Consider the following 56,638-nt stretch of genomic DNA (forward strand, 5'->3'; position numbering starts at 1 on the left):
ATGTGGCCGCGCTCGGCGACAGCGACGAAAATGCGTAACTGGTCCAGGGTCATGCGCCCATTAAGAACCAATATCGATTGAATTTACAAGAACAACTGATTAGACGGATCGATAGCTTTATTCTACGTTTTTGAGTGAAGTTAGAAAAAATTCGCCAGCGGATCGCAGAGACTAAAATGATCGGGCGGTTCAGATCCTTGTTTGCGCATTGGACCCGGGGCATCCGGCGACGGCTGGCCGGCGATCGCTATCACCCGGAAGAGCATTACATGCGTGGCCCCGGGCCGAAGACGCGAGCCAAATCCGCCGGCCGCGCGGGCACCATCGGACCATGATGCAAGGACCGCCGCGCGGCGCGAATTCGGCACCATCGCAACGCCCGCTTGCCGACACGCGCGCGCCCGACGAAGGCGACGGCGTCGACACCTCGCCCGATATCTCGGACAGCATCGCCAAGACGACCTGCTACATGTGCGCCTGCCGGTGCGGCATCGACGTGCACATCAAGGACGGCAAGGTCCGCTACATCAACGGCAACAAGGACCATCCGGTCAATCGCGGTGTGATCTGCGGCAAGGGCAGCTCCGGCATCATGCAGCATTACAGCCCGGCCAGGCTGAAGAAGCCGCTGCTCCGCACCGGGCCGCGCGGCTCGGGCGAGTTCCGCGAGATCGAGTGGGAGGAAGCGTTCTCGATCGCGACGGAGCGGCTGTCGGCCATCCGCCGGACCGATCCGAAGAAGCTCGCCTTCTTCACCGGGCGCGATCAATCACAATCCCTGACCGGCTGGTGGGCGAGCCAGTTCGGCACGCCGAACTTCGCCGCTCATGGCGGCTTCTGTTCGGTGAACATGGCGGCCGGCGGGCTCTATACGATCGGCGGCTCGTTCTGGGAGTTCGGTGAACCCGACTGGGACAACACCAGATACTTCATGCTGTTCGGCGTCGCCGAGGATCATGATTCAAACCCGATCAAGATCGGCTTGGGCAAGCTCAAGGCGCGCGGCGCCAAGGTGGTTTCGATCAACCCGTGCCGGACCGGCTACAACGCCATTGCCGACGACTGGATCGGCATCCGGCCCGGCACGGACGGCCTGTTCGTGTTCGCGCTCATCCATGAACTGCTGAAGGCAGGCCGCGTCGATCTCGACTATCTCCTGCGCTACACCAATGCCCACACGCTCGTCATTCAGGAGCCGGATGCGGCCGATGACGGGCTGTTCGTGCGAGACGCCGATGGCGATCCGCGGACCTGGGACAGGGTGGCGAAGACGCCTGTCAGCGCCACCGATGCCAGCGCCAAGCCGGCGCTGACCGGTAGTTTCACCGTCGATGGCCGCCGTTGCACGCCAGTGTTCCAGCTGATTGCCGACCGTTACCTCGATGAGAGCTATGCACCCGATGCGGTCGCGAAGCGTTGCGGCATTGCCGCCGATACGATCCGCAGGATCGCCGCCGAACTTGCCCATGTCGCCTTCGAACAGACGATCGAACTGCCGGTGGCGTGGACGGACTGGGCCGGGCGCCGGCACGAGACGATCAAGGGACGGCCTGTTTCGATGCACGCCATGCGCGGCATCTCCGCCCATTCGAACGGTTTTCATACGTGCCGCGCCATCCATCTGCTTCAGGTGCTTCTCGGCACGGTGGATGTCCCCGGCGGCTTCCGCTTCAAGCCGCCCTATCCCAGATCGGCGCCACCGGGTCCAAAGCCTTCGGGCAAGACCGTCAAGCCGATGACACCGCTCGACGGCATGCCGCTCGGTTTCGTCTGCGGACCGGAAGACCTGTTGGTCGATGAGGCCGGCACGCCGACCCGTATCGACAAGGCCTATTCGTGGGATGCGCCGCTGGCGGCACATGGCCTGATGCACACCGTCATCCGCAATGCCTGGGCCGGCGATCCCTACAGGATCGAGACGCTCATGATGTACATGTCGAACATGGCGTGGAATTCCTCGATGAACACCGTCGAGACCATCGCGATGCTGACCGACAGCGATGACGCCGGCAACTACAAGATTCCCTTCATCATCTATTCCGACGCCTATTATTCCGAGACCGTGCCGTTCGCCGACCTCGTGCTGCCCGACACCACCTATCTCGAGCGCCACGACTGCATCAGCCTGCTCGACCGGCCGATCAGCCATGCCGACGGGCCGGGCGACGCCATCCGCCATCCCGTCGTCGAGCCGGACCGCGACGTCCGGCCGTTCCAGTCGGTGCTGATCGAGCTCGGCGCGCGGCTCGGACTGCCCGGTTTCGTCGATGAGGACGGCTCGGCCAAATACCGCGACTATGCCGACTATATCGTCAACCATGAGCGGACGCCCGGCATCGGACCGCTCGCGGGATGGCGCGGCAAGGATGGCGCCGCGATCGGCAAGGGCGAGGCCAATCCGGGCCAGTTGCAGCGCTACATCGACAATGGCGGCTTCTGGCACCACGATTTCGCGGACGACCAGCGCTACTACAAGATGGCCAACCGCTCCTATCTCGACTTCGCCGAGAGCATGGGCTTCATCCCTAAGGCGGAGCCCATCGTCTTCCAGCTCTATTCCGAGCCGTTGCAGCGCTTCCGCCTGGCCGCGCGCGGCCATGGCCGCGTGCTGCCGCCACAGGGCGATCGCCAGCGCATCGAGACCTACATGGACCCGCTGCCGTTCTGGTACACGCCCTTCGAGGAAGCGGTCATCGATCTCGAGAAATATCCCCTGCACGCGCTGACGCAGCGGCCGATGCACATGTATCACTCCTGGGGCTCGCAGAATGCGTGGCTGCGGCAGATCACCAGCCAGAACCGGCTGTTCGTGCATCACACGACCGCCGCCGGTCTCGGCCTCGTCGATGACGACTGGGTGTGGATCGAGAGCATCAACGGCAGGGTGAAGGGGCAGATCAAGCTGGTCGACGGGGTGAACGAAAGCACGGTCTGGACCTGGAATGCGATCGGCAAAAGACGCGGCAGCTGGGGGCTGAAGGACGACGCGGCCGAATCCAACCGTGGCTTCCTGCTCAATCACATCATCGGCGACCAGACCTCGGCCGATGCCAACGGCAAGCGCTATTCGAATTCCGATCCTGTCACCGGCCAGGCGGCATGGTTCGACCTGCGGGTGCGCATCGCCAAATGCGTGGCGGAAGAAGCCGGCTTCACCGAGCCGCAATTCGAGCGCTTCCAGCAGCCGCCGCATTTCGAGCCTTCGCCGGACAAGCTCCGTTTCGGCGCCGAGTTCCGCAGGGCAAGGGAGGCAGCCGAATGACCTGTCTGCCAAGTCAAAGCGGCAAGAAGCTCGGCCTCGTCATCGACCTCGACACATGCGTTGGCTGCCAGGCCTGTGTCACCGCCTGCAAGGAATGGAACACCGGCGGCCACATGGCCCCGCTCACCGACATCGACCCCTATGGCGGCCATGTCGACGGCGTCTGGTTCAACCGCGTGCACAGCTATGAGCACACCACCGAGATGGGTGGGCGCACGGTCAATTTCCCGCGTTCCTGCCTGCATTGCGAGACGCCGGCCTGTGTCACCGTCTGCCCGACCGGTGCCTCCTACAAGCGGGCCTCGGACGGCATCGTGCTGATCGACGAGGACAAGTGCATCGGCTGTAAATTGTGCAGCTGGGCCTGCCCCTATGGAGCGCGCGAATTCGATACCGATGTCGGCGTGATGAAGAAGTGCACGCTTTGCGTCGACCGCATCTACAATGACAATCTGTCCGAGGAAGACCGTGTGCCGGCCTGCGTCGCCGCTTGCCCGACCAGCGCGCGGCATTTCGGCGATCTCGGCGATCCCCTGTCGGCCGTCTCGCAACTGGTGGCGGAGCGTGGCGGCGTCGACCTGATGCCGGAGCTCGGCTATCAGCCGACCAACAAATACCTGCCGCCGCGCGCCCATACCACGCGCGCCGCATCGGTGCCCGCCAAGGCGCTGGAGCCAGTGCGGGCCGAAGGCGGCTTCCTCGGCTGGGTCGACCGCATGCTTTCGAACTGACACCCATGCATCCAGCCTTCTCCGTCGTTTTCTTCACCACCGCCACCGGCGCCGGCTACGGCCTGCTGGCGCTGCTGGGCGTGCTCGGCGGATTCCAGATCATCCCGCCCGATTTCTGGCTGGGCTTCGTCGGCATGGGGTTGGCGCTCGGCCTGATCGCGGCCGGACTGTTGTCCTCCACCGGCCATCTCGGCCGGCCAGAGCGCGCCTGGCGGGCGTTCTCGCAGTGGCGCAGCTCGTGGCTGTCGCGCGAAGGTGTTGCCTCGGTCGCCACCTTCGTGCCGGCGGGACTGTTCGGCATTGGCTGGGTGTTTTTCGGCCGCACTGGTGGCTGGGTGGCGATTGCCGGGTTGCTGGCGGCCTGCGGTGCGGTCGTCACCGTCTGCACCACGAGCATGATCTATGCGTCGCTGAAACCGATCGCCCAGTGGCACAGCCGCTTCACCCTGCCCGGCTATCTTATCTTCTCGGCAATGACCGGCAGCGTGCTCTTGAATGCGCTGCTGCAAGGATTTGCCCTCGGTTCCCAAATGCTTCTGGCGGCTTCGATGCTGCTCACCTTGCTCGGCTGGGGCTGGAAACTGGCGGCCTGGCGCCACAACGACGCGCTGGAAATCGCTACCAACGCGAACACCGCGACCGGGCTTTCCGGTGGCACGGTGCGCTCGCTGGAATGGCCGCATACCGAGGAGAACTACCTGCTCAAGGAAATGGGGTTCCGCATCGCGCGCAAGCACAGCGCGCGGCTGCGCCAGATCACGCAGATACTGGCCTTCGCCTTGCCCGTGCTGCTGCTCGCCGCCACATTCGCCTTCCCATGGCCCTTCGCGGCGGTGCTTTCGGTTCTTGCCGCGATCGTCCAGCTCTCCGGCATGCTGGTCGAACGCTGGCTGTTCTTCGCCGAAGCGAAGCACACCGTCATGCTCTACTATGGCAGGTAGGGCTGTTTCAGCCGGGTCGCAGCATCGACAGCGAGATGGCGAAGATGCGGTCAGTGCCAAGCATGTAGGCCATCAGCGTGTCCAGGCGGAACAGCCCGGCATAGGCGCGGTCGAGCACGTTGAGCGAACCGGTGTAGGCACCGAAGGCCGGCATGATCATGCGACCGCCGTCGCCGGCAAAGCAGCGCCGCCGCACCGAACGGCCACGCTGCACGATGCGGGCGCAAGGGTGCAGGTGGCCTGAAATCTCGCCTTCGATGCGCAGCTTCGATGGCTCGTGCCGGAACAGCAGCGAGCCGATGGCGAGTTCGCGCACTGTCTCACCAGGCAGGTCGGCGGGCGCTTCCGGATCATGATTGCCAGCGACCCAGAACCAGTCACGGCCAACCATCAGCGCTTCCAGCCGTTCGCGGAAGCTGGCATGCATGCGCTCGGCGCCACCGCCATCGTGAAAGCTGTCGCCCAGGCTGATGACGATCGATGGCTGGTAGTCGGCGATGACCGCTTGCAATCTGAGCAAGGTCGCGCCGGTGTCGTAGGGCGGGATCAGCGCACCGCGTCGTGCCAGCGACGAGCCCTTTTCCAGATGCAGGTCCGATACCGCCAGCAGCCTGAACTCGGGAAAATAGAGCACGCCGCGCGGGTCGCAGACCGCGCGTTCGCCGGCGATGCCGACAAGGTCGGCCTCGGCAATCAGCGATGCGCGCGCCAGCGAAAAGTTCATTCCTCGATCATCCCCGGCCCCATGGCTTCCTCGACCAGCGTCGCGGCATCCATCAGCAGCGTTTCATCGGCCTCGCCGTTCACCGGCATCTTGCCGATCTCGAGCATGATCGGCACGGCAAGTGGCGATATCTGTTCGAGATTCTTATGCATGATTCGACCCTGGATGCGCGAGAGCATGTCGCCGAGTCTGCTGACATCGAGCAGACCGGTCGCCGCATCGGCGCGCGTTGCCTGAAGCAGGATATGGTCCGGCTCATGGCTGCGCAGCACATCGTAGATCAGGTCGGTCGACACAGTGACCTGACGGCCGCTTTTCTCCTGGCCCGGGTGACGTTTTTCGATCAGGCCCGAGATCAGCGCACAATTGCGGAAGGTGCGCTTGAGAAGCCAGCTGTCGGCCAGCCAGGCTTCGAGGTCATCGCCCAGCATATCCTGGTCGAAAAGCGCGCTGAGCGAAGGTTTCCCGGCTTTGAACATCGCGCCCATGTCGCCCAGTGACCATATGGCCAGTGCATAGTCGGTGGCGACAAAGCCGAGCGGCCTGGCTCCCGCCCTGTCGAGACGGCGTGTGAGCAGCATGCCGAGCGTCTGGTGCGCGAGCCTGCCCTCGAACGGATAGGCCACGAGATAATGGCGGTTGCCGCGCGGAAAGGTCTCGATCAGCAGGTCGCCGCGCTTCGGCAGCACCGATTTGTCGGCCTGGAACCGCAGCCAGTCGGCCACCTGCTCCGGCAGCTTCTTCCAGCGCTGCGGGTCGTCCAGCATGATGCGGACCTGCTCGGCGAGGTAGGTCGAAAGCGGGAACTTGCCGCCACCGTAGTAAGGCACCTTGGCGTCGCTGCCGGGTGCGTTCGACACGAAGCACTCATTCTCGCGGATGCCCTCGAAACGCAGGATCTTGCCGGCGAACATGAAAGTGTCGCCATGCGTCAAGGTTTCGAGGAAGGCTTCCTCGATCTTGCCGAGGACCCGGCCGCCGCGTGAAGCCGAGCCCTTGCTGCCGGCCTGGACGTAGCGGACGTTGAGCGCCGGCACTTCGATGATGGTGCCGACATTCAGCCTGTATTGCTGAGCGACGCGCGGATTGGATACCCGCCACAACCCGTCCTTGTTCAGGCGGATGCGGGCATATCGCTCATAGTTCTTCAGCGCATAGCCGCCGGTGGCGACGAAATCGATGACGCGGTCGAAGGTCGGCCGGTCGAGGCTGGCATAGGGTGCCGCAGTTCGCACTTCGTCGAACAGATCATCGGCGCGGAATGGCGCGCCACAGGCGCAGCCGAGCACATGCTGCGCCAGCACATCGAGGCCGCCATTGACCAGCGGCGGCGTATCCTGTGCGCCGAGATAATTGGCGTCGAGTGCGGCCCGGCATTCGAGCACCTCGAAGCGATTGGCCGGGATGAGAATTGCCTTGGACGGCTCATCCATGCGGTGGTTGGCGCGGCCGATACGCTGCGCCAGCCGGCTCGCCCCCTTTGGTGCGCCGACATGGACGACGAGATCGACATCCCCCCAGTCGATGCCGAGGTCGAGCGTCGAGGTGGCGACGATGGCGCGCAGCGCGTTCTCGCCCATCGCCTTCTCAACCCGCCGGCGTTGAGCGACGTCGAGCGAGCCGTGATGCAGCGCGATCGGCAAGGTGTCCTCATTGACCCGCCACAATTCCTGGAACAGCAATTCGGCCTGGCTGCGGGTGTTGACGAACAGCAGGGTCGTCTTGTGGCGCTTGATCTCGCGGTAGATTTCCGGCGTGGCGTAGCGGGCCGAATGCCCTGCCCACGGCACGCGCTCTTCCGAATCGAGGATGGAGATCTCGGGTTTCGCGCCGCCCGTGACGACAATCATTTCGGCCATGTCGCCCGGTGGATTCTGGCTGACCAGCCAGCGCCGCAACTCGTCCGGTTCTGCCACCGTCGCCGACAGCCCGATTGTCTGCAGGCCGGGGACAAAGCTGCGCAGCCGCGCCAGACCGAGCGCCAGCAGATGTCCGCGTTTCGAGGTCACCAGCGAATGCAATTCGTCGAGAACGACATAGCGCAGGTCTTCGAAGAAGCGGCCGGCATCGCCTGCCGCAATCAGCAGCGCCAATTGCTCGGGCGTGGTGAGAAGGATGTCGGGCGGCACCAGCTTCTGCCGCTGGCGCTTATGCGCGGGCGTGTCGCCGGTGCGCGTCTCGATGGTGACGGGCAGCCCGATCTCTTCCACCGGTTTGCCGAGATTGCGCTCGATGTCGACAGCCAGCGCCTTGAGCGGTGAGATATACAGCGTGTGGATGCCGCGATGCGCCTGGCCCGGTTTTCGCCTTGGCCGATTGGCCAGTTCGGTCAGCGAAGGCAGGAAGCCGGCCAGCGTCTTGCCGGCGCCCGTCGGCGCGATCAGCAACACCGATTGCCCGCCTTGAGCCCTCGCCAGCAACTCGATCTGGTGGGCGCGCGGCGACCAGCCCTTTTCGCCGAACCATTTGATGAATGGTTCGGGCAGGGTCACCGTGGCATTCTGTTGGGCAAGGCGCGGCTGCTCTGTCACGTGCCAGAGGTAGCGCGACGACAGGCAATCGCCAAGAAGAATCGGAACAAAAGGGGATCGAAAAGGCTTAAGGCCGCCGAAACCCGGTCGGGCCGCCATAGAGGTAGCCGATGCGGGCGACCGCGTCCTTCAGCCCCTCGCGTGACACCAGCATGGTGTGGCCGTTGGCGTGGATCATGGTGTCGGTGTCGGTCATGACGGCGACATGGCCTTTCCAGAACACCAGGTCGCCGCGGCGCAGTCCCGAGAAATCAGGGCCCGGCTCGAGCGGCTCGCCGAGTGTCGCCGCCTGCATGTCGGAATCGCGCAGCACGTTTTTACCGGCCATCCGCATCGCCAGTTGCACCAGGCCCGAACAATCGATGCCGAAGCCGGAAGTGCCGCCCCAGAGATAGGGTGTGCCGACAAACATCTCGGCCACCGAAACATAGTCGGCGGCCACATCACCGAGCGGCTTCAAATGGCCTGCGATGATCGTCTCGCCGGAAGGCAGGACAGAATAATGCGTGCCACGTGTTTCGGCAGACCCCGTCACCGTTACCGTCGATCCCATCGATAGCTGTCCCGCGATCGGGAAGCGCAGATCCGGACCTGGATAAAGGAAGGTGCGCGGCACCGACACGATGTGAGTGGGTGCATGGTCCCGCCCGCCCAGCATGGTATCGGCGACATAGCCGACATAGCCATCGCGCTCGGCCTGGACCCAGGCCCAGCCCTCGGAGACCTCGAAGACGAGGACGTCATCGCCGAACAGGAGTTGCGTGTTGACGCCGGCATCCGGTCGCGGCGCCTTGCGCATATCGGCCACTGACGCGGTGATCCGAGCCTGGCGACCGGCGACAAAGCGGTCGGCGACAACCTCGCCCTTCAGCCGTGCATCGGCAAGATCGGAACGAAAGGCGTGAAGGCGTGCATCCCTGGCGGTCAAATCGGCAACTCTGCTTTATTTTGTTTGCGCATGATCTTGTCCGAAAACCGGTTCCCACTTTCCGGGATCATGCATTAAATCGGCAGCTCGTGGGCTTTGGCGATGATACCATCGCCGAAGCGCTCGACAAAGAGCGCGCCCTCGACCGTGCGCCTGATCAGAACATTGCGCTTGTCGAGCTCGTCGCGATGGCGCGACACCAGTTTCAATGCACCCATCGTATCAAGCGCGCGGGTGATCACCGGCTTGGTGACATTGAGGCGAGCGGCGAGCCCGCGCACAGTGTGTGGCGGCGGATCGAGATAGATTGTGAACAGGATCGCCGTCTGGCGCATGGTCAGATCGGGCGCGTCCTCGCGCACCTGCGACAGCATCACTTGCTGCCACAGTCGCAAGGCCTGGCTCGGGCGCATCGCAATCGACATCGCGCCAGCATGACGACAAATTGTTTCGGTTCCGTTTCAGTCGCGAACCTTCTTGTTGAAGCATGATCTTATCCGAAGGGTCCCACTTTTTGCTTCGCTGCCCTTCTGTTCGGGTTCATGGTCAGCCGTAGCGTGTCGAGATGATCCGCTCCAATGCACGAATGCCTTGCGCCTCGCCGCCGGCAGGGCCATGCGCACGATCGGCGGGGTTCCAGGCGAAGATGTCGAAATGCGCCCAACTCGCGGTCTTCTCGACAAAGCGCTTGAGAAACAGCGCCGCGGTGATCGAACCGGCGAAACCGTCCGTGGTGACATTGTTGATGTCGGCGATCCTCGACGACAGTTTCGCGTCGTAAGGCCGCCACAACGGCATGCGCCACAACGGATCCTCGACCGTCAGGGATGCCACGGCCAGTTCCGAGGCCAGCGCCTCGTCACCGGTGTAGAACGGCGGCAGGTCGGGGCCGAGCGCGACACGGGCAGCTCCGGTCAGCGTCGCCATGTCGACCAGCAGCTGCGGTTCCTCCTCGTCGGCGAGCGCCAGGGCGTCCGCCAGCACCAGCCGCCCTTCGGCATCCGTATTGCCGATCTCGACTGACATGCCCTTGCGGCTGGTGAGCACGTCGCCGGGCCGGAAGGCGTTGCCGGCGATCGAATTCTCGACGGCGGGAATGAGCACGCGCAGCCGCACCTGGAGCCTGGCGGCCATGATCATCGAAGCCAGACCAAGCACATTGGCGGCACCGCCCATGTCCTTCTTCATCAACAGCATGCCGGAGGACGGCTTGATGTCGAGACCGCCAGTGTCGAAACAGACGCCCTTGCCGACCAGCGTCACCTTCGGCGCGCTTCGCGGCCCCCATCGCATGTCGATCAGGCGCGGCGGTCCGGCAGACGCACGGCCGACGGCATGGATCATGGGGAAATTCTGCTCGAGTAGGTCGTCGCCCTTGATCACGAAGACATCGGCCTTGTGCGCCCCGGCCAGGGTCCGCGCCGCCTTCTCCAACTCTTCCGGACCCATGTCGCTGGTCGGCGTGTTGACCAGATCGCGCGCCAGGAAGACGCCGTCGGCGATGCGGCGAACACGCCCCGCATCAACCCCGGTCGGCAGTTCGAAACGCAGCGCCTTGCCGGGCTTCTTGCCGTATCGGGTAAAGACATAGCCGCCGAGCGCCAACGCGATTGCCGCGAGTTCCGGTTCGGCCGGTGCCGAAGCGAAGTGCCAGTCGCCTTCCGGCAGGGCTTTCGACAGCGCGCCGAGAGCGAGTGCGCCCTCGCCCTCGCCGACACCGAACAACGCACCGCCGAGCGTTCCGTGCTCACCGGGTACGGCAAGCGCTTTGCCTGCCTCGCCTGAAAAGCCATTCGCCTTGGCCCAGGCGACAACGGATGGCGCCAGACCGGCGGTCTCCAGACCGTCCCTGGCGACCAGGTGGACCGGCAGCGCACCCTGCATTTTCTTTTCGACGAGTTCGACAGGCATTCAATGTTCTCCGTCCGACGGGTTCCTGAGTCGGCGTTCTTAACCATCCGTTAGGGTTAACAGAATATTTCTGCGGGAGGAAAGACGGCCACGCAATGGCCGCGCATGAATGGAGGCCCGATGCCGATGCCTACCAACCGCAAGATCAACGCCACGGGACAGCGGCTCATCACCACGGCCCTCATGCTGGCGCTCGCGGCTGGCGTTGCCGGCTGCGGAACCAGCAAGCTCACCACCGGCTCGATCGGACGCACCAGCGGCAAGCCGCTGGAAACCATGTCAGCCGGAGAACTGCACACCGCCACCGCGTCGCTTGGCCAGTCTTACGCCAGGAACCCCAACGACAAGCGAATCGCGACAAACTTCGCCGCCGCGCTGCAAATGGACGGCGATGCCGACCAATCGCTTGCCGTCATGCGCAAGCTGGCGATCGCCCTGCCGAAGGATCGTGACGTGCTCGCCGCCTATGGCAAGGCGCTGGCCGCCAATGGCCAGTTCGAAGCCGCGCTGGACGCCGTGCGCCGCGCTCAGACGCCGGAATATCCCGACTGGAGGCTGGTGTCGGCCGAAGCGGCCATTCTCGACCAGATCGGCCAGAAGGCCGACGCCCGCCAGCTTTACCGCAAGGCGCTCGAACTCAAGCCGAACGAGCCCTCCGTGCTCTCCAATCTCGGCATGTCCTATGTACTGGAAGGCGACCTGCGCACGGCTGAAACCTATATGCGCTCCGCAGCGCAGCAACCTAGCGCAGACAGCCGGGTCCGCCAGAACCTGGCGCTGGTCGTTGGTCTGCAAGGCCGTTTCGACGAAGCCGAGAAGATCGCCTCGCAGGAACTGTCGCCCGAACAGGCGCAGGCAAACGTCGCCTATCTGCGCCAGATGCTGGCTCAGCAAAATGCCTGGAGCCAACTCAAGGATCAGGACAAGCCCAAGTCCGCGACCAACTGAGGCGACGATCTGCGACGACCCTGAATGAACGAAGAAGCCGCGCTGCGTTCAGCGCGGCTTCTTCGCCTTTCGTGGAGGGCCATGCCGCGCCGCTACTTGTCAGATGATGCCGATCCCGAGCCGAAGATGCCGCGCTGGCTGACCTGGATACCGGCAGGGCCCAGGATGATGGCGAAAAGCACCGGCAGGAAGAACAGGATCATCGGCACGGTGAGCTTTGGCGGCAAGGCAGCGGCCTTCTTCTCGGCCGCGTTCATGCGCATGTCGCGGCTTTCGGCGGCAAGCACGCGCAATGCAAGCGCCACCGGCGTGCCGTAACGCTCTGCCTGAACGAGCGCCTGCGAGACCGACTTGACCGATTCCAGGCCGGTGCGGCTTGCCAGGTTCTCGTAAGCCTGCTTGCGCTCCTGCAGATAGGAAAGCTCGGCGTTGGTGAGGATGAATTCTTCCGCCAGCGGCACCGATTGCGCGCCGATCTCGTCGGCGACCTTGCGCAAGGCCGCTTCCACCGACATGCCCGATTCGACGCAGATCAGCATCAGGTCGAGCGCGTCCGGCCATGCCATCTGGATCGACTGCTTGCGCTTGGTGGCGCGGTTGTTGACATAGACGACCGGTGCGTAGAAGCCACCATAGGCAACGAGGATGCAAACGAAAAGCTTGATGACGAGCGGCTTGTCGGGCAAGCCGCCGAGCACGAACAGGTAGACCAGCGCCAACCCGAAGCCGACAAAAGGAAGCACGAGGCGGAAGAAAAGAAAACGCGTCAGCGGATTCTGCCCGCGAAACCCCGCCACCTTGAGCTTCTGCAAGGTGCCCTCGTCGGCCAGTGCACGCCGCAGGTCCAGCCGGTCGACAATGTTGCGCATGCCAACCGACTGTTCCTCGCGCAGGCCCTTGCGACGGCGATCCGCCTCGACGGCAAGCCGGGCGCGCTGCTTGGCACGCAGTTCGTCACGTTCCAGCGCAACCGATTTCATGCGTGACTTGAGCTGGTTTCCGCCAAACGCCGGCAACAGGGTGAAGACGGTGGCAAACACCGCTATGCCGACCAGCAGCGCTATCAGGAAGCTCGGATCCGTCAGGGATTTGACGACTTGGTCGGTCATGCTGACATCCTAGACATCGAAGTTCATCATCTTGCGCATCACCAGGATGCCGATCGACATCCAGACCGCCGCGCAACCAAGGATCAGATTTCCAACGCTGGTGTTGAACAGCGGCATCAGGTAGGTCGGGCTCGACAGGTAGACGAGGAACGCGACGATGAAAGGCAGCGCGCCGATGATGGCGGCGGACGCCTTCGCCTCCATCGACAGTGCCTGGACCTTGGCTTTCATTTTCTTGCGATCGCGCAGCACGCGCGAAAGATTGCCCAGAGCCTCGGAGAGATTGCCGCCAGCCTGGGACTGAATCTGGATGACGATGCCGAAGAAGCTTGCCTCCGTGCAAGGCATGGTTTCGGGCATGCGCAATGTCGCTTCGGGGATCGACAGGCCCATCTGTTGCGAATCGACGACGCGGCGAAACTCGGTCTTCACGGGCTCTGGCGATTCGCTGGCGATCAGGCGCACCGCATCGTTCAGCGGCAGTCCGGATTTGACCGCGCGCACGATGATATCGAGCGCGTTCGGAAATTCGTTGAGGAACGCCTTGACCCGTCGAGCGCGGCGAAACGAGACGAACCAGCGCGGCAGGCCGAGGGCGCCGGCCAGCAGAACACCTGGCAAGAGGAACAACGGTGCCTTGGCTACAAAGGCGACAATCGTCAAAGCGAGGCCGCATATGGCGGAGTAGATGTAGAAGCGTTCAACGGTGGTTTTCAGGCCGGCCTGACGGAGCAGGGCTTTCAGCGGCGGTTTCTTGACGGCGCTGTCCTTGGACTTCTGCTTCGCATCGAGTTCGTTCAGCGAATCCTGAACCGATTTGCGCCGCTTGGCGGCTTCCGCGACGCGGTCACGTGAGGCCTTGACGACGGAACGGTCCGTCTCGGCGCTCTTGATCGTTTCAAGCCGCTTGCCGACCTGTTTCTCGTTGCTGATCCGGGTGAACAGGAATGCATAGGCGACCGCGCCGGCGCTGAGGCCAGCGAGCACGACAAACGCCAGTACGGTGCCGTCAATTCCGAACATTGGCCAGAACCTTCACGCCTCCAGATGCGTCAGTCAGCGCGTTTCTCCATCGCCTCGAGCGCGATGGCGAGGCGCTGCTCCTCGCCATAGTAGCGAGCCCGCTCCCAGAAATGCGGGCGGCCGATGCCGGTCGATACATGCTCTCCCAGCAGCCTGCCATTGGCGTCCTCGCCCTTGATGTTGTAGAGGATGATATCCTGCGTGATGATGACGTCGCCCTCCATTCCAATCACCTCGGTGATGTGGGTGATGCGACGCGATCCGTCGCGCAGGCGCGCCGCCTGGATGATCACGTCGATGGAGCCGACAACGATTTCGCGCACGGTCTTCTGCGGTAGCGAATAGCCGCCCATTGCGATCATGGATTCCATACGGTTCAGGCATTCGCGCGGACTGTTCGAGTGGATCGTTCCCATCGAGCCGTCGTGGCCGGTATTCATCGCCTGCAGCAGGTCGAACACTTCGGGTCCGCGCACTTCGCCGACGATGATGCGCTCTGGCCGCATGCGCAGGCAGTTCTTCACGAGGTCGCGCATGGTCACCTCACCCTCACCCTCGAGATTGGGTGGACGGGTTTCGAGGCGCACGACATGCGGCTGTTGCAGTTGCAGCTCGGCCGAGTCCTCGCAAGTGATGACGCGTTCGTCGCGATCGATATAGTTGGTCAGGCAGTTGAGCAGCGTCGTCTTGCCGGAACCGGTACCGCCCGAGATAACGATGTTGCAGCGGACACGACTGATGATCTTGAGGACCTCGGCTCCCTGTGGTGAAATGGCGCCGAACTTGACCAGCTGATCGAGCGTCAGCTTGTCCTTCTTGAACTTGCGGATGGTGAGCGCGGCACCGTCGATGGAGAGCGGCGGCGCGATGACGTTGACACGGGAGCCATCGGGAAGACGCGCGTCGCAGATCGGGCTGGATTCGTCGACACGGCGGCCAACCTGGCTGACGATGCGTTGGCAGATGTTGAGGAGCTGCTGGTTGTCGCGGAAGCGGATGCCGGTCTGTTCGACCTTGCCGTTGACTTCGATGTAGACGTTCTTGGATCCGTTGACCATGATGTCGGCGATGTCGTCGCGTGCAAGCAACGGCTCGAGCGGCCCATAGCCGAGCACATCGTTGCAGATGTCCTCGAGCAGTTCTTCCTGCTCGGCGATGGTCATCGCGAAATTCTTGATCGCGATGATGTCGTTGACGATGTCGCGGATTTCCTCGCGAGCGCTCTCGGGATCAAGCTTGGCGAGCTGCGACAGATCGATCGTATCGATGAGCGCGGAGAAAACCTGGCTCTTGGTGTCGTAGTAGGTTTCGCTCTTTTCGCGCTGTGCCCGCTTCGGCTCCGGCGCCAATGGCGGCGGCTCGACGGCGCGGCGGGCCGGCGGCGCGACGGGCGCGCTCGGCGCCGGAGCCGTGGGCCGGGCCAGGACCGCCGTATCTACAGAACTTGCAGCCGCCGGCGCGACAGGCGCCGGTGCTGGCTGGCGAAATTCCGGCTTGAACCGGTTTCCGTCGTCGCTGCCTCTTTTACCAAACATGATCGGCTACCGATTCCACCGCTGAAACGTCACTTCTTGTTGCGCGAGAGTTTGCCGAGCAGATTACCAAGCCCCGCTTTCTTCTTCGCCTTGATCTCACTGCGCCCGGTCAGCACATGCGCAATCTCGTTGATCATTGCGACGACCGGGTTCTTGGCATCCATTTCACCGAGCATGCGTCCGTTGTTGGCGGCATTGCCGAACAGCAGCGGATCGAAACCGATCACCGACATCGGTGACAAGCCCAGCGGCTCGGCGAAATCGGATGGCGAAATCTCCGGGCGTTTGGGGACGCCAGCCTGGTTGATGATCAGTTTCGGCGGCGGGTCGTTGGGACGGAGCCGCTTGAGCATGTCGACCAGGTTCTTGGTGTTGCGCAGATTGGCCAGCTCAGGCGTCGCGGTGATGACGATCTCGTCGGCCTTGATCAGGGTATTCTTGGCCCAGCCCGTCCAGACATGGGGAATATCGAGCACCAGGAGCGGCACGCTGCGCTGGGCGGTGTCGATGAGCTGGGCGAAGGCCTCGGGATCGAAGTCATAGACCCGTTCCAGGGTCGAAGGCGCTGCCAGAAGCGACAGGTGCTCGGCGCACTGGGTCAGCAGCCGGTCGAGATAGACTTCATCGATGCGTTCGGGTGAAAACACCGCCTCGGCGATGCCCTGAGCCGGGTCCTGATCGAAATTGATGTTGGCCGTGCCGAAAGCGAGATCGAGGTCGGCGACGACCACTTCGGATTTGAACAGCGAGGACATCGCCCAGGCCACATTGTGGGCAATCGTCGAGGAGCCGACGCCGCCCTTGGCGCCGACAAAAGCGATCGAGCGGCCGAGCGGCTCGGCTTCCGGATCGACGAAAATCGACGACACCACGCTGACGATGTCGGCCATCGAAACCGGCGCGATCACATATTCGGAAATGCCGTTTCGGATGAGCTCGCGATAAAGGCCGACGTCGTTGTAGTGGCCGATCACCACCACTTTCGAGGTCGGATCGCAATATTCAGAGAGCTGGGCGAGCTGCTCCAGCAGTTGCTTCGGTTCGCTGCGCGATTCCAGCAGGATCAGGTTGGGTGTCGGCGCCGACTGGTAGAATTCGATGGCGGTGGGGACGCCCCCCATATGAACCTTGAGGTGCGCCTTCGCCATGCGGCGGTCCTCGCCGGCGCGCTCGACCGGATTGGCAACGCCCTCGGTCTCGCAGAATGCCTGGATCGAGATGCGCGGAATCGGCCGCAATGCCTGCATCGCGGCGATGTCCTGCTGCGAGGTGTCGCCGCCATCCACCGAAGCGTCGTAGGCAAGGTTGCTCATGGTCATGCTCTTTCCCGTAGCCTGTTCTATCCGAGACTGGCGTGGCTCAGTACGTCACTTCCGAATTGCCGAGGAACTCGTCCGAAATGCCTCTCGTCCGGTAGATATCGATCACCGCGCCGCGATTTTCGGCATCGATGGTGGAAGACTTCCGCGGGCCGAGCAGATCGGCCGGATTGGCCATCTGGGCGGCAAGATTGTTCTGATAGGAGCAGCCGAAGTCGGCGTAGTGCTTGTTTTCCGACGTATCGACCAGGTCAGCGGGCCAGCGTCCGCATTTGTCGGTCTGCGCTCTCACTGCGATATAGGAGACGCGAACCGGGGCGGATGCTTCGCTTGAGCCGGCCTGATAGGAGGTCACGACAATCCGGTTGCGCTTGACACCGCTGGCGACCGCCAGCCGGGCGAAATCGCGGCCTGCCGCCGTCGCGGCAACCTCGTTGGCCGACCCGCTCGGGACCTGGATCGTCAACGTCGCAGCGGCACTCTTGTCGTAGTCGTCGAGGAAACCCAGGAGCGTATCGCGCTGGGAGCCGGTCATGCCGCGATCACCGGCGCCGACCGGCAGATCGATCTTCAGATTCTTCTCAGCGATCACGATTGGATGATTCGTGCGATAGTCGTCCGGAATGGCGCCGACAGTAATGCTGTCCCTTTGTGCGCAGCCGGCCAGCAACGCCGCGACCGCAACCGCCAGGACTGGAACGGCTCGCCGGTGCAAACGACTGACGCGCATCGTTGTGGCGATGGCCCTTGCCTTCAGTGCTGACTCGAACATGTCCGCTTCCCCGCTCACTTGTAAATGAAGCCGACAACGCCGTGGTAGCGGCCGTTGGGCTTGTCGGTTTGCATGGTGCCGTAGACACGATTGACGCGGCCAAGGAATATGCCGGCGCCATCGCTGGCAGCGTTGAAATTGTCGTCCGGTTTGGCAAGGTCGTTGCGCGCTACCGGCTTCACCAGATAAGGCGTGATGATGATGACCAGCTCGGTCTCGTTGCGCACGAAGTCCCTGCTGCGGAAGAGCGCGCCGAGCACTGGAATCTTTGTCAGTCCGGGCAACCCGTTGACGGCCTGCCTGACATCGTCGCGAACCAGGCCGGCGATCATCATGGAGCCGCCCGAGGGCAGTTCGACCGTCGTATCGGCGAGACGCTTGCGCAGCGACAGCGCGTTCATGCCGGGGCTCGTCACGCCCTCGGACAACGACACCGACCCTTCGGTCGTCGGCTCGGAAACCGAGGTTCTGACCTTCAGGCTTATGCGGCCGGGGGACAACACCACCGGCTGGAATTCCAGGCCTATGCCGTACTCGATCTTGTCGACAGTGTAGGTCTTCAAACCAGTCTGATTGTCGGTAGATACGTTCTGGGAGACGCCGCTCACCATGTTGTATTCACCACCAACCTTGAAGGTCGCCTTCTCGCCGGATACGGCGGTCAAGGTCGGCTCGGCCAAGGTTTTCATGACCCCGGACTGCTCCATGGCGTTGACATAGGCCTGCAGCCCCGAGGCGCCGATGTTGAAGCCCGAATTCGACAGCTGCTTGCCGAGGCCGGTGAAATTGTCGCTGAGCGCGCCGTAGCTGATGCCGTTGCTGCCGCCGCTGCCGACCATGTTGACGCCGAGCTGCTTCATCACGGAGCGGCTGACTTCGGCGACCGTCACCTTCAGCGTGACTTGATCGTCGCCGATGATCTGCAACAGGTTGACGATCTTGCTGACGCGACGCTCCTGGTCCGGATTGTTGATGTCGACACCGCTCTGGGCCGAGCCGCCGGCCGCCGTCTGCGAATATTGTCCCGTCGTCGCTTCACCACCCGAGACGAAGATCGTCGCCAGGTCGACCGCCCGTTTCGCGTCCAGAGGCGTGTCGACCGTTCCGGTCAGGACGACGTTGTCGTTCAGCAGCTCCACCTTGATGGTCGACGTCGGAAGGAAGCGCTTGATGTAATCCTCCAGGCCGGCGACGTCGCGTTCGACGGCCAGATCCAGGCTGACGATCTGTTCGCCATTCGGTCCGAAGACGAAGATGTTCGTCTCGCCGACTGCCTTGCCGAACAGATAGATGCGCCTTGCGGTGCGGGTCACCGCATCGGCGACAGTCGGGTTGGCGACAAGAATGTCGTAGGCATCGTTCGGCAGGTCGATGACCACCGATTTGTTGAGGCCGAGCTTGACGCGCTGGGTGGCTGTCGATGCAGTGACCTGCGCGTTCTTTGCCTCGACAACGCCTTGCACATTCGTTCCGACCAGCAGCAGGCCGAATGCCGCGGCTACAATCGCCGGCAGTTTACCACTTAGCCTCATTTCCTTGCCCCTACTTCGGAAACTTCGCCCGACTTGATCAGCCTCACCGTTCCCCTGCGGCCATTGCCGGAAACGAGATAGTCGGCCTCATCCAGATTCTTTTCCTGGGTGTCCGAGATCGCCCGCAGCGCCAGGGTCAGGCGATCCGCCATCTGCTGGGCAACCGTGATGATCTCCGCCTGCCGCGGTGTCAGTTCCAGCGTGGCGGTCTGCCCCACTCTGGTCTTCTTGCCTTCCTCATCCTCCTGGATGGTCTGGTCAATTGCCAGGACGCGGATGTTCTTGAGGATGGTTTCGGTGTTGAAGCTGGTGCCGCCATTGGTGGCATCAGCCTTGCGGGTCATGATGACATCGACAAAATCGTTCGGGAGAATGAAGCCGCCGGCCGACGTGTCGGCCGAGATGGCCGTGGCCACCGCCCGCATGCCGGAAGGAAGGATCGACGACATGAAGCTCTGCCCCTCGCCGATCAGCTTGGAGCGGCGCAGCGGTTCCCCGGTATACATCGTCATACGGGCAACGGAACCCTTCAGCTTCTCCAACGCTTCGGGTTCGGCAGCGCGGGTGATGAAGTTCGCGTTGATGCCGTCGGCGGGCCAGGATTGCCAGGCAATGTTATTGTCGAGCTGGCTGCCCATCGGAACATCGCCCGAAAGCACAAGCACATCCTGCAGAGCCACCGCAGGGGCCTTGGGGCCTTCGACGGTGACCTGCGGCGGCGGTGCCGCCACCATGTTTTTCGCGACATAGCCAGCGCCACCGGCCGCGGCAACCGCCACGCTCAGAATAATCAATCGCGATGCTGGCATCTGTCCGAACCCTCGCCCTGGCAAACCACGTAGCCAAGCGGGACTTTGCAGCGGCAATCGTCAAAACAAGGTTAATGTAATGCTTACGATCGTGATTAATTTAAGGTTTACATAAATTAGCTGAAATGTGTGCGGACCGGACAAGATCGCGGGCCCGCCCTTGTTCAGGGCCGGCCGCGGCAACGCAGACAGTCAATGGAAATAAGGTGCGTTCAGGTCGCCAGCTTTGTCAGCGCCCACACCATCAAAGGCGAATCCGGATAGGTTATCAACCCGCCAAGGCCAAGCGCGATGCCATAGGGAACGCCGGTTGTCTCGTCGGCGAAATGGCGCAGAAACGGGTTTCGGCCGGTAACGGTCGAAAGTGGCGATTTCCGGTAAAGGAGGACGGCGAGCGTCAGCAGCCCGCCGATGAATGTCGAGACCACGAGATACTCGACGAGATGCACGTTGAGCCCCATCCACACCGCGGTGGCGGCCAGCAGTTTGGCGTCGCCGCCACCCATGCCACCCATCGCGAACAGGCCGAACGTCACGGCCAGGACAAGGGCGCCCGCGGCGAAGTGCCCGCCATAGGCAGCCCACCCCATATCGGTCAGGGGGGCGACCAGGGCAAAGACAACGACGAGCAGAACCGACACGCGATTGGCGATCGTCATCGACAGCATGTCGGAGATCGCGGCAAACAGCATGCAGAACGGAAAGACGACGAAGATCAGGGCTTCAAGCATCGGCGCTATACCTATTGTCCGATTCCACGGGGTCCAATCTAGGCATCTTCAATTAACGATTGATGAGGCTCGGACCAAAAAGACGACTGGTATTGGCTGCGGCATAGAACAAGGGCCGCCATGTGGCGGCCCTTGTCAAGAACACAGTCTGAGCGCCTGGGCGCTCAGCAATACGACAGATCAGCCGCCGCTGCTGTTCAGGGTGGTTCCGATAGAAGTGAACTTGGCGTTGATTGCATTGCCGAGCGCGCCGGCTCCGACGATGATGGCAAGCGCGATGAGAGCGGCGATCAGACCATATTCGATAGCGGTCGCGCCGGATTCGTCCTTCACAAAACGTGCAACGAGTTTAGACATTTGAGAGCTCCTACTCCACGTGTTACAGCACTTCCGTCAACTTCTGTGATGGTTGATCGGATGCTGCCAATCTAGGGAGAAGCTCTTTCGATCGGCTTAATAAACAGCCTTACCGATTCCTTTCCCGGTTCGAACCCATTGCGTGGTTAATCCCGAGCTAAGTACTGGCCGACCCTTCCGTTTCCCGGGTCGCTGGTGCTTGTGATCCGGACCCGACCACGTCACGCAAGTACTCATGTCGGCCAAGGCACCATCGGCAAGAGCGCCCGCTTAACCGTTGGTTCACCAATCTCGTTCATGTTCCGTTGAACAGTCTGCATGCGTGGAGCGCCTCAATGGCCGAACCGAGATCATCAATTCTGGTTGCAGTGCTTCTTGCCGCCACGACCTTCGCCATGCCAGCCATGGCCGGCGCCGGCATCGAGGTCACGATGAACCAGGCCAAGATCGTCAAACTGTCGCGTCCCGCCGACACGATCGTGGTCGGCAACCCGGCAATCGCCGACGCTTCCGTCCAGGACGCCTCGACGATCGTGCTGACGGGCAAGGGCTTCGGCGTCACCAATCTGGTCGTGCTCGATCCGGAAGGCAGCCCGATCGTCGACGAGCAGGTGACCGTCGTGCGGCAGGCCGCCTCGTCCGTGCGTATCTATCGGCGTGCCGAAATCCAGACCATGTCCTGCACGCCCTATTGCGAAAGCTCCTACAAGAGCGACGCGGAGAAATCCTCCGAAGCCGAGATGAGCGTCAGCCGATAGTGTGGCGCGGCCGAATGCTCTGGTTATCGGCTGGTTAAGACGCCAACGCCGACTTTAACGATCATTCAAACCGGACTTCAATTGGTTTCCGCTAATACTCCTTCCGAGACCCTTTAAAGATCGGCAGGACCGGCACATGAGCAAGGAAATCGAGTCCGCGGGCGAGCGCAAGGCGAGACACCCACGGTTTTTCGCTCGCTTTATCCGCGACCGGCGCGGCAGTACGGCATTGGAATTCGCAATCCTTGCAATCCCCTTCGCGCTGCTTGTCTTTGCGATTCTGGAAAGCTGCATTTCATTTGCCGGCCAGGAAGTGATGGCCAACATCACCGACGATATCGCGCGCCAGTTGCGCACCGGCCAGTTAAGGGCGGCCGACGTCGCCGGAAACAATTTGAGGGACAAGATCTGCGCAAAACTGGAGATCATCGTCTCCCAGGATTGTCCCAATCAGCTGCTGGTGGACCTTCGCCAATATACGACGTTCGCCGACGCGGCCTTGGCCGGCTTCAAGATCCAGAACAACGACGTCGTGCTGACGCAGGCCGGCGCCACACAGTCCTTTACGGTTGCGCCGGGTCCGGCGGAATCCAGGAACATGCTGCGGGTCTTTTACAAATGGCCGATCATGACCGATCTGTTGGCCCAGTCGATGGGCGGTAACAAGACGCTGCATTTCGCATCGGTGACTTGGCAGAATGAACCGTTCGGCAGCTGAGGTCGTGGCGGATGCACGTACGGCAAAAGAAAAAAGGGTAATGGGCATGATGCGTGCGGGGGCACATCCGGGGATTACGGGAACTTGGCGGAAAGCGATCCGGTTCTGCTCCGATCGCCGTGGCATCGCGGCGGTCGAATTCGCCTTGATCATGCCTATCCTGCTGATCATGTATTTCATCACCATGGAGGCGTCACAAGCCATCGAGACCAGCAAGAAGGTCAGTCGTATCGGCAGCATGGTGGCTGATCTCGTCACGCAGCAGACGACCATCGTCAAGGCGGATGTCGACGCCATCATGAAGATCGGCACCGTCACCCTTCAGCCTTACAACCGCTCGACGCCGAGCATCACGATCACGGCAATACAAGTTACGACCGATGCAACGCCGAAGGTGCTGGTGGTATGGTCACGCAAGCTGGTCAGTGGCGTCACCAGCGTTGGCGCTGCCGCGAACTCGACCACGACGGTCCCGGCAACGCTCAAGGTCGCCGGCACCTTCCTCATCCGCGTCGAAAGCAATCTCGACTACAAGCCGGTCATCACCTGGTCGTCGGGCGGTCAACAGCAGCTTGGGTTGACCTCGGCTTTCAATGCCATATCGATGGGCGAAACCTACTATCTGCGTCCCCGCAGAAGCGTGACGATCCCCTGCGGCGACTGCTGACGGCCTTTATCGCCGCGAGCCGCCATCCGAGACCAGCCGCACGATGGCTTGCGCCATCTCGTAGTCCTTGGCGGCCGCGACGGTGAAGCCACCGGAATGCTTCGATTCCAGAAGATCGTAAACGTCCGGCGTCATCGACTTGAGGTTGGTGAGGAACACGGTAAGCCGGCGCTTCGCTTCCGGGTCGAGATCACTGCGGACGGCATGGGGACCGTATCTCAAGAGGCCCGACGTCCACACAACCTGAAGTGCCGTTGCTGAAAGCCCTGCCGCTTCGAGCCTCGCCTGCGTGCCCGATGCTTCCGGCTGGCCGTCGGCAGCGGCCGTCACCCAGCCGAACAACGCATCGGCCTTGCCGTCGACCAGCATCGTTTCCGCCGCCGCGGCCGAATCGGCATGGACCAGAAATGGTGCATCTTCCGCGACCTTGCGGCCTTCCGCGCTCAACGCCGCCAGTGGCAGGAGAGAACCGCCGACGCTGCTCGAAGGCGCCATGGCGATGCGATGGTTCTCCATTGCCGCCAGTTCAGGCAGCTTGCCGTCCCGCGTCAACAGAACGGAGCGGATGCCGATCGCGCCGTCGGAATCAACCGGAGCCACAAGCGGTTCGACACATCCGCAACGCTGCGAGGCCGTCGCGTAGGCAGTCGCCGAATAGATCGCATATTCGATACGGGCATTGGCCTGCGCCTCGATCAGAGCGCCATAGTCGCGGGCGACGACAAACTCGACCTTCATGCCCAAGGCCTTGGTGTAGGCATCGGTCAACAGCGCCAGCCCTGGAACGGTGTTGCCGGCGCCGGGTTCGGCGACGATGCCTATCCGAAACGTGCCTATATCTTCGCGCCAGTCGGCCCGCGCCGGACCAGACCAGACCACGCCCTGCACGACCATGAGAGCAGCACACGCCTTCAGGGCAGCCTTCATGACAAGACGGCGTCTGTCATGACAAGACGATCGTCTGTCATGACAAGGCGGTCCTCTGTTTTCTTCGATCCATGTCGTCCCATGCGCGGCGAGTCGCGACACTGTAGTCTTCTGTATTGTGCATGTCGTTGTCCCAAAACCGCTGGGCACTTTTGGGCGACATGAACCAGAGTATCGTGCCAAGCTGTTGCCGTTTGGTTTCCGAATTGCCAATGCGGCCGCGGAACCCTATGTCTGGTCGTCCAAACCGGCAACAATGGCTCCAATGGCGCGTGCTTTCCTCTTCGTCCTGGACTCCTTCGGCATCGGCGGCGCGGCCGACGCAGAGCGCTATGGCGACGCCGGCGCCAACACATTGGGGCACATCGCGGAGGCCTGCGCGGAAGGTCGCGCCGATCGCGAAGGACTCCGTAACGGGCCTCTGTTCGTCCCGCACATGGCCTCGCTGGGGCTTGGCAAGGCTGCCGAAACCGCGACGGGGCTAGGCTTCGACACCGGTGGGACGGATCTGCTCGCGACTGCCTTCCACGGCGCGGCGCAGGAGGTTTCGAGCGGCAAGGACACGCCGTCGGGCCACTGGGAGATCGCCGCCCTGCCTGTGCGCTTCGACTGGGGCTATTTCCCGGATACGGTTCCTGCCTTTCCGGCTGATCTGACCGAGGCCATGATCCGCACGGGCAAGGTGCCGGGCATCCTCGGCAATTGTCACGCGCCGGGCACCGAGATTATCGAACGGTTCGGCGAGGAGCACATCCGTACCGGCAAGCCGATCTGCTACACGTCGGTCGACTCCGTCCTGCAAATCGCGGCGCATGAAGTTCATTTCGGCCTGGAGCGGCTTTATGAATTCTGCAAGGTGGTGCGCAAGCTGGTTGACCCGTTGAGGATCGGACGGGTGATCGCGCGGCCGTTCATCGGGGAAACCGCCGCTACCTTCGAGCGAACCTACAACCGCCATGACTACGCCGTGCCACCACCGGAGCCGACCCTGCTCGACCGGCTGACGGCGCGTGGAAGCCGCGTCATCGCCGTCGGCAAGATCGGCGACATCTTCGCCCATCGTGGAATCTCGGAAGTGCGCAAGGCGGCGGGCAACATGGCCATGTTCGATGAGGCGCTGGGTGCAATGGACGACGCCGGCGACGGCGACCTGGTCTTCGCCAATTTCGTCGACTTCGACACCGAATTCGGACACCGCCGCGATGTCGCCGGCTATGCCGCCGCGCTCGAGGCCTTCGACCGGCGACTGCCGGAGGCGCTGGCAAAACTGAAGCAAGGCGATCTTCTCATCCTGACGGCCGATCACGGCAACGATCCAACCTGGCGCGGCACCGATCATACGCGTGAACGTATCCCGGTGATCGGCACCGGACCAGGTTTCAAAGGCGGCGACATCGGGCTGAGAGCAACATTTGCCGACATCGGTGAAACCGTGGCCGAGCATCTTGGGCTGGCGCGCGGCCCGCATGGCACTTCCTTCTACAAGACGATTGGCTTGTATAAGACGATTGGCGGTCATGCCTGAATTGCCCGAGGTTGAAACGGTCCGCCGTGGGCTGCAACCGGTCCTGGAAGGCGCCACCATCACCCGTATCGAGGCGCGCCGACCGGATCTGCGCTTTCCATTTCCGGAAAAATTTGCACAGCGGCTGACCGGCAGGACGATCACCGCGCTCGGCCGCCGGGCCAAGTATCTGACGATGGATATCGAAGGCGGCCCGGCGCTGATCTGCCATCTCGGCATGTCGGGCTCATTCCGTATCGAGACGGCGAATGACGGCGAAATGCCTGGCGTGTTCCATCATGAGCGCTCGAAGAGCACGGCACACGACCATGTTGTGTTCGACGTGGCGTCCCCGGCCGGCGCCAGGTCCCGCGTGATCTTCAACGACCCGCGCCGCTTCGGCTTCATGCTGTTTTCGGAAGGGCCGCCCGACACGCATCCGATGCTGAGCGGACTGGGCGTCGAGCCTACGGGCAATACATTGGACGGTGCGCTGCTTGCATCGTTGATGAAAGGGCGGCGATCGCCGCTGAAGGCAGCACTTCTCGACCAGAGATTGATCGCCGGGCTGGGCAATATCTATGTCTCCGAGGCCCTGTGGCGCGCCGGCCTGTCGCCGCTGCGCGAGGCCGGCACGATAGCCAAGCCGGGAAAGAAGGCCCAGGCTCAAAGCGAACGCCTTGCCGAAGCCATCCGCTCGGTCATATCAGATGCGATCGCGGCCGGCGGATCCTCGCTCAGGGATTACATGCAGACTGATGGATCGCTGGGATACTTCCAGCATTCCTTCGCCGTCTATGACCGCGAAGGCGAACCCTGTTCCAAGCCCGGCTGCGGTGGTCACATCGAGCGCGTCGTGCAGAGCGGCCGCTCGACCTTCTATTGCCGGACGTGTCAGCGGTGAGTTAGACGATGGGTCGAGCGAGGAGATGCAGCCATGACCTATGAGACAATCATCACCGAGACGCGCGGCAAGGTCGGGCTGATCACCTTGAACAGGCCGAAGGCGCTCAACGCGCTGAATTCCCAGATCCTCACCGAGCTGGTGGCGGCCGTGAACGGTTTCAGCGCCGATGCCGGTATCGGCGCCATGGTCATCACCGGTTCCGAAAAGGCTTTCGCCGCCGGCGCCGACATCAAGGAGATGCAATCGATCTCCTATGTGGACGCCTACAGCCAGGACTTCTTCGTCGGCTGGGAAGAATTTACGCGGGCGCGAAAGCCGATCATCGCGGCGGTGGCCGGCTATGCGCTCGGCGGCGGCTGCGAGCTGGCGATGATGTGCGATTTCATCATTGCCGCCGACAACGCCAAGTTTGGCCAGCCGGAGATCACGCTCGGCGTTATCCCAGGCATGGGCGGATCGCAGCGGCTGACCCGCTTCGTCGGCAAGTCGAAGGCAATGGACATGTGCCTGACCGGGCGGATGATGGACGCAGCCGAAGCCGAACGCTCGGGCCTGGTGTCGCGGGTCGTGCCTGCGGGCGAACTCGTCGAGGAGGCGCTCAAGGCGGCAGCCAAGATCGCCGATTTCTCGCTGCCATCGGTGATGATGGCAAAGGAGGCGGTCAACCGTGCCTTCGAGACGACGCTTGCCGAGGGATTGCGGTTCGAACGACGGCTGTTTCACTCTCTGTTCGCGCTCGAAGACCAGAAGGAAGGCATGGCGGCCTTTGCAGAGAAGCGGAAGCCGAATTTCACCAACCGCTGACGCCTGCCCGATGGCCGCCAAAAAGAAGGCCAGGCAGCGTTGACGCGCCGGAAAAGCTGAACTATAAGCCGCACCAACCGAGGCGGCCCCGTGGCTGCCCGTTTGTTTTTTGCGCCCTGCGGCATGCCGCATGCGCCGACCAGATCAGAAGAGAGGCATCATGGCCAACACATCCTCGGCCAAAAAAGCAACGCGCAAGATCGTACGCCGCGCAGCGATCAACAAGAACCGCCGTTCGCGCGTCCGCACCTATGTGCGCCAGGTCGAGGAGGCACTCGCCTCCGGCGACAAGGCCGCCGCACAGGCAGCCTTCAAGATCGCGGAGCCCGAATTGATGCGCGCCGCAACCAAGGGCGTGATCCACAAGAACACGGCATCCCGCAAAGTTTCGCGGCTTGCCCAGCGGGTCAAAGTACTGTCGGCCTGACATTACTTTCCTAGACTTACGTTCTTCGAACCCGGCCGATTGTGCCGGGTTTTTTTCGTTTGCCGGCAAGCACTTAAAAAGAATACTCGAAAATGGTGTCCGGTGCGGATTCCGCCGTTCGAATTGCTTTGCCGGCACAGCCGTGCAAGTCAATGGCCGATATCCCTGAAAAGCGACTGCTGAGATAAAGTCGGCACTCAGAAATAATCTTTATTATTCAGACAGTTACAGATGGTCATCCACAGCTTGTTCACATCGAGCCGGAGCGATGGGGGACAAGTGGCTGTCAAGCAAATTATTTCAGAAAATTTCAGATCGCGCCGGCTTTTTCATATTCGCCGGAAAAGGGTTTGAATCACAATGGCTTTGTCAAAATATGCCGTTGCGGCACCGCGTTCGAACCTCTCTGCGCTAACCAGATTCCTTAAAAATCGGTTAGTGGTGGCCTTGCCCTATCCACAGCGATTTCGGTAATGTCGACATATCGAAAGGGACGGGCCCCTGGCCCTCAACCCAGCCTGAACTGGCCAGCTTAAATTGGCGGGATTTGCAACGCGGATCAAGTCCGTGGATGGGTTGGTTTGTCTTTTTTGATGTGGGTAAGGGGACTGGCGTAACGAGACATGGCAGGTAGACAGCGCGCCGGCGCGATTTCGCCGGACGGTGTTGTATTGCCCTGACATACCCAAAACGCGGACTGGCTTCCATGGGCCGGCACCGGTTTCCCTGGATAGTGGGCGACGTTCATTGCCGGCGGCGGCAACGGGCATCGTAGCGAAGACGCAGGTCGCTGGAACAAGGATGCAGGAGGCGCATCCCCAGCGGAAAACAGGTACAGAAAGGCAAGGATCATGCAGAGCGGCATCGAAAGGGAGCTTACGGGCGACCTCCCATTTCCAGGAACTTTGATCGGAGCAAGCGACATGGCTGTTTCCAGCGACGCGGAGCAGAAGTTCGACCGGGTCAAGGCTCAGTTGAAGGCGCGCCTGGGAACCGAAGTCTATTCGAGCTGGTTCGGACGCATGAAGGTCGCGGAGGCTTCCAAGGGCATCGTCCGCATCTCGGTGCCAACCGCCTTCCTGCGCTCGTGGATCAACGGTCACTATCTCGACCTCATTTCCGAACTGTGGAAGCACGAGGATCCAGAGATCCTCAAGATCGAGATCGTCGTGCGCACGGCCACTCGCCAGGGTCGCAGCCAGGCCGAGCCCGAGGTGATCCCCGCGCGCAAGATGACACGGCAGACGCAGACGGCGCTCGCCGCCGGCACTGTCAGCCCCGGCAGGGCAGATCGTGCACCGGCTCCGCGTCCGGGCACACCGGTCGAGAGTGAGTTCCGGCACAACGTGCTCGGCTCGCCGCTTGATCCGCGCTACACATTCGGCTCCTTCATCGAGGGGCCGTCGAACCGGGTGGCCTTCGCCGCGGCCAAGGCAGTAGCGGAATCGCAATCAAGCGCGGTGCGCTTCAATCCGCTTTTCCTTCACGCAACCGTCGGGCTCGGCAAGACCCATCTTTTGCAGGCCATCGCCGCGGAATCGCTGAAGCAGAACCCAAAATCGCGCGTCGTCTATCTGACGGCCGAGTATTTCATGTGGCGCTTTGCCACCGCGATCCGCGACAACAATGCGCTGACGCTCAAGGAGCAGTTGCGCGACATCGACCTGCTCATCATCGACGACATGCAGTTCTTGCAGGGCAAGTCGATCCAGCATGAATTCTGTCACCTGATCAACATGTTGCTGGACAGCGCCAAGCAAGTCGTTGTTGCCGCCGACCGGCCGCCGTCGGAACTGGAATCGCTCGAACCGCGGGTCCGGTCGCGTCTCAATGGCGGCGTCGCGCTCGAAATGTCGGCGCCCGATTTCGCCATGCGCATCGGCATGCTCAAATTGCGCCTTGCAACCGCCAGGGTCGATGACGCGTCGCTCGACATCTCGGAGGAAATCCTCAATCACGTCGCCCGCACCGTGACCGGCAGCGGACGCGAGCTGGAAGGCGCATTCAATCAGCTGCTGTTCCGCCAGTCCTTCGAACCGCAGATCACCATCGACCGTATCGACGAGATACTCGGCCACATCTATCGCACCGGCGAGCCGAAGCGGGTCCGTATCGAGGATATCCAGCGCATCGTCGCGCGCCACTACAACGTGTCGAAAACCGAATTGCTGTCCAACCGGCGCACGCGCACCATCGTCAAGCCGCGGCAGGTCGCCATGTACCTGTCGAAGGTGATGACGCCGCGCTCGCTGCCCGAGATCGGGCGCCGCTTCGGCGGTCGCGATCACACCACCGTGCTGCACGCCGTGCGCAAGATCGAGGACCTTTCCGGCAACGACAACACGCTGGCGCAGGAACTCGAGCTGTTGCGAAGGCTGATCAACGACCAGGCCTGACTGGCTCGGGAAGCGCGAAGCGGAACAACACGCGAATTCAATGGCTTACCTGTGCAGCCTTGAACCCGAAATGGGCTCGTCGGCCAGCCTGGAAGCGGTCCGGATTTCGGATTTTCCACACCGGCTTCCGGACTTCGTGCCGTTTATCCCCAGAAAGCCCGCGCAGCCGGCCAGAACCGGTGGCGCGGGCTTGCGTTTGCTGGTTTTTTCCTGTCAGTTTACGCAGATTCTGAGCCTGTTCAGACCTTTCGCGGGACGCCGCTTGCCGGAGCCCGTCATTCATTCAAGCGAGCCTGTTTCGTCATGCGTGTTATCCTGGAACGGTCAAATCTCCTGAAGTCGCTCAACCACGTCCACCGCGTGGTAGAACGGCGCAACACCATTCCGATCCTGTCCAACGTGCTGCTCAGCGCCGAGGGCGCCAGCCTGGAAATGAAGGCGACCGATCTCGACCTGGAGGTGACGGAAGCAACGCCCGCCAAGGTTGAGCGCGGCGGGGCGACGACGGTTCCGGCGCATCTGCTGTACGATATCGTGCGCAAGCTCGCCGACGGCGCCGAAGTGATGCTCAAGACAGACGAGGACGGCAACGCCATGACGGTGACGTCCGGTCGTTCGAGCTTCCGTCTCCAGTGCTTGCCGCAATCCGACTTCCCCGAGCTTTCGGCCGGATCCTTCTCGCATATCTTCCGTCTCGACTCGGTCGCCCTGAAAGGCTTGATCGAGAAGACCCAGTTCGCCATCTCCACCGAAGAGACGCGCTACTATCTGAACGGCATCTACCTGCACACGCATGAGGTCGGCGGCAAGCTGAAGCTGCGCTCGGTGGCGACCGACGGCCACCGTCTGGCGCGCGCCGAGATCGACGCGCCGGCGGGCTCCGAGGGCATGCCGGGCATCATCATTCCGCGCAAGACGGTGAGCGAGCTGCAGAAGCTGGTCGATGACCCGGACGTCGCGGTGACCACGGAACTGTCGGACACCAAGATCCGCTTCACCATCGGCAGCGTCGTTTTGACCTCGAAGCTGATCGACGGCACCTTCCCCGACTATCAGCGGGTCATTCCGACCGGCAACGACAAGAAGCTGATCATCGACCGCCAGAGTTTCGCTGCCGCGGTCGATCGCGTCTCGACCATTTCCTCCGAACGCGGCCGCGCGGTGAAGCTTTCGATCAGCGAGGGTCAAGTGACGCTGGCGGTCAACAATCCGGATTCCGGCAGCGCCACCGAGGAACTGGCCGCCGACTACTCGTCCGACCCGATCGAAATCGGCTTCAACGCCAAGTACCTGCTCGACGTTGCCGCGCAGTTGACCGGCACGGAGGCCAAGTTCATGCTGGCCGACGCCGGCTCACCGACGCTGATCCACGACATGGCCGACGAGACCGCGCTTTATGTGCTGATGCCGATGCGGGTGTAGCTGGCGCTGCCGGGTCTGCCATGAGACCGGCGACGCGAACGATGGCGCGGTGACTTCTGGAGCAATTCCAGGAAAAGTGTGAAACGGTTTTTCCGGTAAAAGCGCGTAGCGCTTTGCCTTGGGAATTGCGTGAAAACAAAGAGATAGGGCGGCTCCCCCGTTTCCGTGAAACGATGAGCCGCTCTATAGGCGGATAGCGGTTGCCGGTACAAACTCATATAAGTAAGCTTACACTTACTAACTTTCGCAACTACGCTGCGCTGGCGATCGATCTCGCTCCCGGCGCCGTGGTTTTTTCCGGCGACAACGGCGCCGGCAAGACCAATCTTCTCGAAGCGATTTCCTTTCTGACGCCGGGACGTGGCTTGCGCCGCGCTCCTTACGCCGATGTCGCGCGCGAGGGCGGCGACGGCGGCTTTGCCCTGCACGCCCGGCTCGATGGACCTGACGGCCAGGTCGAGATCGGTACGGGCATTTCAGGCGGGGACAGTGCCGGCGAGGGCGGCAGAAGGGTGCGTATCAACGGAGCTGCGGCGCGTTCGACCGAGGACATGCTGGAATGGCTGCGCGTGGTGTGGCTGACGCCCGCCATGGATGCGTTGTTTACCGGACCGGCCGCGGATCGCCGGCGCTTTCTCGACCGGCTGGTGCTGGCGATCGATCCCGGCCACGGGCAGCGCGCGCTCGACTACGAGAAGGCGATGCGCGGCCGTAACCGGCTGCTTACTGAAGGCTCCCGGGACGACCGCTGGTTCGACGCGATCGAGATACAGATGGCCGAGACTGGTGTGGCCATCGCCGCCGCACGTGCCGAGATGGTGCGCCTGCTGGCCGCGATGATCGACAAGCTGCCCGACACAGGGCCGTTTCCGCAGGCCGACATCGGCCTTTCGGGCGAACTGGAAGCCGCGGTTGCGACCGCGCCGGCGGTCGATGTCGAGGAGCGATTCCGCCGGACGCTGGTCGAGGGCCGCGACCGCGACCGCGCCGCCGGGCGCACGCTCGAGGGCCCGCACCGTTCGGATCTCGTGGTTCGACACCGTCCCAAGGCGATGCCGGCCGAGCTCTGTTCGACAGGTGAACAGAAAGCGCTGCTGGTCGGTATTGTCCTGTCGCACGCCCGGCTGACTGGCGAAATGTCGGGCATGACGCCGATCCTGCTGCTTGACGAAATCGCCGCGCATCTCGATGGCGGCAGGCGCGCGGCGCTGTTTTCCATTCTGGAAGAGCTGAACTGCCAGGCGTTCATGACCGGCACCGACGCGGCGCTGTTTTCCAGTCTCAAGGGACGTGCGCAGTTCCTCACCGTCGACCACGGTACGGTCGGGCCAACCGCCTAGATTTTGTTGCATGCATGTCAGCATCCCAAGACCGCTCCACACATTTGCGCGACATGCATGAAGGCCTGACAAGGTTTTCCAGCCGCTATATGGTCCGGAAATGACCAGCTCCGCCCTGACCGCCGACGAGATCGAACGCTATGCCCGCCACATCGTGCTGCCCGAAATCGGTGGCGCCGGCCAGCAGAGATTGAAGCGGGCGCGGGTTCTGGTGATCGGCGCGGGTGGGCTGGGCGCACCGGTGCTTGAGTATCTTGCCGCCGCCGGCGTCGGCACGCTCGGCGTGGTCGACGACGACACCGTGTCGCTCTCCAACCTGCAGCGCCAGGTGATCCACGGTACGGATACTGTCGGCATGCTGAAAACCCATAGTGCGCAGGCGGCGATCGCCCGCATCAATCCCAACACCATTGTCGAAACGCACACATTCAGGCTGACCCCGGACAACACCGCGGCCCTCGTCGCCCGCTATGACATCGTCGTCGACGGTTCCGACAATTTCGAAACCCGCTATGCGGTGGCCGATGCCTGTGCGAGCGAAAGGAAACCGCTGGTGCACGCCGCCGTCGGGCGCTTCGACGGCTCGGTCACGGTGCTGAAGCCATTCGAGGACGGCAAGGACGGCAAGCCCAACCCAGGCTACCGCGACCTGTTTCCGGAAGCGCCGCCTCCCGGCGTGGTGCCGTCCTGTGCCGAGGCCGGAGTGCTTGGTGCGCTGACCGGTGTCGTCGGCACGCTGCAGGCGATGGAGGCGATCAAGCTGATCACCGGCATCGGCGAGCCGCTGGTTGGCCGGCTGCTGCTCTACGATGCGCTGGCCGCGCGCTTCGAAACGATCCGCTACAAGAGAAACTGACCCGTGGACCGGACCGAAGCCGTTTGCGTTACCCAGATCCCGGCCGATTTCGACCGTTGGAACGAAGTGCTCGCGCTGATCATGGGTGCCTTCGCTTCGATGGATGGTGTCATCGACCCGCCCTCCTCGGCGCACCTGCTTACCGCCGACACTCTGCGCGACAAGGCGCGGCGGGAAGCCGGCTTCGTGGCATTCAAGGGCGACAGGATCGTCGGCTGCATCTTTGCTCTCGAAAAGGTGGCGGAGCTCTATGTCGGCAAGCTCGCCGTCGCGCCGGACTGCCAAGGGCAAGGCATTGGCCGACGGCTGATGCAAGCGGTCGAAGATCTTGCCCGCAGGCGCGGCAAGGCCGCCCTCGAGCTTCAGACCCGGATCGAGCTGACCGGAAACCATGCGGCCTTTGCCCGCTTCGGTTTTCACGAGACCGAACGGACGGCGCATGAGGGCTATCTCAGGCCGACCTCGATCACCATGCGCAAGGTCCTTGCGTAAGCCCGGGCTTTCATTTGAAGGCCGCGAAATGTCGCTTCGACAGGATCAGGTTCTGAGCGGCAGCACGCGGTCCGGCGGGCGGTGGCCATCGACGAACGCCTTTATGTTGATGATGACCTTTTCGCCCATGTCGATGCGGCCCTCGAGCGTCGCCGAGCCCATATGCGGCAACAGCACGACCTTGCCCTTGGCGGCGAGCCTGAGCAGCTTGCTGTTCAATGCCGGCTCATGCTCGTAGACATCGAGGCCGGCGCCGGCGATCTTGCCGTCCTGGATCAGCTTGACCAACGCTTCCTCGTCAATGATGTCGCCGCGCGCGGTGTTGACGATGTAGGCCGTGGGCTGCAGCAGCGCCAGCCGCCGCGCCGAAAGCAGGTGAAAGGTCGCCGGCGTCGACGGACAATTGACCGAGATGATGTCCATGCGGGCCAGCATCTGGTCGAGGCTTTCCCAATAGGTCGCCTCCAGCCCGTCCTCGACCTCCGGCAGCACGCGATGGCGGTTGTGGTAGTGGATGGAAAGGCCGAACGCCTTGGCCCGCCTGGCGACCGCGGTTCCAATGCGCCCCATGCCGACAATGCCGAGCCGCTTGCCCCAGATACGCCGTCCTAGCATCCAGGTCGGCGACCAACCGGCCCATTTCTTGTCACCGGTGAGCACATTGGCGCCTTCGGCCAGTCGCCGCGGCACCGCCAGCATCAGCGCCATGGTCATGTCGGCGGTATCTTCCGTCAGCACATTCGGCGTGTTGGTGACGGTGATGCCCCGCTTCGCCGCAGCCGCCACGTCGATCTTGTCGACGCCGTTGCCGAAGTTGGCGATCAGTTTGAGGTTGTCGCCGGCCTGGGCGATCAGCGCCGCGTCGATCTGGTCGGTCACGGTCGGGACGAGGACATCGGCTTCCTTGACCGCCGCAACCAGTTCCGGCTGCGTCATCGGCCTGTCCTCGACATTCAGCCTGGCATCGAACAGCTCGCGCATGCGGGTCTCGACCGGGTCGGGCAACTTTCGCGTGATGACCACGAGAGGCTTCTTTTTGCCTACCATTGTTTCCCTCGTTGAGACCTCTTTAACCAAGACCGGCGAAACTGAGAGCCGGTCGTGGTGCCGATTACCCATGTAACAAGCGGTGCCGCCGAAGACAAAGAAAAAGGGGCGCCGACGCCGGCAGGCAAGCGCCGAAAGGAATGAAAGTGTCTGGTTTCGCGTCGCTTCGCCTGACCCTCAGCGCAGCATTTCTCGGCGCTCTCCTTTATTCCCCGCAACTGGCCGCACAAGGTGCGGCAGCACCCGCCCAGAGCGTCGTCACGCTCGGACCGAGCGGCCTGCCGCTACCGCGATTCGTCAGCCTGAAATCGGGACGCGTCAACTCGCGCGTCGGCCCCGGCGCCAACTACTCGGTCGACTGGATGTATATGAAGGCCGGCCTGCCGATGGAGATCATCCAGGAATTCGATACATGGCGCCGCGTGCGCGATGCCGACGGTTCGGAGGGCTGGATCAACCAGTCGCTGCTTTCAGGCCGGCGCACCGCGATCGTCGCGCCGTGGCAACGCGGCAAGGGCGGCCAGATCAACATGGTCAACAGCCCTGAAAAAGACGCAAGGGTGGTCGCGCTCGTCGAGCCGGGTGTCATGGGCACGATCAAATCCTGCGACGGCCAGTGGTGCGAAATGACGCTCGACGGCCACACCGGTTGGCTCGCCCAGTCGCTTGTCTGGGGCGCCTATCCCGGCGAACGGGTCAAGAACTGATTTTCTGACTGTTTGACGCCGATCTTTCCCAAAGACAGGGTCCCGATCTAGCGCCCGATACGGCCGAGATGAGTATCCTGAAACCCGGTTGACAGCTTCAGGCCGTAGCCCAGCGCCCGGTCGATGGCGATGTGGGCGATCCAGATCAATGCAACCGCCATCGCGGTCGCATTGCCGGACAGGTGCCCCGCAAGCAGCAGCAGCACCGGTACAGCAAGGATGTGCAGGGCGTTATAGGCGATGGCGCCGACGCGCGGCCCGGCAAGATAGCCCAACATCGACAGGTCCGGCACCAGGATGAGCAATCCGAAGAGCCACCAGGAAACGCCGACCGATCCGTAGAATATGACGGCGGCGGCCGCCACGATGGCCCATTCAAGCCGGATTATCGGATCGAGGGGTTTCATCCCTCGCGGGTCATTCTGGGCGTTTGGGGCGCAGCCTCACCACGATGTCGACATTGGCGATCTCCATCCCCTCCGGCGGCTCCGGCAGGTTGGCAACAGTCACGGGACCGCCGGCGATGTCGAATATCCGGTTTTCGCCTTCGACGTAGAAATGGTGGTGATCGGAAGTGTTGGTGTCGAAATAGGTCTTGGCGCCCTCGACCGCGAGGATGCGCAACAGTCCGGCCTGGGTGAACTGGTGAAGGGCGTTGTAGACGGTGGCCAGCGACACAGGCACGCCGGCGGCGACTGCCTCCTCGTGCAGTTCCTCGGCCGACAGATGGCGATCGCCCTTGGCGAAAAGCAGGTCGGCCAGCGCAATGCGCTGGCGTGTCGGCCTCAGGCCGGCTTCACGGACCCGCTTGTCCACAGCGACATTTTCCTTCCGGCAGCCCAGGTCCATCTATTCGTCCAAGCTCACAGTTCCGCCCTAAGACGCGCCCAGAATGGCAAAAAAATGAACGCCTGCCCAAACCGGACCCCTGCTGACATATATTCTGTCGTCCGAATGCGATCAATAGCGCGCATTGACCCAGGCAGACGGGCGGGTTAAGCGCAAACGCCGGTTTCCGGCCTGAAACAGATTGTGTTAGGAAACCAACGACAAGGGCGCGCTATAGCCCGAGACGACATGGGGACGAGATTGATGGCGGGTTCGAAATCCAGCTACGACTACGATGAATTGCTGGCCTGCGCCCGCGGCGAACTGTTCGGACCGGGCAATGCCCAACTCCCCTATCCGCCCATGCTGATGTTCGACCGCATCACCGAGATCAGCGAGACGGGCGGTGCCTTCGAAAAGGGCTTCATCCGTGCCGAATTCGACATCAAGCCGGACCTGTGGTTCTTTGCATGCCACTTCATCGGCAATCCGATCATGCCGGGATGCCTCGGCCTCGATGCGATGTGGCAGTTGACGGGCTTCTACCTCGGCTGGCTTGGCGAACCGGGCAAGGGAATGGCGCTGTCGACCGGTGAGGTCAAGTTCAAAGGCATGGTGACGCCTGCGGTGAAGAAGGTCGAGTATGGCATCGACTTCAAGCGCGTGATGCGCGGCCGGTTGGTGCTCGGCATCGCCGATGGCTGGCTGAAAGCGGATGGCGAGCCCATATACTCGGCAACGGATTTGAAGGTCGGTCTGTCCAAGCAATCGGCGGCCGGCTGACCGGTCGCTGACCGGCCCCCCTGGAAGGAGTTGCGAATGAGACGTGTCGTAGTCACAGGCCTCGGCATTGTGTCGTCGATCGGCAACAATGCCAACGAGGTGCAGGCCTCGCTGCATGACGCCAGATCCGGCATCAGCTTCTCCGATTCCTTCGCCGAGCATGGCTTCCGTTGCCAGGTGTGGGGCGCGCCGACGCTCGACCCATCCGCCATGATCGATCGCCGTGCGATGCGTTTCCTGTCGCAAGGGGCGGCCTGGAACCACGTCGCCATGGATCAGGCGATCGCGGACGCTGGCCTCGGAGAGAGCGACATCACCAATGAACGCACCGGCATCGTCATGGGATCGGGCGGGCCATCCACCCGCACCATCGTCGAAGCGGCCGAAATCACGCTGAAGAACGGCAGCCCCAAGCGCATCGGCCCGTTCGCGGTGCCGAAGGCGATGTCGTCGACCGCGTCGGCAACGCTTGCCACGTGGTTCAAGATCCACGGCGTCAACTATTCGATCTCGTCGGCCTGCTCGACCTCGGCCCACTGCATCGGCAATGGCTACGAATTGATCCAGTGGGGCAAGCAGGACATGGTCTTTGCCGGCGGCCACGAGGATCTCGACTGGACGATGTCGGACCTGTTCGACGCCATGGGCGCCATGTCGTCGAAATTCAACGACAAAGCATCGACTGCTTCCCGCGCGTATGACGCCAATCGCGATGGCTTCGTCATCGCTGGCGGCGCCGGCGTGCTGGTGCTCGAAGAGCTGGAGCACGCCAAGGCGCGCGGCGCCAAGATCTACGCCGAGATCGTCGGCTATGGCGCGACCTCGGACGGTTACGACATGGTGGCGCCGTCAGGCGAAGGCGCGATTCGCTGCATGCGCCAGGCGCTGGCGACCGTCGCCACGCCGATCGACTACATCAACACGCATGGTACGTCGACGCCGGTTGGAGATTCCAAGGAGATGGGCGCGATCCGCGAGGTGTTCGGCGAGAAGATGCCGTACATCACCTCGACGAAATCGCTGACAGGTCATTCTCTGGGTGCCGCCGGCGTACAGGAATCGATCTACTCGATCCTGATGATGCAAGGCGGCTTCATCGGCGAAAGCGCCCATATCGACAACCTCGATCCGGAATTCGAGGGCATGCCGATCGTGCGAAAGCGCATCGACAACGCCAGGATCGACACCGTTTTGTCAAATTCGTTCGGTTTCGGTGGCACCAACGCAACGCTCGTTTTCCAGCGCTATTCCGCATAAGGACTGCCGACCATGGACGGATTGATGAAGGGCAAGCGCGGGCTTGTCATGGGTGTCGCCAACGACCATTCGATCGCCTGGGGCATCGCGCGGAAATTGTCCGAACATGGCGCGGAACTCGCCTTCACCTATCAGGGCGACGCCTTTGGGCGCCGGGTCAAGCCACTCGCCGACAAACTCGGCGCCTCGCTGGTCGTTCCGTGCGATGTCGAGGACAGTGCTTCGGTCGCCGCCACGTTCGACACCCTGGGCAAGGAATGGGGCGGGCTGGACTTCATCGTCCACGCCATCGGCTTTTCCGACAAGAATGAGCTGAAAGGCCTCTACGCCGATACCAGCCGGGACAATTTCGTCCGCACCATGGTGATCTCCTGCTACTCCTTCACCGAGATCGCCCGCCACGCAGCGGCCTTGATGCAGGACGGCGGATCGATGATCACGCTGACTTATGCGGGGTCGGTGCGCGTCATGCCGAACTACAACGTCATGGGCGTCGCCAAGGCCGGACTGGAGGCCAGTGTGCGCTACCTCGCCAACGACTACGGTCCGCGCGGCATCAGGGTAAACGGCATATCGGCTGGGCCGGTGCGCACGCTTGCCGGCGCCGGGATTTCCGACGCGCGCCACATGTTTTCCTACCAGCAGCGCAACTCGCCGCTGCGCCGCACCGTGACCATCGACGAGGTCGGCGGCTCCGCGCTTTATCTGTTGTCCGATCTCGCCTCCGGCGTTACCGGTGAAATCCACTATGTCGATTCCGGCTATCACATCGTCTCGATGCCGACGCTCGACGAATTGAAGCAGACCGACGGCACGCGGGAATAGGCCCCTCCGGGAAATAATCTTTTCTCCAGTAAAGAGATAATTCCTTCCAATAAAATTGGACGCATTCGCGGAAACTCATTTTAAGGAGGTATCTGCTAGAAAGCCCGGCACTCTGGGGACCTTTGAATGCTCGCTGTCAGCAACCCGAAGCGAACACCGGTGTTCCGGCTGCTGACCATAGCAAGCTCGGGCATTGGCAGTTTCGTTCTCGGCATCTGGGGTCTGAAGCTCGGTCTCGGCGATGGTATTGCCGGCATATCAGCGGGCATGATGGTCGCGATCATGGCCGCCCTTTGCGCCCTGGCGGCGGCGGGAGCCGCGATGTCCTTCTTCGCCGGCGTCGATGAATCGGCGGATTTCGTCTTCAACGAAACTCACTTCGACAAGCTGACCGGCCTGCTGGCACGCCCCGCGATGGTTGGCAAGATTGCCGAGGCGGCATGCACGACCAGCCGGACCGGCGAACCGATGTTCCTCATCGACATCGACATCGATCGGTTCAAACAGGTCAACGACGCGATCGGCTACAGTCAGGGCGACGAACTGATCCGCGCCTTCACCAGGCGACTGAAGGCTTGCGTGCCGCAGCGAGCCCTGATCGGGCGTATCGGCGCCGGTGAGTTCGCGGTTCTGCTCCCCGACAATCAGGTGCAGGGGACGCTGGAAAGCTTCATCGAAAGGCTCATCGACGAGATGATGGAGCCCTATGAGCTCAGCACCCACATGCAATCGGTCAGCCTGTCTGTGGGCATCGTGGCGACGCCAAAGGACGGCATCGATCCCGTCCTCATCCTGCGCCGCTCCAATCTGGCGCTGCAGAATGCGCGCGCCAGCGGGGTCGGCAACTGGTCGGTCTTCCATGCCGAAATGGGCAGGGTCGCCGACCATCGCCAATGGATCGAATCCGAGTTGCATACCGCCTTTGAGCGCGGCGACTTCGATCTTCACTACCAGCCACAGCTCGATCTCCCGACTGGCCGCATCGTCGGTTACGAAGCGCTGATCCGGTGGCGGCACCCAGAACGCGGAATGATCCCGCCAATGGATTTCATACCGATCGCCGAGGAAACAGGCATGATTGGTCCGATCGGCGAATGGGTGCTGCGCAAGGCCTGCAGCGACGCCCGCCATCTGCCCGACGACTGCTTCGTCGCGGTCAACATCTCGCCCGTGCAGTTCATGACCAAGGACTTCGTCGGCATCGTGCGTGACACCATGACGAGCACCGGTATCAAGCCGTCACGGCTGGAACTGGAAGTGACCGAGACGGCGATGATGCAGGACCGCGACCGCGCCGCCACCATCCTGAAGCAGCTTGCCGACATGGGCATTTCGGTCGCTGTCGACGATTTCGGCACCGGCTATTCCAACCTGAGCTACCTGATCGATTTCTCGTTCGGCAAGTTGAAGATCGACCGCTCCTTCGTCAGCCGCATCGACACCGATACCAGCTCCGGCGCGGTCGTCTCGACCATCGTCGGGCTTTCGCGCGCGCTCGGCGTCAGCATCATTGCCGAAGGCGTCGAGACCGAAAGCCAGGCGACGCTGCTGAGGGCAGCCGGCTGCGACGTGGTGCAGGGCTTCCTGTTCGGCAGGCCGGCGCCACTCAAGTTCAAGGCTGGCGACGGATATGCCACCGACGAGGTCCGACGCGTCGCCAATCTGCATTGAGCACGGCGCGGCACCTGCCTACGCAGACCCTCGGCTCGGCCTAATGCCTCAACGACGGGCCGAAAGCACCTTGAACATGCCGTCGCGAGCAAGCTCGGCATAGCCCGAGAAGGCGGCCGACAGTATTGGCTCATAAGGAAGCTGACGGTTGGCCACCATGAACAGCCGCCCCCCAGGCTTCAAGGCCTTGGCTGCCGCGCGGATCATGCCGGCGCCGATCTCGGGCTCGGCCGCGCGGCTGCGGTGAAACGGCGGGGTCATGACGATCGCGTCGTAGCGCCGTTCGACCGGCTCGCTCAGCAGGTCGGTCCAGAAGAAGTTCCGTGTGATCGACTGGCTAACCGCTGCCAAATTGAGCTTTGCAGCTTCGAGCGAGGCGAAGTCCGCCTCATGAAGGTCGAGCGCCAGAATGCCGGGGGAGCGCGCGGCGACCTCGGCCGCCAGATAGCCCCAGCCGGCGCAGAAATCGGCTACGCTGCCACGCAGATCATTGGGCAAGTTCTCGACCAGCAATTTCGAACCGGTGTCGATCCGGTCAAAGGAAAACATGCCCGGTGCGGTATGGAAGCGGCCATCCACCAGCAAGGCTGGATTGGCGGCGCGCAGTTTTTGCGCCGCTGCCAGATCGGCGGGACGGCGGAGCCAGAGGGCAATGCCGTGATATTTCGGCAAATGGCCGTCAAGCGGCACAAGCTCGTCAATGCGCTTGCGCAGGCTGGCGATACCATCATCCTTGCCGCCGGCAATGACGATCAACCCACCCTGCGCCACGCTCTCGACCGCCTGGGCGATACGCAATTCATTGAGGCCGCGATGGCGGCCGGCAAACACAAGCGCCATACCAAAGCCATCGCCTTCCGCTTGCGGAGTGACGACGACACCGGAACCCTGCAGCGCGCGAAAGTACGGTCGAAAGCCCTGTACGAGGTGAAGCTCGGCCTCGAAACCGGCAGGCAGGCGAAAGCCCGGTTCGGCGCCGAGAAAGAGAACGCGCTCGCCCGTTCGCGGCAAGGCGACAGCCTCGGCCTCGAATGGATGGAAAAGCGTCTTCAGCGCCTCAGCCGGCATTCCGGTGTCCCTTCAAATGAAAACGGGCGCGACCTACCGGCGCGCCCGTCTTGATCTAGTGGTCGGACCGATCAGGCGGCGTTTTCTTCGCCTTCGCTCTTCTTGTCGCGAGCGAGTTCCTTGCCGGTGGCCTGGTCGACGACCTTCATCGACAGGCGAACCTTGCCGCGCTCGTCGAAGCCCATCAGCTTGACCCAGACCTTGTCGCCTTCCTTGACGACGTCCGAGGTCTTGGCGACCCGGTCGTTGGCAAGCTGCGAGATGTGGACGAGGCCGTCACGCGGGCCGAAGAAGTTGACGAAAGCGCCGAAGTCGGCGGTCTTGACGACCGTGCCTTCGTAGATCTCGCCGACTTCCGGCTCGGCGACGATGGTGTGGATCCACTTCTTGGCCGCCTCGATCTCCTTGGCGTTGGACGAAGCGATCTTGACCGTGCCGTCATCCTCGATGTTGATCTTGGCGCCGGTCTTTTCGACGATCTCGCGGATGACCTTGCCGCCCGAACCAATCACGTCGCGGATCTTGTCGGTCGGGATATGCATGACCTCGATGCGCGGCGCGAATTCGCCGAGCTCCGAACGCGCGCCGGAGAGCGCATTCGACATTTCGCCGAGGATATGCAGACGACCGTCCTTGGCCTGGCCAAGCGCGATCTGCATGATTTCCTCGGTGATGCCATCGATCTTGATGTCCATCTGCAGCGAGGTGATGCCGTTGGCGGTGCCGGCGACCTTGAAGTCCATATCGCCGAGGTGATCCTCGTCACCAAGGATGTCGGAGAGCACGGCGAAGCGCTCGCCTTCCTTGATCAGGCCCATGGCGATGCCGGCGACCGGCTTGGCCAGCGGAACGCCCGCATCCATCAGCGCCAGCGAGGTGCCGCAGACGGTGGCCATCGACGACGAACCGTTGGACTCGGTGATCTCCGAGACGACGCGCAGCGTGTAGGGGAACTGGTCAGCGCTCGGCAGCATCGGGCGGATGGCGCGCCAGGCGAGCTTGCCGTGGCCGATTTCGCGGCGGCCCGGCGAACCCATGCGGCCGGTCTCACCGACGGAATAGGGAGGGAAGTTGTAGTGCAGGAGGAACTTCTCCTTGTACATGCCGGTCAGTGAATCGACATACTGCTCGTCCTCGCCGGTGCCGAGCGTGGCAACGACCAGTGCCTGGGTCTCGCCGCGGGTGAACAGCGCCGAACCATGGGTACGCGGCAGGACGCCGACTTCCGAGACGATCTTGCGGACCGTCTTGAGATCGCGGCCATCGATGCGCGAGCCGGTGTCGAGGATGTTCCAGCGCACGACCTTGGCCTGGAGTTCCTTGAACACGGTGCCGATCTGCTCGGAGGTGTACTTGGCCTCTTCGCCTTCAGCCGGCGCGAACGCGGCCTTGACCTTGGCCTTGACGGCGTCGACGGCGGCGTAACGCTTCTGCTTGTCTACGTTCTTGTAAGCGTCGCGAAGTTCGCCTTCGACGATCTTCAGCATCTCGGCTTCAAGCGCGGAATAGTCCGGCGCGGTGAAGTCGCGCGGCTCCTTGGCGGCAACTTCGGCCAGCTTGATGATGGCGTCAATCACCGGCTGGAAGCCCTTGTGGCCGAACATGACGGCGCCGAGCATCAGCTCTTCGCCGAGTTCCTTGGCTTCGGACTCGACCATCAGCACGGCGTCGGCGGTGCCGGCGACAACGAGGTCGAGTTTGGATTCCTGCATCTCGTCGACATGCGGGTTGAGCACATATTCGCCGTTGATGTAACCGACGCGGGCACCGCCGACCGGGCCCATGAACGGAACGCCCGACAGGGTGAGCGCCGCCGAGGTGGCGACGATCGACAGGATGTCGGGATCGTTCTCGAGGTCATGCTGAACGACGGTGACGACGATCTGGGTGTCGTTCTTGTAGCCTGCAGCGAACAGCGGGCGGATCGGGCGGTCGATCAGGCGGGAAACCAGCGTTTCCTTCTCGCTCGGACGGCCTTCGCGCTTGAAATAGCCACCCGGGATCTTGCCGGCGGCGTAGGTCTTTTCCTGGTAGTTGACGGTCAGCGGGAAGAAATCGAGGCCGGGCTTCGGCTCCTTCATCGAAACGACGGTGGCGAGAACCTTGGTCTCGCCGTAGGTGGCGAGCACCGCGCCGTCAGCCTGGCGCGCGATCTTGCCGGTTTCGAGGATGAGCGGACGGCCGCCCCATTCGATTTCCACTTTGTGGTGATTGAACATGTCTTGTCCTTAATAAGCGGAAAGGGCCGCGCCGTTTCACGGTGCGCGGATGCCCTTTCCCTGGCTTCCTTTCTCGGGCAGCCACGGGCAAGACAACGGGAAGCTCGGGTAATTTCGGCGCGGCGAGCGCGCGCGAGCGTCCTGCAATCCTGCCCCATGACCGTCCATGGGCGGTTTCGAGTGGCCCTCTGCACGCTCGAAACCGGGTCTGGCCAATCGATACGACTGGCAGAATGCGCGACCGGCGGGCTCTCCGAGGAAAGCCCGCCGGTCAATTCGTCAACGGCGCAGACCGAGCTTCTCGATCAGCGTCTGATAGCGCGCGTCGTCCTTGCGCTTGAGATAATCAAGCAGGCTGCGGCGCTGGGAGACGAGAGCAAGCAGACCACGGCGGGAATGGTTATCCTTCTTGTGGTCCTTGAAATGGTCGGTCAGGTTCTTGATGCGCTCGGAAAGGATGGCCACCTGGACTTCCGGAGACCCGGTATCGCCCTTGGCGGTTGCGAATTCACCCATCAATTCCTTTTTGCGCTCGGCAGTAATCGACATCGTGTTTTTCCTTATCTGTTTGAGGAAACGGGTCGCCCTCAGCCGGGATGTCGTCCAGCAGGGGCCGGTGTACGCAACGCGTCAGGGCGCGATGCTGCGGCGCATATAGTGCAATTCCCCGGAAAACACCAGCCCAATTCACAAGCCGGCTTCGTCGCAGCTTTTGTGGTCCAAAAGAAGACTTTCGCCGCGGCTAAAGCCACTTCTTCCATCTGAAGAAGGAGATCAGCCCGATCGCGACAAGCAGCATGAAGACGAGTGCGGCCGGATAACCGTAGTAGGATCGCAGTTCCGGCATGTTCCATGGCGAGGCGTCGGGACTGAAGTTCATGCCCCACACACCGACCAGAAAGGTCAGCGGCATGAAGATGACGGAGACGATGGTCAGGTAGCTGATGACGTCATTGGTGCGCGCCTGGCTCAGCGACAGATGCATCTCGATCAGGCCGGTCAGCATGTCGCGCTGGGTTTCCACCAATTCGATCAGCCGCAGCGAATGATCGAGCGTGTCGTTGAGGAAGACCTTGGTCTCGGCCTTCACATAGGGCACGTCGTTGCGGATCAGGGTCGCCAGCGCATCGCGCATCGGCCACAGCACGCCCTTCAGCACATTGGCGTCGCGCCGCAATTCGTGCAGCTGCCGCATCTGATGCTTGTGCGGCGTATTCATCATCTCGTCCTCGATGCTGTCGACCAGGTCGCCGGCAGTCTCGATCGGCGGAAAATAGCTGTCGACGACGGCATCGATCAGCGCATAGGCAAGATAATCGGCGCCACGCGCGCGCAGCCGGTTGGGCGCCGAGCTCTCGATGCGCTTGCGCACCGGATCGAACGGATCGCCTTCACGTTCCTGGAAAGTGACGACGAACCCCTTGCCGAAGAAAACGGCGATCTGCTCGTAGCGGTGCGCGGTGACGTCGTCGATCATCCTGACGACGACGAAGGCATGGTCCTCGAAGAAATCCACCTTCGGCCGCTGGCCAGTGTTGACGACGTCTTCCAGCGCCAGCGGGTGCAGGCTGAAAATGCGGCCGATCTCCTCGATCAGCGAAATGTTTGCGAGTCCGGTACAATCGAGCCAGATGATCGGCCATTTTTCGCAATTGGCGGCGACGTCGTCGATGCTGGCGTTGTCGATGGTCTTGAACTTTTGCGGCGAGATCAGGGTCAGCCGCAGTTCCGAGCGCCGCGCCGCCGGATCGGCGATCAGCGTGCCGGGCGACGCTCCGACCGGTGGCCGCCGCGTCTTCGCCGGCGCCCGCTTCTTGACCGTCTCAGCCTTTGCCATGGAGCCCCCTCGCGCGTCGTGTCGAAAGAAACTAGACGAGCGCCGTCACCCGGCAAAGACCCGCTTGGGCTTGAACATGCCTTGCTCGATCGCGCCGATGGCGACCAGCTTGCCGCGTGCGGTGGCGCAGGCTTCTTCCGCTTCCACCGGCGCGTCGCGCCCGCGGATGATGACCGGATTGCCGAGGCGGATCTTTGTCGCCGCATCGTCGCTGATGGCAATCTGCGGCAGACAGTCGAGCGCGGCCGACGTGTCGACCAGCAGCGCGTCGATCGAACCGAAATCGACCGGCTTTTCCACTTCATCAACCGTCTCCGAACCTTCGTCGCCCTTTTCGCCGAAGCGAGCGGCTTCCAGTTCGGCGATGGTGACGAAGTCTTCCGGCGTGAACGGCTCGACCTCGACCCGGCGCAGTTCGGAAATATGGCCGAAACAGCCGAGATCGCGGCCCAGGTCGCGGGCCAGCGAACGCACATACGTGCCCTTGCCGCACTCGACCTCGAAAACGGTGTGGTCGGCATCGTGCTCGACAAGATCGAGACGGCCTATCTCGATCTCGCGCGGCGGGATGTCGACCGTTTCGCCCTCGCGGGCCAGATCGTAGGCGCGCTCGCCGGCGATCTTGATGGCCGAGAATTGCGGCGGGGTCTGCATGATGACGCCGGTGTATTTCGGCAGCAGCGCCAGCACCTCGGCCTCGGACGGACGCTGGTCGGACTCCTTGGTTACCGGACCCTCGAGGTCGTCGGTCGAACGCTCCTGCCCCCAGGCAACGGTGAAACGATAGATCTTGGCGCCGTCCTGCACGTAAGGCACGGTCTTGGTGGCTTCGCCGAGCGCGATCGGCAGCATGCCGGAAGCCAGCGGATCGAGCGTGCCGGCATGGCCGGCCTTTTCCGCCTGGAACAGCCATTTGATCTTGGAGACGGCTTCGGTCGAACCCATGCCGACCGGCTTGTCCAGCACCAGCCAGCCCGAGATCGGCCGGCCCTTCTTCTTGCCGCGACGCGCCACTATTCGGTGTCCTTGTTGTCGTCTTTGTTTTGCTCGGCTTGGTCGTCTGGTCCCAGATCGCGCGCCACTTCGGGCGACTTGAGGAGATCACTGATCCTGGCGAAATTGTCGAAGGAAGTGTCGAGCTTGAAGCGGAACTCCGGCATGAACTTCATCTGCCGCAGCGCACCGGAAACGCGGCCACGCACGAATTTCGCATGCTTGTTGAGCGCCTCGACCACCGCGTCGGTATCCTTGGCTCCAAGTGGCGAGACGAAAGCAGTGGCGACCCTCAGATCGGTAGACATACGCACTTCCGAGACCGAAATCACGGTACTCTCGATCAGCGGATCGATGATCTCACCGCGCTGCAAGGTTTCGGACAGCGCATGGCGCACCTGTTCGGCGACACGCAGCATGCGCTGGGATGGACTTGAAGTGGTTGGACGGGGCATTTTTCTCAATCCTGAAAGCGTGGGGCGCGGGATGGGACCGTGCCGCATGTCTCATATGTGTTGGGCGGCGGTCTTTCGACCACCGCCCGGTAAGGACAAGTCACTCGAACTCAGAGCGTCCGGGTCACCATCTCGACGCGGAAGCACTCGATGACGTCGCCGACACGCATGTCCTCGTAGTTCTGGAAGGCCATGCCGCACTCCTGGCCGCCGGGGACTTCCGAAACCTCGTCCTTGAAGCGCTTCAGCGTCTTCAGCGTGCCTTCGTGGATGACGACGTTGTCGCGGATCAGGCGCACGCCCGCGCCACGCTCGACCTTGCCTTCGGTGACACGACAGCCGGCGATCTTGCCGACCTTGGTGATGTCGAAGATCTCGAGGATCTGCGCATTGCCGATGAAGGTCTCGCGACGCTCCGGCGACAGCAGGCCCGACAGAGCCGCTTTCACGTCATCCACGAGATTGTAGATGATCGAGTAGTAGCGGATCTCGATGCCAGCTGCCGCGGCAGCCGCACGCGCCTGGACATTGGCGCGGACATTGAAGCCGATGATCGCCGCGCCCGAGGTTTCCGCCAGCGACACGTCGCTTTCGGTGATGGCGCCGGCGCCGGCATGAACGATGCGCGCACGCACCTCGTCGGTGCCGAGCTTGTCGAGCGCCGCGTTGATCGCCTCGATCGAGCCCTGCACGTCGCCCTTGATGACCAGCGGGAATTCCTTCAGTCCGCTCGTCTGCAATTGCGACATCATCTGCTCGAGCGACCCGCGCTGGCCGGCATGCTTGGCAACCGCCTTCTCACGCGCCAGACGCTGGCGGTACTCGGTGATTTCGCGGGCACGGGCCTCGTTGTTGACCACGGCAAAGCGGTCGCCGGCCTGCGGCGTGCCTTGCAAGCCAAGCACTTCGACCGGCATCGCCGGCGGCGCTTCCTTGATCTGCACGCCACGATCGTTGACCAGTGCGCGCACCCGGCCCCATTCGTTGCCGGCGACAAGGATATCACCCGGCATCAGCGTGCCGGTCTGGACCAGAACGGTGGCGACCGGGCCACGGCCCTTGTCGAGCTGAGCTTCGATGACAACACCCTCGGCGGTGCGGTCCGGATTGGCCTTCAGGTCGAGAATTTCTGCCTGCAGCAGGATCGCCTCGAGCAGCTTGTCGAGATTGGTGCCCTTGGTCGCCGACACTTCGACGTCCAGCACTTCACCGCCCATCGATTCGACGAAGACCTCGTGGCGCAACAGTTCCGAACGCACCTTCTGCGGATCGGCATCATGCTTGTCGATCTTGTTGATCGCCACGATGATCGGAACGCCGGCCGCCTTGGCGTGGCTGATGGACTCGATCGTCTGCGGCATCACGCTGTCGTCGGCCGCCACCACCAGGATGGCGATGTCGGTCGCCTGGGCGCCACGGGCACGCATTGCCGTGAAGGCGGCGTGGCCGGGCGTGTCGATGAAGGTGATCTTGTGACCATTCTTCTCGACCTGATAGGCGCCGATGTGCTGGGTGATGCCGCCGGCCTCGCCGGACACGACATTGGCGTTGCGGATGGCGTCGAGCAGTGAGGTCTTGCCGTGATCGACGTGACCCATGATCGTCACCACAGGCGGCCTCGACACCAGGTCCTCGGCATTGTCGGCGATGTTGAACAGGCCTTCCTCGATGTCGGACTCGGCGACGCGGCGAACCGTATGGCCGAATTCGGTGGCGACCAGCTCGGCCGTGTCGGCGTCGATGACGTCGCCCGGCTTCAGGATCTGGCCCTGCTTCATGAAGAACTTGACCAGGTCGACGGCGCGCTCGGACATGCGTTGCGCAAGTTCCTGGATGGTAATGGTTTCTGGCAGGATCACTTCGCGCATGACTTTCTCGCGCGGCTCATTGTGCATCGCGCGCTTGAATTTCTCCTGGCGGCGACGCATCGACGACAGCGAACGAGCCCGCGCGTCCTCGTCGGACAATGCTGAATTCAGCGTCAGCTTGCCCCGGCGGCGGTCTTCCTCGCTCTTGGTCGGCTTGGCCGGGCGCGCCACTTCGGGCGTGACCAGACGGCGCACCGGCGCACCGGCGCCAGTCCGCTTCGGCTTGACCTCTTCCTCGTCGTCGACCGTCGCCAGTTCAGCGGCCAGCGGCGCACGGCGGCGTGCCTCTTCCTCGGCCCGACGGCGGGACTCGGCCTCGGCCTGCAACCGCGCCTCTTCCTCGGCCTGGCGGCGCGCGGATTCCTCGCGTTCGCGCTTGCGGCGCTCTTCATCCTCGGCGCGGCGCTTGGCGTCCTCGGCGGCGCGCTGACGGTCCTCGACCTCACGCACCTTCGAGCCTTCGAGCGCCCTGCGGCGCGCTTCCATTTCACTGCGCGACAGTTCGTTCAGCACCATGCCGCTGCGCTCGACCGGAGGCGGCGGGGGTGGCGGCGGCGCCTTGGGCGCTTCCTGCACGACAGGCGCTGCCACGACCGGCGGCTTCGGCGTGAACACAGGTGCGGCAACCGGCTCCGGCTTGTCGCCGGGCATCGAGAACTTGCGCTTCTTGGTTTCGACGACGACCTGCTTGGTGCGGCCGTGCGAGAAGTTCTGGCGCACAGTGCCCTGTTCCATACCGGGGCGCTTCAGCGTCAAGGTCTTCTTCGGCGTCACACTCAGCGTATTGTCGTCACCCGATTTCGTATCGCTCATTCCATATCCTCTGCGGCATCATCTTCGTCAGCAACAGCCGCAAGCATTGCCAGATCGTCCGGGGAACCGCCCCGATACCGGTCGAGCGCAACCATGCGCTTCTGGACCGCCCTGCCCGCGTCTCCCGCGAGAACGGCAGCATGTATCACATTTGTACCCCCCAATGCCAAGCTCAACTCGGCCTCGGAGAAAAGTTTGTAGGCAAGGATAGCAGGCCCGCCGAGATGGACTGTCGCCCGCCGTGCCTGGCTGATCTTGCGTACGCCGTCGTCGGATGCCTCGGCCGCATGGAGCACGAAAAGCGCCAGCCCGCCGCGCACCGCGCTCTCCACCTTGGTGGCGCCAAGCGAGATTGCGCCTGCCTTGCGTGCAAGCCCCAGCATGCCCAGGGCGTATCTGGAGAGCAGCCCGTCGACCATGCCGCCAAGATCGGGCGGCACGACCACCTGTGCCTTGAAGGCGCGGGCAAAGAGGTTTTTTGCCGCGGCCTTGTCGATATGTAGGCGGTCGGCGCTCACCCAGCAACCACGGCCGGGCAGATTTCTCTTGATGTCTGGAACGACGGCCGAATCCGGGCCGACGACGAACCGGATCAGTTCATCCGGTTCGGCCTGCCTGCGGGTGACGATGCAGGTGCGATCGTTCATCTCGTCCAAGGGCGGGTTCGGTGCGATGCGGTTTCACCTCACGCACCAACGGCTTCGTCAGCCGGTTCTTCTTCGGCTGCAAGCTCGTCTTCGGTGATCCAGCCAGCCTTGAGGCGGGCAGCCAGAACCATCTGCTCGGCATCGGCGCGCGTCACGCCATGGCTGGCGAGCACACCCGGAAATACCTTCGTCTCGCCGTCCTTGCGTTCCTTCCAGCCGGTCAGGTCGTCGGCCGCGTAGCCAGCGAAATCCTCGATCGTCTTGATGCCGTCCTCGCCGAGCGTCACCATCATGGCGGTGGTGATGCCCGGGATTTCGCGCAGCTCGTCCGTGACGCCCAGCGCCTTGCGCTTGTCGTCGTGCTCGGCCTCGATCTTCTCCAGATACTCGCGGGCGCGGGTCTGGATCTCCGAAGCGGTGTCGTCGTCGAAGCCATCGATCGAGGCGATCTCGCCGGCGTCGACATAAGCGACTTCCTCGACGCTGGTGAAGCCCTCGGAGGCCAGCACCTGGCCGACCATCTCGTCGACATCGAGGGCTTCCATGAACAGCGAGGAGCGCTCGACGAATTCCTTCTGGCGGCGCTCGGATTCTTCAGCCTCGGTCAGGATGTCGATATCCCAGCCGGTGAGCTGCGAGGCGAGCCGCACGTTCTGGCCGCGGCGGCCGATGGCCAGCGACAGCTGGTCGTCGGGAACCACGACCTCAATGCGTTCGGCATCCTCGTCGAGCACGACCTTGGCGACTTCCGCCGGCTGCAGCGCGTTGACGATGAAGGACGCGGCCGAAGGCGACCACGGAATGATGTCGATCTTCTCACCCTGCAATTCGCCGACCACCGCCTGGACGCGGCTTCCGCGCATACCGACGCAGGCGCCGACGGGATCGATCGAGGAGTCCCGCGAGATGACGGCGATCTTGGCACGCGAGCCCGGGTCGCGGGCGACCGACTTGATCTCGATGATGCCGTCATAGATCTCCGGCACTTCCATGGTGAACAGCTTCGCCATGAACTGCGGATGGGTGCGCGACAGGAATATCTGCGGGCCGCGTTGCTCGCGGCGCACGTCGTAGACATAGGCGCGGACGCGATCGCCATATTTGTAGTTTTCGCGCGGGATCAGCTCGTCGCGACGGATGATCGCCTCGCCACGGCCGAGATCGACAATGACATTGCCGTATTCGACGCGCTTGACCGTGCCGTTGACGATTTCGCCGATGCGGTCCTTGTATTCGTCGTACTGGCGGTCGCGCTCGGCCTCGCGCACCTTCTGCACGATGACCTGCTTGGCCGACTGGGCGGCGATGCGGCCGAAATCCATCGGCGGCAGCTGTTCGGCGATGAAGTCGCCGAGCTGGGCGTCGGGATTGCGCTCACGTGCCGAGGATATGGCGATCTGGGTGGCGTAGTCATCGACCTTCTCGACCACTTCCATCAGCCGCTGCAGCTTCATCTCGCCGGTGTTGGGATTGATGTCGGCACGGATGTTGGTCTCCTGGCCGTAACGCGAGCGCGCCGCCTTCTGGATCGCATCGGCCATGGCGGCGATGACGATCGACTTGTCGATCGACTTTTCACGCGCGACCGCATCGGCGATCTGCAGCAGTTCAAGCCTGTTGGCGCTTACAACCATGTTTTTTCTCCCGAGCTTGTTGCCGAGCTCTTATGCCCGGCAGCCCAATCACATTTCCTGTTCGGTTTCGTTTTCCGCGCCCTCTGGCGCCTCGTCTTCCGGCTCGCCGCGGCGTTTCTTCGCTTCCTTGCGCGCCCTGTTGTCCTTCGACAGCGCGTCACGGATGAGATCGTCGGTCAGGATCAACCGGGTCTCGGCGATCGCATCGTAAGGTACGCGCACCGTCGGCTCTTCGCCATAGGCGGCCTTGTCGCGCTCGATCAGCACGTCATTTTCACCGGCCTCGACGATCTTGCCCTTGAACCGCTTGCGATCGGCGACAATGATCGATGTTTCCATCTTGACCAGATGACCCGTCCACGTCGCGAAATCAGACTTGCGGACCAATGGCCGGTCGATGCCGGGCGACGAGACCTCGAGATGATAGGCCTTTTCGATCGGATCATCGACATCGAGCGCCGGCGACACCGCGCGGCTGACCTCTTCGCAATCCTCGACGGTCATGGTGCCGTCCTCGCGCTCGGCCATGATCTGCAGCGTCAGCCCGTTCTGGCCGGACAGATGCACCCGCACGAGGCGGAAGCCGATCGCGCGCAGCACCGGCTGGACGATCAACGCGATGCGCGCATCGATGCCGCTCTCGCGGATGATGCGATCGTCGCCCTCGCTTGCCGTTGCAGTCATTCGATCCCTGTCGTTCGATTCGAAGCTATCGGCAGGTAATAAAAAAGAGCGGGACCGGGTGGACCCACTCTTCGTCATACCGACCAAGAATTTGAGGCTGATATAAACGAAGGTGGCGCGCCTTTCAAGTCCCGTGGGCGGCAGCGTCCACCGACGGAATTCAACCGACTGTTGCAGCACGCGCATGGCAAGCATGCAGTTGCGCCACTAACCGGCTGTCTTTCCAGTACCTATCTCCATCACGCCGTGCAATTTCGATGATGCACGACAGCAAGGAAGAAACAAATGAACACCTACAAGCCGTTTGGCGCTATTGGCGAACTGATCCGCCTGTTTGGCAGTGCAATTACCGTATCCGCCGCTGTCGAGCGCGGTCGCCGCCCCGACAATCGGGATCTGGTGGCGCTGGGCATCGAGCCGCGCGATTTCCACCGGATCCGGCGCTTCTAGAGCCTGTCAGTCCTCGCTGGCGCCAAGCTGAGCCAGAACCTTGCCCCGGCCACGGGCCCGCAGGTAGAGCGGCAAAAGCACCGCAGTCGCGGCAAGCAGCAACAGGATCACCGCAATCGGAGATCCGACCAGGATCAACAGATCGCCCTGGCTGATGGCCAGCGCGCGGCGCAGTTGCTGTTCCGCCATCGGCCCCAGGATCAATCCCACCACGACCGGCGCAATCGGATAGCCAAAGCGGCGCAGGCCGTAGCCGAGCAGGCCGAACGCCAAAAGCATGCCCAGTTCGAACGAAACGGGCAAAGTGAACAGCCCCAGGACGTTGACCTGCGACACGGCTGCATTCGCACCGATCGTTCCGAGCGTCGCAAACGTCAGGATGCCGGCATAGAGCCAAGGTGTCGGTATCGTCAAAAGCTTGATCCAGACACCGATGAGCGGCAGGTTGAGCACCAGAAGCATCAGATTGGCAACGAGCAGGCTGGCAATCAGACCCCAGACAAGCTGAGGGTTTGTGGCGAACAGCAGCGGGCCTGGTTGCAGTCCGAATTGCTGGAAGCCAGCCAGCATGATCGCAGCCGTGGCCGTGGTCGGCAGTCCCAGCGTCAGCAACGGCACCAGCGTTCCGGCAGCCGAAGCGTTGTTGGCCGCTTCCGGACCTGCAACGCCCTCGATCGCGCCGTGGCCGAATTCTTCCGGTTTTTCCGCAAGCTGCTTTTCCACGGAGTAAGAAAGGAACGTGCCGATTTCGGCGCCACCGGCCGGCATGGCGCCGATCGGGAAACCTATGGCGGTGCCGCGCAGCCAGGGCTTCCATGAGCGGCGCCAGTCCTCGCGGGTCATCCAGACCGAACCCTTGACCGCCTGGACGGTTGAACTGCTGCTCTTGCCGGCGGCAACGCTCAGCGCTTCGCCGATGGCAAAGAGCGCCACCGCAAGCGTGGTCACCTCGATACCATCGAGCAGGTCGGGAATGCCGAAGGCGAGACGCGCCTGCCCTGTCTGCAGGTCAATGCCGATCAACCCGAGCCCCAGACCGATGAACAGCGCGGTGAGACCGCGTAGCGTCGAGTCGCCGAAGGCGGCCGAAACGGTCATGAAGGCAAGGATCATCAGCGCGAAATATTCGGCCGGACCGAACGACAACGCCATCTTGACGATGGTTGGCGCGATGAAGGCGAGGCCGATGGTGGCAATCAGGCCGGCGACGAAAGAGCCAATGGCGGCCGTCGCAAGCGCCGGCCCGCCGCGCCCGGCACGAGCCATCTTGTTGCCTTCCAGCGCGGTAACGATCGAGGCACTTTCGCCCGGCGTGTTGAGCAGGATCGACGTCGTCGAGCCGCCATACATGCCGCCATAGTAGATACCGGCAAACATGATCAGCGAGCCAGCCGGGTCCAGTTTGTAGGTGACGGGCAACAGCAGCGCCACGGTGAGCGCCGGGCCAATGCCGGGAAGAACGCCGACAGCCGTGCCGAGCGTGACGCCGATGAGCGCATAAAGCAGGTTCATAGGCTCGAGCGCCGTCAACAACCCTTGCGCCAGCAGACCGAACGTATCCATCAGGGCCGAACTCCCACGAAAATCGCTAGAACAGCCGTTCGAGCGGGCCGGCAGGCAGCGAAAGCTGCAGCCCCTTGGCGAAGATGATCCAGATGATGAACGACAGGACGAGGCCGATCGGGATCGTCTGCCACAACGGGCCGCGGCCGAATGCGCGCGCGGTCGCGGCAAAGAGCAGGCCCGTGGCAATCGCGAAGCCGGCCACCTTCAGCAGCAACATCTGGGCCACGAGGCCGCCGACGATCCACAGGATCGGACTGATCTCCTGATGTTCGCGTTCAGGAAAATCACCGCGAAAGGCCTCGAAGGCCGTCCAGATCGACAGACCGAGAAACACCGCGGCAATGAAGTATGGAAAGGTCGTGGGGCCAACGCGCGCATAATTGGCGCCGGCACCGTGGCTAGCGGTGCTCCACGCAATCACCACAGCCACGATGGCGAGGGCGGCGGCGATGACAAGCGCCGCCCGATCCGGGCGGCGCTTCGCTTGCTGGTGGTCGGTCTGGCTCATTTCACCAGACCGATATCTTTCAGGATCGCCGCCGTCGCTTCGGTGTCCTTCTTGAGCTGGGCGGAGAATTCGTCACCGGCGAGATAGGTGTTGGCCCAGCCCTTGTCGGCAAGAATCTTCTTCCACGACGCCGACTGCACCATCTTGTCCACGTCGGCAAGCACGGCGGCTTTCTGATCGGCGGTGAGGCCGGGAGCGGCAGCAACCATGCGCCAGTTCTGGATGGAGACATCCACACCGCTTTCCTTGAAGGTCGGCGCATCGATGGCTTCGACCTTGGTCTCGCTGGAGATGCCGATGATACGGAGCTGACCGGCCTTGATCTGCGATTCGAATTCGCCATAGCCGGAAATGCCGACCGTCACCTGACCGCCAAGAATGGCGGCAAGAGCTTCGC

54 protein-coding genes (2 of these 54 only partly in view) are annotated in these 56,638 nt (G+C 62.7%); 22 read left to right on the forward strand and 32 right to left on the reverse strand.

Annotation, left to right across the window (positions count from 1 at the left end; translation table 11 throughout):
- Window positions 1–53 carry the start of a LysR family transcriptional regulator gene (locus NR193_RS00240; protein ID WP_256748898.1) on the reverse strand. It extends 844 nt beyond the left edge of the window, so 53 of the gene's 897 nt are visible here — the first part of the coding sequence; its start codon is at window positions 51–53; the stop codon falls past the left edge of the window.
- A gap of 278 nt (window positions 54–331) precedes the next feature.
- On the opposite strand from NR193_RS00240, the gene NR193_RS00245 reads away from it, so the two are divergent.
- Genes NR193_RS00245 through NR193_RS00255 form a run of 3 tightly spaced genes read left to right on the forward strand, consistent with a single transcriptional unit; the run spans window position 332 to window position 4,934 of the window.
- Window positions 332–3,262 carry a molybdopterin oxidoreductase family protein gene (locus NR193_RS00245; protein ID WP_256748899.1) on the forward strand — a complete coding sequence of 977 codons (2,931 nt, stop codon included), beginning with the start codon at window positions 332–334 and terminating at the stop codon, window positions 3,260–3,262.
- The gene (locus tag NR193_RS00250; protein ID WP_256748900.1) at window positions 3,259–3,993 is read left to right on the forward strand and encodes a 4Fe-4S dicluster domain-containing protein; all 735 of its coding nucleotides are present in this window, start codon (window positions 3,259–3,261) and stop codon (window positions 3,991–3,993) included. The genes NR193_RS00245 and NR193_RS00250 overlap by 4 nt, the downstream gene beginning before the upstream one ends.
- A 5-nt stretch (window positions 3,994–3,998) precedes the next feature.
- Window positions 3,999–4,934, forward strand: coding sequence for a DmsC/YnfH family molybdoenzyme membrane anchor subunit (locus NR193_RS00255; protein WP_256748901.1), 936 nt, complete (start codon window positions 3,999–4,001; stop codon window positions 4,932–4,934).
- Window positions 4,935–4,941: 7 nt separating this feature from the next.
- Here NR193_RS00255 and pdeM read toward each other — a convergent pair whose 3' ends face one another.
- The 5 genes from pdeM to NR193_RS00280 form a co-directional block, all read right to left on the reverse strand.
- The gene (gene pdeM / locus NR193_RS00260) at window positions 4,942–5,658 is read right to left on the reverse strand and encodes a ligase-associated DNA damage response endonuclease PdeM (RefSeq protein ID WP_256748902.1); all 717 of its coding nucleotides are present in this window, start codon (window positions 5,656–5,658) and stop codon (window positions 4,942–4,944) included.
- A complete protein-coding gene (locus tag NR193_RS00265) occupies window positions 5,655–8,189 on the reverse strand; it encodes a ligase-associated DNA damage response DEXH box helicase (protein ID WP_256748903.1) in 2,535 nt (844 codons plus the stop codon). Before NR193_RS00265 ends, pdeM begins: the two co-directional genes overlap by 4 nt.
- Before the next feature lie 67 nt (window positions 8,190–8,256).
- Window positions 8,257–9,117: an NlpC/P60 family protein gene (locus NR193_RS00270; RefSeq protein ID WP_256748904.1), complete on the reverse strand. Its 861-nt coding sequence runs from the start codon at window positions 9,115–9,117 to the stop codon at window positions 8,257–8,259.
- Between the two features lie 74 nt (window positions 9,118–9,191).
- Window positions 9,192–9,542, reverse strand: coding sequence for a MarR family winged helix-turn-helix transcriptional regulator (locus NR193_RS00275; RefSeq protein WP_057143123.1), 351 nt, complete (start codon window positions 9,540–9,542; stop codon window positions 9,192–9,194).
- 121 nt (window positions 9,543–9,663) lie between these two features.
- A complete protein-coding gene (locus NR193_RS00280) occupies window positions 9,664–11,028 on the reverse strand; it encodes a M17 family metallopeptidase (RefSeq protein WP_256748905.1) in 1,365 nt (454 codons plus the stop codon).
- Window positions 11,029–11,148: 120 nt separating this feature from the next.
- Here NR193_RS00280 and NR193_RS00285 point away from each other — a divergent pair, with 120 nt between their 5' ends.
- Entirely contained in the window at window positions 11,149–11,976 is an 828-nt protein-coding gene (locus tag NR193_RS00285) for a tetratricopeptide repeat protein (RefSeq protein WP_256748906.1), read from the forward strand.
- 92 nt (window positions 11,977–12,068) lie between these two features.
- On the opposite strand, the gene NR193_RS00290 is transcribed toward NR193_RS00285, so the two are convergent.
- From NR193_RS00290 to NR193_RS00330, 9 genes are all read right to left on the reverse strand, one after another.
- A complete protein-coding gene (locus NR193_RS00290; RefSeq protein ID WP_256748907.1) occupies window positions 12,069–13,085 on the reverse strand; it encodes a type II secretion system F family protein in 1,017 nt (338 codons plus the stop codon).
- A gap of 9 nt (window positions 13,086–13,094) precedes the next feature.
- Complete coding sequence (locus NR193_RS00295; RefSeq protein WP_256748908.1) at window positions 13,095–14,108, reverse strand: type II secretion system F family protein; 1,014 nt, start codon at window positions 14,106–14,108, stop codon at window positions 13,095–13,097.
- Window positions 14,109–14,137: 29 nt separating this feature from the next.
- The gene (locus tag NR193_RS00300; RefSeq protein WP_256748909.1) at window positions 14,138–15,643 is read right to left on the reverse strand and encodes a CpaF family protein; all 1,506 of its coding nucleotides are present in this window, start codon (window positions 15,641–15,643) and stop codon (window positions 14,138–14,140) included.
- A 29-nt stretch (window positions 15,644–15,672) separates the two neighbouring features.
- The gene (locus tag NR193_RS00305) at window positions 15,673–16,962 is read right to left on the reverse strand and encodes a CpaE family protein (protein WP_256748910.1); all 1,290 of its coding nucleotides are present in this window, start codon (window positions 16,960–16,962) and stop codon (window positions 15,673–15,675) included.
- A gap of 40 nt (window positions 16,963–17,002) precedes the next feature.
- The gene (locus tag NR193_RS00310) at window positions 17,003–17,734 is read right to left on the reverse strand and encodes a CpaD family pilus assembly protein (protein ID WP_256748911.1); all 732 of its coding nucleotides are present in this window, start codon (window positions 17,732–17,734) and stop codon (window positions 17,003–17,005) included.
- 14 nt (window positions 17,735–17,748) lie between these two features.
- Complete coding sequence (locus tag NR193_RS00315) at window positions 17,749–19,266, reverse strand: type II and III secretion system protein family protein (RefSeq protein WP_256748912.1); 1,518 nt, start codon at window positions 19,264–19,266, stop codon at window positions 17,749–17,751.
- Window positions 19,263–20,075, reverse strand: coding sequence for a Flp pilus assembly protein CpaB (gene cpaB / locus NR193_RS00320; protein ID WP_256748913.1), 813 nt, complete (start codon window positions 20,073–20,075; stop codon window positions 19,263–19,265). The genes NR193_RS00315 and cpaB overlap by 4 nt, the downstream gene beginning before the upstream one ends.
- Before the next feature lie 212 nt (window positions 20,076–20,287).
- The gene (locus tag NR193_RS00325) at window positions 20,288–20,806 is read right to left on the reverse strand and encodes a prepilin peptidase (protein ID WP_256748914.1); all 519 of its coding nucleotides are present in this window, start codon (window positions 20,804–20,806) and stop codon (window positions 20,288–20,290) included.
- Between the two features lie 180 nt (window positions 20,807–20,986).
- Entirely contained in the window at window positions 20,987–21,163 is a 177-nt protein-coding gene (locus NR193_RS00330; RefSeq protein ID WP_256748915.1) for a Flp family type IVb pilin, read from the reverse strand.
- 335 nt (window positions 21,164–21,498) lie between these two features.
- Between NR193_RS00330 and NR193_RS00335 the strand changes: the two genes are divergently transcribed.
- The 3 genes from NR193_RS00335 (at window position 21,499) to NR193_RS00345 (ending at window position 23,306) form a co-directional block, all read left to right on the forward strand.
- Window positions 21,499–21,921, forward strand: a complete 423-nt coding sequence (locus NR193_RS00335) for a pilus assembly protein N-terminal domain-containing protein (RefSeq protein WP_256748916.1) — start codon at window positions 21,499–21,501, stop codon at window positions 21,919–21,921.
- A 136-nt stretch (window positions 21,922–22,057) separates the two neighbouring features.
- Window positions 22,058–22,639 (forward strand): TadE/TadG family type IV pilus assembly protein, encoded by a 582-nt coding sequence (locus tag NR193_RS00340; RefSeq protein WP_256748917.1) that lies wholly within the window; start codon window positions 22,058–22,060, stop codon window positions 22,637–22,639.
- Between the two features lie 46 nt (window positions 22,640–22,685).
- Window positions 22,686–23,306, forward strand: coding sequence for a TadE/TadG family type IV pilus assembly protein (locus NR193_RS00345; RefSeq protein WP_256749319.1), 621 nt, complete (start codon window positions 22,686–22,688; stop codon window positions 23,304–23,306).
- Window positions 23,307–23,312: 6 nt separating this feature from the next.
- Here NR193_RS00345 and NR193_RS00350 read toward each other — a convergent pair whose 3' ends face one another.
- The gene (locus NR193_RS00350; RefSeq protein WP_256748918.1) at window positions 23,313–24,233 is read right to left on the reverse strand and encodes a phosphate/phosphite/phosphonate ABC transporter substrate-binding protein; all 921 of its coding nucleotides are present in this window, start codon (window positions 24,231–24,233) and stop codon (window positions 23,313–23,315) included.
- Window positions 24,234–24,498: 265 nt separating this feature from the next.
- On the opposite strand from NR193_RS00350, the gene NR193_RS00355 reads away from it, so the two are divergent.
- From NR193_RS00355 to NR193_RS00395, 9 genes are all read left to right on the forward strand, one after another.
- On the forward strand, window positions 24,499–25,758 hold the full coding sequence (locus NR193_RS00355) for a phosphopentomutase (RefSeq protein WP_256748919.1): 1,260 nt from the start codon (window positions 24,499–24,501) through the stop codon (window positions 25,756–25,758).
- Window positions 25,751–26,641, forward strand: a complete 891-nt coding sequence (mutM, locus tag NR193_RS00360) for a bifunctional DNA-formamidopyrimidine glycosylase/DNA-(apurinic or apyrimidinic site) lyase (protein ID WP_256748920.1) — start codon at window positions 25,751–25,753, stop codon at window positions 26,639–26,641. Before NR193_RS00355 ends, mutM begins: the two co-directional genes overlap by 8 nt.
- Window positions 26,642–26,674: 33 nt before the next feature.
- A complete protein-coding gene (locus NR193_RS00365) occupies window positions 26,675–27,448 on the forward strand; it encodes an enoyl-CoA hydratase (RefSeq protein WP_256748921.1) in 774 nt (257 codons plus the stop codon).
- A gap of 160 nt (window positions 27,449–27,608) precedes the next feature.
- Window positions 27,609–27,875 carry a 30S ribosomal protein S20 gene (gene rpsT / locus NR193_RS00370; protein WP_091579634.1) on the forward strand — a complete coding sequence of 89 codons (267 nt, stop codon included), beginning with the start codon at window positions 27,609–27,611 and terminating at the stop codon, window positions 27,873–27,875.
- 851 nt (window positions 27,876–28,726) lie between these two features.
- The gene (gene dnaA / locus NR193_RS00375; protein WP_256748922.1) at window positions 28,727–30,271 is read left to right on the forward strand and encodes a chromosomal replication initiator protein DnaA; all 1,545 of its coding nucleotides are present in this window, start codon (window positions 28,727–28,729) and stop codon (window positions 30,269–30,271) included.
- Between the two features lie 303 nt (window positions 30,272–30,574).
- Complete coding sequence (gene dnaN / locus NR193_RS00380) at window positions 30,575–31,693, forward strand: DNA polymerase III subunit beta (protein WP_256748923.1); 1,119 nt, start codon at window positions 30,575–30,577, stop codon at window positions 31,691–31,693.
- Window positions 31,694–31,893: 200 nt separating this feature from the next.
- Complete coding sequence (gene recF / locus NR193_RS00385) at window positions 31,894–33,033, forward strand: DNA replication/repair protein RecF (protein ID WP_256748924.1); 1,140 nt, start codon at window positions 31,894–31,896, stop codon at window positions 33,031–33,033.
- Window positions 33,034–33,133: 100 nt separating this feature from the next.
- Window positions 33,134–33,889 carry a molybdopterin-synthase adenylyltransferase MoeB gene (locus tag NR193_RS00390; protein ID WP_256748925.1) on the forward strand — a complete coding sequence of 252 codons (756 nt, stop codon included), beginning with the start codon at window positions 33,134–33,136 and terminating at the stop codon, window positions 33,887–33,889.
- A 3-nt stretch (window positions 33,890–33,892) separates the two neighbouring features.
- The gene (locus NR193_RS00395; RefSeq protein WP_256748926.1) at window positions 33,893–34,381 is read left to right on the forward strand and encodes a GNAT family N-acetyltransferase; all 489 of its coding nucleotides are present in this window, start codon (window positions 33,893–33,895) and stop codon (window positions 34,379–34,381) included.
- A 45-nt stretch (window positions 34,382–34,426) separates the two neighbouring features.
- On the opposite strand, the gene NR193_RS00400 is transcribed toward NR193_RS00395, so the two are convergent.
- Window positions 34,427–35,428 carry a D-glycerate dehydrogenase gene (locus NR193_RS00400; RefSeq protein ID WP_256748927.1) on the reverse strand — a complete coding sequence of 334 codons (1,002 nt, stop codon included), beginning with the start codon at window positions 35,426–35,428 and terminating at the stop codon, window positions 34,427–34,429.
- A 146-nt stretch (window positions 35,429–35,574) separates the two neighbouring features.
- Here NR193_RS00400 and NR193_RS00405 point away from each other — a divergent pair, with 146 nt between their 5' ends.
- Window positions 35,575–36,135: an SH3 domain-containing protein gene (locus tag NR193_RS00405; RefSeq protein WP_256748928.1), complete on the forward strand. Its 561-nt coding sequence runs from the start codon at window positions 35,575–35,577 to the stop codon at window positions 36,133–36,135.
- A 47-nt stretch (window positions 36,136–36,182) separates the two neighbouring features.
- Here NR193_RS00405 and NR193_RS00410 read toward each other — a convergent pair whose 3' ends face one another.
- Together NR193_RS00410 and irrA are read right to left on the reverse strand one after the other, a co-directional pair.
- Window positions 36,183–36,542 (reverse strand): DUF4260 domain-containing protein, encoded by a 360-nt coding sequence (locus NR193_RS00410; RefSeq protein WP_256748929.1) that lies wholly within the window; start codon window positions 36,540–36,542, stop codon window positions 36,183–36,185.
- 10 nt (window positions 36,543–36,552) lie between these two features.
- On the reverse strand, window positions 36,553–36,984 hold the full coding sequence (irrA, locus tag NR193_RS00415; protein ID WP_256748930.1) for an iron response transcriptional regulator IrrA: 432 nt from the start codon (window positions 36,982–36,984) through the stop codon (window positions 36,553–36,555).
- Between the two features lie 243 nt (window positions 36,985–37,227).
- Here irrA and fabA point away from each other — a divergent pair, with 243 nt between their 5' ends.
- The 4 genes from fabA to NR193_RS00435 all read left to right on the forward strand — a co-directional run bounded on the left by fabA (window position 37,228) and on the right by NR193_RS00435 (window position 41,499).
- Window positions 37,228–37,746, forward strand: a complete 519-nt coding sequence (gene fabA / locus NR193_RS00420) for a 3-hydroxyacyl-[acyl-carrier-protein] dehydratase FabA (protein WP_091579611.1) — start codon at window positions 37,228–37,230, stop codon at window positions 37,744–37,746.
- 36 nt (window positions 37,747–37,782) lie between these two features.
- A complete protein-coding gene (fabB, locus tag NR193_RS00425; RefSeq protein ID WP_256748931.1) occupies window positions 37,783–39,003 on the forward strand; it encodes a beta-ketoacyl-ACP synthase I in 1,221 nt (406 codons plus the stop codon).
- A 12-nt stretch (window positions 39,004–39,015) separates the two neighbouring features.
- Window positions 39,016–39,828, forward strand: a complete 813-nt coding sequence (fabI, locus tag NR193_RS00430) for an enoyl-ACP reductase FabI (RefSeq protein WP_256748932.1) — start codon at window positions 39,016–39,018, stop codon at window positions 39,826–39,828.
- A gap of 126 nt (window positions 39,829–39,954) precedes the next feature.
- Complete coding sequence (locus NR193_RS00435) at window positions 39,955–41,499, forward strand: bifunctional diguanylate cyclase/phosphodiesterase (protein WP_256748933.1); 1,545 nt, start codon at window positions 39,955–39,957, stop codon at window positions 41,497–41,499.
- Window positions 41,500–41,547: 48 nt separating this feature from the next.
- On the opposite strand, the gene NR193_RS00440 is transcribed toward NR193_RS00435, so the two are convergent.
- From NR193_RS00440 to rimP, 10 genes are all read right to left on the reverse strand, one after another.
- A complete protein-coding gene (locus tag NR193_RS00440) occupies window positions 41,548–42,567 on the reverse strand; it encodes a class I SAM-dependent methyltransferase (protein WP_256748934.1) in 1,020 nt (339 codons plus the stop codon).
- 71 nt (window positions 42,568–42,638) lie between these two features.
- On the reverse strand, window positions 42,639–44,786 hold the full coding sequence (pnp, locus tag NR193_RS00445) for a polyribonucleotide nucleotidyltransferase (protein ID WP_256748935.1): 2,148 nt from the start codon (window positions 44,784–44,786) through the stop codon (window positions 42,639–42,641).
- A 279-nt stretch (window positions 44,787–45,065) separates the two neighbouring features.
- Window positions 45,066–45,335, reverse strand: coding sequence for a 30S ribosomal protein S15 (gene rpsO, locus NR193_RS00450; RefSeq protein ID WP_006337962.1), 270 nt, complete (start codon window positions 45,333–45,335; stop codon window positions 45,066–45,068).
- Window positions 45,336–45,528: 193 nt separating this feature from the next.
- Complete coding sequence (gene corA / locus NR193_RS00455) at window positions 45,529–46,623, reverse strand: magnesium/cobalt transporter CorA (RefSeq protein ID WP_256748936.1); 1,095 nt, start codon at window positions 46,621–46,623, stop codon at window positions 45,529–45,531.
- A 45-nt stretch (window positions 46,624–46,668) separates the two neighbouring features.
- Complete coding sequence (gene truB / locus NR193_RS00460; protein WP_256748937.1) at window positions 46,669–47,637, reverse strand: tRNA pseudouridine(55) synthase TruB; 969 nt, start codon at window positions 47,635–47,637, stop codon at window positions 46,669–46,671.
- Window positions 47,637–48,071 carry a 30S ribosome-binding factor RbfA gene (gene rbfA, locus NR193_RS00465; protein WP_256748938.1) on the reverse strand — a complete coding sequence of 145 codons (435 nt, stop codon included), beginning with the start codon at window positions 48,069–48,071 and terminating at the stop codon, window positions 47,637–47,639. The genes truB and rbfA overlap by 1 nt, the downstream gene beginning before the upstream one ends.
- Window positions 48,072–48,181: 110 nt before the next feature.
- Window positions 48,182–50,752, reverse strand: a complete 2,571-nt coding sequence (gene infB / locus NR193_RS00470; RefSeq protein ID WP_256748939.1) for a translation initiation factor IF-2 — start codon at window positions 50,750–50,752, stop codon at window positions 48,182–48,184.
- A complete protein-coding gene (locus NR193_RS00475) occupies window positions 50,749–51,399 on the reverse strand; it encodes an RNA-binding protein (protein WP_091580046.1) in 651 nt (216 codons plus the stop codon). The genes infB and NR193_RS00475 overlap by 4 nt, the downstream gene beginning before the upstream one ends.
- Window positions 51,400–51,437: 38 nt before the next feature.
- Window positions 51,438–53,033, reverse strand: coding sequence for a transcription termination factor NusA (nusA, locus tag NR193_RS00480; protein ID WP_256748940.1), 1,596 nt, complete (start codon window positions 53,031–53,033; stop codon window positions 51,438–51,440).
- A gap of 48 nt (window positions 53,034–53,081) precedes the next feature.
- On the reverse strand, window positions 53,082–53,717 hold the full coding sequence (gene rimP / locus NR193_RS00485) for a ribosome maturation factor RimP (RefSeq protein ID WP_256748941.1): 636 nt from the start codon (window positions 53,715–53,717) through the stop codon (window positions 53,082–53,084).
- Window positions 53,718–54,002: 285 nt separating this feature from the next.
- Between rimP and NR193_RS00490 the strand changes: the two genes are divergently transcribed.
- Complete coding sequence (locus tag NR193_RS00490; RefSeq protein WP_256748942.1) at window positions 54,003–54,167, forward strand: hypothetical protein; 165 nt, start codon at window positions 54,003–54,005, stop codon at window positions 54,165–54,167.
- Between the two features lie 6 nt (window positions 54,168–54,173).
- Here the strand turns inward: NR193_RS00490 and NR193_RS00495 are convergent, their stop codons facing one another.
- The 3 genes in view from NR193_RS00495 to NR193_RS00505 are tightly spaced (at most 25 nt apart) and all read right to left on the reverse strand, a layout consistent with a single transcriptional unit that may run on beyond the window.
- The gene (locus NR193_RS00495) at window positions 54,174–55,730 is read right to left on the reverse strand and encodes a tripartite tricarboxylate transporter permease (protein ID WP_256748943.1); all 1,557 of its coding nucleotides are present in this window, start codon (window positions 55,728–55,730) and stop codon (window positions 54,174–54,176) included.
- A 25-nt stretch (window positions 55,731–55,755) separates the two neighbouring features.
- On the reverse strand, window positions 55,756–56,241 hold the full coding sequence (locus NR193_RS00500; protein WP_256748944.1) for a tripartite tricarboxylate transporter TctB family protein: 486 nt from the start codon (window positions 56,239–56,241) through the stop codon (window positions 55,756–55,758).
- A protein-coding gene (locus NR193_RS00505) for a tripartite tricarboxylate transporter substrate binding protein (RefSeq protein WP_256748945.1) crosses the window boundary here: on the reverse strand, window positions 56,238–56,638 show its 3' end. It continues 544 nt past the right edge of the window; the window shows 401 of its 945 coding nt (coding positions 545–945); its start codon lies off the right edge, out of view; the stop codon is at window positions 56,238–56,240. Before NR193_RS00505 ends, NR193_RS00500 begins: the two co-directional genes overlap by 4 nt.

This window comes from Mesorhizobium sp. Mes31, assembly GCF_024519675.1.
GTDB lineage: Bacteria > Pseudomonadota > Alphaproteobacteria > Rhizobiales > Rhizobiaceae > Mesorhizobium.

Coding starts and splice junctions, on each gene's coding strand:
- NR193_RS00245 (WP_256748899.1), top strand. CDS start 332: ATGATGCAAGGACCGCCGCGCGGCGCGAATTCGGCACCATCGCAACGC.
- NR193_RS00250 (WP_256748900.1), top strand. CDS start 3,259: ATGACCTGTCTGCCAAGTCAAAGCGGCAAGAAGCTCGGCCTCGTCATC.
- NR193_RS00255 (WP_256748901.1), top strand. CDS start 3,999: ATGCATCCAGCCTTCTCCGTCGTTTTCTTCACCACCGCCACCGGCGCC.
- pdeM (WP_256748902.1), bottom strand. CDS start 5,658: ATGAACTTTTCGCTGGCGCGCGCATCGCTGATTGCCGAGGCCGACCTT.
- NR193_RS00275 (WP_057143123.1), bottom strand. CDS start 9,542: ATGTCGATTGCGATGCGCCCGAGCCAGGCCTTGCGACTGTGGCAGCAA.
- NR193_RS00280 (WP_256748905.1), bottom strand. CDS start 11,028: ATGCCTGTCGAACTCGTCGAAAAGAAAATGCAGGGTGCGCTGCCGGTC.
- NR193_RS00285 (WP_256748906.1), top strand. CDS start 11,149: ATGCCGATGCCTACCAACCGCAAGATCAACGCCACGGGACAGCGGCTC.
- NR193_RS00290 (WP_256748907.1), bottom strand. CDS start 13,085: ATGACCGACCAAGTCGTCAAATCCCTGACGGATCCGAGCTTCCTGATA.
- NR193_RS00295 (WP_256748908.1), bottom strand. CDS start 14,108: ATGTTCGGAATTGACGGCACCGTACTGGCGTTTGTCGTGCTCGCTGGC.
- NR193_RS00300 (WP_256748909.1), bottom strand. CDS start 15,643: ATGTTTGGTAAAAGAGGCAGCGACGACGGAAACCGGTTCAAGCCGGAA.
- NR193_RS00305 (WP_256748910.1), bottom strand. CDS start 16,962: ATGACCATGAGCAACCTTGCCTACGACGCTTCGGTGGATGGCGGCGAC.
- NR193_RS00310 (WP_256748911.1), bottom strand. CDS start 17,734: ATGTTCGAGTCAGCACTGAAGGCAAGGGCCATCGCCACAACGATGCGC.
- NR193_RS00315 (WP_256748912.1), bottom strand. CDS start 19,266: ATGAGGCTAAGTGGTAAACTGCCGGCGATTGTAGCCGCGGCATTCGGC.
- cpaB (WP_256748913.1), bottom strand. CDS start 20,075: ATGCCAGCATCGCGATTGATTATTCTGAGCGTGGCGGTTGCCGCGGCC.
- NR193_RS00325 (WP_256748914.1), bottom strand. CDS start 20,806: ATGCTTGAAGCCCTGATCTTCGTCGTCTTTCCGTTCTGCATGCTGTTT.
- NR193_RS00330 (WP_256748915.1), bottom strand. CDS start 21,163: ATGTCTAAACTCGTTGCACGTTTTGTGAAGGACGAATCCGGCGCGACC.
- NR193_RS00335 (WP_256748916.1), top strand. CDS start 21,499: ATGGCCGAACCGAGATCATCAATTCTGGTTGCAGTGCTTCTTGCCGCC.
- NR193_RS00340 (WP_256748917.1), top strand. CDS start 22,058: ATGAGCAAGGAAATCGAGTCCGCGGGCGAGCGCAAGGCGAGACACCCA.
- NR193_RS00345 (WP_256749319.1), top strand. CDS start 22,686: ATGATGCGTGCGGGGGCACATCCGGGGATTACGGGAACTTGGCGGAAA.
- NR193_RS00350 (WP_256748918.1), bottom strand. CDS start 24,233: ATGAAGGCTGCCCTGAAGGCGTGTGCTGCTCTCATGGTCGTGCAGGGC.
- NR193_RS00355 (WP_256748919.1), top strand. CDS start 24,499: ATGGCGCGTGCTTTCCTCTTCGTCCTGGACTCCTTCGGCATCGGCGGC.
- mutM (WP_256748920.1), top strand. CDS start 25,751: ATGCCTGAATTGCCCGAGGTTGAAACGGTCCGCCGTGGGCTGCAACCG.
- NR193_RS00365 (WP_256748921.1), top strand. CDS start 26,675: ATGACCTATGAGACAATCATCACCGAGACGCGCGGCAAGGTCGGGCTG.
- rpsT (WP_091579634.1), top strand. CDS start 27,609: ATGGCCAACACATCCTCGGCCAAAAAAGCAACGCGCAAGATCGTACGC.
- dnaA (WP_256748922.1), top strand. CDS start 28,727: ATGCAGAGCGGCATCGAAAGGGAGCTTACGGGCGACCTCCCATTTCCA.
- dnaN (WP_256748923.1), top strand. CDS start 30,575: ATGCGTGTTATCCTGGAACGGTCAAATCTCCTGAAGTCGCTCAACCAC.
- NR193_RS00390 (WP_256748925.1), top strand. CDS start 33,134: ATGACCAGCTCCGCCCTGACCGCCGACGAGATCGAACGCTATGCCCGC.
- NR193_RS00400 (WP_256748927.1), bottom strand. CDS start 35,428: ATGGTAGGCAAAAAGAAGCCTCTCGTGGTCATCACGCGAAAGTTGCCC.
- NR193_RS00410 (WP_256748929.1), bottom strand. CDS start 36,542: ATGAAACCCCTCGATCCGATAATCCGGCTTGAATGGGCCATCGTGGCG.
- irrA (WP_256748930.1), bottom strand. CDS start 36,984: ATGGACCTGGGCTGCCGGAAGGAAAATGTCGCTGTGGACAAGCGGGTC.
- fabA (WP_091579611.1), top strand. CDS start 37,228: ATGGCGGGTTCGAAATCCAGCTACGACTACGATGAATTGCTGGCCTGC.
- fabB (WP_256748931.1), top strand. CDS start 37,783: ATGAGACGTGTCGTAGTCACAGGCCTCGGCATTGTGTCGTCGATCGGC.
- fabI (WP_256748932.1), top strand. CDS start 39,016: ATGGACGGATTGATGAAGGGCAAGCGCGGGCTTGTCATGGGTGTCGCC.
- NR193_RS00435 (WP_256748933.1), top strand. CDS start 39,955: ATGCTCGCTGTCAGCAACCCGAAGCGAACACCGGTGTTCCGGCTGCTG.
- NR193_RS00440 (WP_256748934.1), bottom strand. CDS start 42,567: ATGCCGGCTGAGGCGCTGAAGACGCTTTTCCATCCATTCGAGGCCGAG.
- pnp (WP_256748935.1), bottom strand. CDS start 44,786: ATGTTCAATCACCACAAAGTGGAAATCGAATGGGGCGGCCGTCCGCTC.
- rpsO (WP_006337962.1), bottom strand. CDS start 45,335: ATGTCGATTACTGCCGAGCGCAAAAAGGAATTGATGGGTGAATTCGCA.
- corA (WP_256748936.1), bottom strand. CDS start 46,623: ATGGCAAAGGCTGAGACGGTCAAGAAGCGGGCGCCGGCGAAGACGCGG.
- rbfA (WP_256748938.1), bottom strand. CDS start 48,071: ATGCCCCGTCCAACCACTTCAAGTCCATCCCAGCGCATGCTGCGTGTC.
- infB (WP_256748939.1), bottom strand. CDS start 50,752: ATGAGCGATACGAAATCGGGTGACGACAATACGCTGAGTGTGACGCCG.
- NR193_RS00475 (WP_091580046.1), bottom strand. CDS start 51,399: ATGAACGATCGCACCTGCATCGTCACCCGCAGGCAGGCCGAACCGGAT.
- nusA (WP_256748940.1), bottom strand. CDS start 53,033: ATGGTTGTAAGCGCCAACAGGCTTGAACTGCTGCAGATCGCCGATGCG.
- rimP (WP_256748941.1), bottom strand. CDS start 53,717: ATGACTGCAACGGCAAGCGAGGGCGACGATCGCATCATCCGCGAGAGC.
- NR193_RS00490 (WP_256748942.1), top strand. CDS start 54,003: ATGAACACCTACAAGCCGTTTGGCGCTATTGGCGAACTGATCCGCCTG.
- NR193_RS00495 (WP_256748943.1), bottom strand. CDS start 55,730: ATGGATACGTTCGGTCTGCTGGCGCAAGGGTTGTTGACGGCGCTCGAG.
- NR193_RS00500 (WP_256748944.1), bottom strand. CDS start 56,241: ATGAGCCAGACCGACCACCAGCAAGCGAAGCGCCGCCCGGATCGGGCG.